Source organism: Thalassotalea sp. PLHSN55 (assembly GCF_052030545.1).
Lineage (GTDB): Bacteria > Pseudomonadota > Gammaproteobacteria > Enterobacterales > Alteromonadaceae > CANMXU01.
Genome location: NZ_JBPDIH010000012.1, coordinates 55,412 through 113,082, shown reverse-complemented (window position 1 = coordinate 113,082; position 57,671 = coordinate 55,412). Strand labels below are relative to the sequence as shown.

Genomic DNA, 57,671 nt, shown 5'->3' with positions numbered 1-57,671 from the left:
TGGTTCGCGATAAAGTATTTAAAACCCATTATGAAAACTCAGGTGGTCAGCGACGCCCGATGCGCTCTGTGCAAACGAGCCAATACGATTATATTTTCAATCCTTGGTCAAATGGCACTAGAGTAATGAAATCAACCACTCAAGGTACTGCTTCGTTTAAAGCAATGGAGCTTGAAGGGCAAACTAACCCTAATGTTCAAGCGAGGGTAGATTTATATAACTTAAGAACCATTGAAGAATTTTATGACCTAGACGTTGACCCTTATGAGCTTAACAACCTGATAGATGATCCCAGTTATGCAAATGTAATAAGCTCTTTAAAACAAGATTTAAAGGAGTGGATGATAGCAACCAACGATCCGGCATTAGCGGCGTTTATGAACAGTGATGATCCGGCGTATTTAGAAAACTGGATGTACCAGCAACAAGCCGAAGCTGATTTGAATAAACTCTATCCGCAGCTGAAGAAAAATGCAGTAGATCCAACGACCTTTTTCTACCCTCACCATGATTATTACAATATCGCAGCTAACGGCAATTTAGTGGTGAATGCGGCGCAAGGTGTTACCTCAAATGACTATGACGCAGTAGGCGCAACAGGCATGCAAGTAAGTACGCTAACGCAACCACAAAATGGCAATCTTACGTTTAATAGCGACGGATCTTTTGTTTATACGCCCAACGCTGGTTATTCAGGAACCGATGTTTTTAGTTATCAAGTTAACTCTATCGGTACATCTGATACGGGGCAGGCCAAGGTTTATATCAGTGTTGCAGGAAATAGCAGCAAAGACGTCATCTTTAGTGATATTTTTGAATATAACGATTTGGCCGGCAATGGCTGGACAAATACAGGCTTAGGCAGTATTGCTTTATTAAGTGGCGCAGCATTTACCGGTAATAATGGCGTTCGCGTTAAAAAAGGCGCTAAGTTAACAAAAAGTTTTAGCACGCTTGATAAGCAAAATGTGCAATTGCATTACAGCAGAAGAACCAATGACTTAGCAGGTAATGTTAACTTAACGGTGCAATGGTCAGCAGATAATGTTAACTGGCATACACTTGAAACTACCCAAGATAACAATTGGGAAATTAAAACCTTTACGTTACCCAGCGCTGCTGATGATCAAGAAAATATCACCATACGCTTTAATACCAATGGCACCACAAATGTTGAGCGAGCGGAAATTGATAACGTTTCAGTTACTGCGCAGCGACCACAAGTTGGTCCTCAAGTTGAATTGGTATTGCTCGATAATAATTTCGAGTCGAATAGCTTAGAAGGTTGGCAGAATGTTGCAGCACTTGGCACGGTAGAAGTGGCAGGTGAAGCAGGGTATATGAGCCAATTTGGCGCACGTATAAAACGTGGCGCGATAATGGAAAAAACTACTGCGGTACAGGGGTATCGAAAGTTTGAACTCAGTTACACCCGCCAAGCACTGGCGTTAGCAGCTGATGAACGATTAGAGGTACTTTGGTCTAGCGATGGTAATACTTGGCAGCATTTAGAAACGGTCAATACCACGTCAGCGCCAAGCGAGGCGAACTTTATTTTTACCACTGAAAGCGTTAATGAAATAAAGGTGCGTTTTGCTGTTTACTCAAATAAAAATGTTGAAAAAGCGCTAGTGGATAATATTAAAATTACCGGCTTACCGTTAAATTAAGTTTATTCAAGCACAGTTTCAGCACTGTTAATCAGGCGATTGAGGCGATAAAGGCGACATTAATGCGCTTCTATCGCCTTTTTTATTGCGCTACTTTTGAAAATCAATATTCAAACAGCATTAAAAACCGCAAAAAAAAGCAAAGCGTATTACGGAATTAGCAAGCACACGACTCTTTATTTTTAGTGAGATAAAAATCCGCTCGTAGCGACAGACAACTCGTTAAAAACAAAAAATATAAAGGAGTATAACTTTGCTAAATTCAATTATGGTTAACAGACCTAACACACCTAATACACAACGATTTATTACCAATAAACTAGGTACTATCGGTCCCGTGTTATTTTCAACTTGCCTACTAATAGCCTGCGGTGGCGGTGCTAGTGACCAAGGTAGTGCCAATAATAAACCTCAAGATACAAATACAAGCCCACAGCAGTCGTATACATTAACCGTTAATCGAACTGGCAGTGGCTTAGTGTCAACCAATGTGAGTGGTATAGAATGCGGTGATACTTGTGAAAGTAGTTTTGATGCCAATACTGAAATTACCTTAACTGCCAGTACATTGTCTGGTTATACTTTTGTCGGTTGGACTGGTGCTTGTTTTGGCAGCAGCGAAACCTGCACCTTAACCATTAACCAAGATCTAGACGTAAACGCGGTATTTGTTGAACAAGTGCAAACACCAAGCATATTAATTGAAAATTATCGTGCGGCATCAGAGCCATTTAGACTCACCAATATTAACGCAAACGCATCAGGGATCACTTGGCACTCAGATTTATCTCAATATTTAGTGGTAAAAAACCGAGCAGCAAAAATCTATCGTTATGATCAGCAGTTTAATTATTTAGGTGTCATTAATATAACCAAAGATGTCGATATTGATGATGATACCGAAGGGTTAACTTATGCAGGTGGTGAACAGGTATTTGTTGTTACGGAAGCAAATTACGCGCATAGGTTTCTTATCAATAACGATGTTGAAACTTTATCTGGCCAATATCAGCAAGTGCCAAGTTTTCGTTTGCTGCCGACACCAGCCGATAGCAATAAAGGACTAGAAGCAACTGCCTATCGACCAGCCATCGATGATATGCCGGCGCGCATCTATGCCTGTCAGGAAGGAACTAACGATAGTGAAACCAATAAACCGGTTGAAATGCGTGTGGTTTACTTTGAAGTGCCAACAGAAATTACTACAGGTTTATTGTCTTACGACAGTACGTTAACGGTTCATGAACCCTTTATTGCTCTGAGCACATTAGGTGATGATATTGAAGATTGTGCTGGCATGGCATACGACCCTCGCACCGATAATTTAATTATAGTAAGTGAGCAAAGCAGCAAGGCGATTCAAGTGGATGTGAATACCGGTGAGATTTTTTCCCGTTTGTCACTGCAAGGTGCGCCGCAATATGAAGGTGTTACTTTGGGTCCCAATAACGAACTTATTTTGGTAAGTGAACCAGATCTAATACATGTATTTACGCTGTAGCAGCTAGAAGCTACAAGTAGAAAGTTAAAAGCTGCAAGTGATAAGCGGCAAGTTCAAAGTGATAAGCAGCAAGTTACAAGTGGAGAGCGGCAAGTTAAAAGTTGTAAGCTGCAAGTGGAAAGTTACAAGTGATAAGTTTTAGAAAGTTAAATGATTATTCTGTTAATTAAGGCGCATTAATGTTGTTTAAAAATAACGCGATTACGTTATCTCTTTCATTAGTTTTTTTAACCGGTTGTGCGGATTTATTTAGCCACAGCGACAGTCATAAGCATAGCGAACAAGATGTAGCTAACGTTGAACTGAACAAAGCACAATGGTTGGCAGGCGATCATCATATTCATAGTCGTCATAGTGTTAAGTGGGATAAAAGCGTTAAACCGCCTGCGCCAATACTTGGCGGAGATGCCCATTATTCAACCACCACGAATGCGCAAATGGCGAGAAAACATGGTTTAAGTTGGATGGTGACAACAGATCACGGTGGTCCTAATCACAGTAAACTCAATTTAGAAAGTGCTTACCCAGATTTGCTTCAGTCTCGCGAAACTGTACCTGAAATTATTCAATTTTATGGCATGGAATTAGATACGCCGGGCGCTGAGCATAGCAGTTTAATCATTCCTCATAGTCACGATGAAGCTGATCACCTTTATCATTTGGAAAAAAATTATGCAAAAAATGATGCTTTTCCTAAAGATAAAAAACGTAGCAGTGAAGCCCATATGATACGTGCGCTTGAGGCGATGAAGCAATTAGACAAGCAACCGATAGTGATTGTTAATCACCCAAGCCGAACGGCAAAAGGTTTAGGTAACTATGGTAAAGTTACCCCAACTGAATTAAGAAACTGGAACAATACTGCGCCAACTGTTGCAATCGGTATGGAAGGCTCGCCCGGACACCAAGCTAAAACTCTAAACCCAGATGGAAGTGTCAAAAAAGACATTCAGCGCGGCTATCGAGGTTATCCAACAATGGGCGGCTTTGACCAAATGACCGCGCGTTTAGGTGGATTTTGGGACAGTATGTTAGGTGAAGGGCGTCATTGGTGGGTAACGTCGTCGTCCGATAGCCATGTACATTACACTCAAGGACGTGCAGATTTTTGGCCGGGCGAGTATTCAAAAACCTATATTTATGCCCAAAAAAATTACGACGATATTTTAGCGAACTTTCGACAAGGGCGAATTTTTGTCACCACTGGCGACTTAATTTCTGAGCTTTATGTCACGTTGCAAGTTAATGGTAAACCACAACAGGCCGGCATTGGCGATACTTTAGTGATTGATAAAGGCGACTCAGTGACAATTGAAGTAAAATTTTTAGACCCTGAGCTAAATAATGCCGGAAACGAAAACCCGAGTGTTAATCATGTTGATATAATTCACGGTAATATCTTTGGTCGTTTAAACGATAAAAGTGTGGATACAAACACAAGCACCAAGGTGATCGCGCGCTATTACCAACAGAGTTATCAACAACGTTATCAGCAAAACTACCGACCAAAAAAACAGCAAAACAAAACCTATCAACTCGTTAGCTATACTCTCAATAACGTGCAGCAAGACAGTTATATTCGCGTACGTGGTACCAATACTGACCAGTTAGAGCCTGAAGTTGACAGTAAAGGTGAAAACCCTTGGTCAGATTTATGGTTTTACAGTAATCCTGTGTTTATAAAAGTGAAATCTTAACTGGTTGAATTACGGATAACATCGGGCAAACACTCTTTAGTTTAGATAGATAAAAATGTCTGAACTTATATCTGAACTTATAAAAGGTGTTTTACAGTGATGTTATTCGACAATTCATTTTCACAAGCATACTATTTTTCTATGCTGGCGTCATTGTCAGTGCAAGTGCCAATATTTAAACCAGTGTTAAAACCAATAATAAAACCAATAATAAAAATAGTGCCATTGCTATTGTTGATGCTGCTACTGCCAATGTTAAACGGTTGTGGCAGCGGTTCTGCACATACGACTGAACCAGATACAAACAAAGTGACCAGTACATTATCTGTAAACCTTAGCGTAACCAATAATCAAGCACAGGCAACACAAATCTACAGTGAAAAAATAATTATTCAAGGAAGTGAAGCTGGCAGTCTAACGCTGAAAAAAGTGAGTGGACCACAGTGGTTATCTGTTGTTGATGGCATGCTAAAAGGCACACCATCGACTGAAGACGTTGGCGACAATAGCATTACTTTATCGGTAAGTAATGGCGTCTTGTCTAAAGAAATAAATTTAACGATTGCTGTTGTGGCATATGCAAGCGAAGCTGAGCGCGTAATCAATGAAAATATTGAATTAGTTAAGTGGTCATTTGCCAATAACCAAAGGGCGGACTTAGTTAGTGCAGCGCAGGTCAGTGGTAATTATGCTGCGGCGAATAATCAGCAAATTGAAATAAGAGATATCCGCGAAAAAGTACTTAATCTTGTTACGGCGTCAGATATTAACAGTGTGATCCCAGAATTTGAATTAAACGTTAATGCCAACCTTTGTGGCATGAGTTTAACGCCAAGCGGTCGTATGCTGTTTATTGCACTTTGTGCAGCAAGTAATGATGAAACTGATAAAGACGCGATAATTGCTTTTAATACCAATACTCATCAGCTAAGTGTATTCGACCGATTAACATTAACCGCAAGTCATACTCAAGGTGCAAGTGAGGTTGATAATTTTCAACGTCAAATCGCAATAACTTATTTTAAAGGGCAGTTATATGTGGGCAGTGATCTAGGTGTATATCGATACGATGCAACGCGTAATGCGGTAATCGAGCGCAAATTAGCTGATAGCCAAGTTCATGACGAGCAAGAAGTCTTTATTGCAACCGATGCCGCTGTTACTGGCTTAGCGGTGGATATGAAATCACAACAGCTTTATGTTAGCACCAACAGCGCAATTTATTCTCGACCAATAGCCGATACGTCAGAACTCACGCCTGTTTACTCTGGAAATAATATTACTGCGTTAACAGTTGCTCACGCTTATGGCGCGGCTAACAACGCTGAACTTTTTTGGCTAGAAAGGCAAACCAATAAAGTTGCTTTAATGAAATCTGAATTGCCATTAACTGAAAACACTATTGCAACTTACAGTGAATTTACACTGGATCTTGTTGATATATCGGCAACGGCAGATGGCAAAATGATGTTAGCAAATGCTTCAATTGAATTAATGTCAGATGTTAGCGATCAGCGCTTAGACTTCGACGCTTGGCTTCTTGACGAGCTTAACCAATATGTTGGCGCGATTAAAAGTTTAGTATCATCAGGCGAAATAGCAGGCACCAATTCTTTAGCTGAAATTCCAGAAGGATTCTTAACCCGTAAGCTAGTAAAAGCCACTAACTCTGCTAATACCGAGCCTGTTGCCGACAATGTTGGCTGGGCATTATATCTTTTAATGGCGGCAGACCAAGTGCGATTTGACCCGGATATTGAGCCTATTGTTGAGCTATTAATAAAGCGCCATGCGGGATTGCATCAAGATGGTTTAGGTGGCGTAAAAACGGTTGATGGTCATTTTGTCCGTCATTATGAGTCTGATGGTACGCCAAATAAAACAAACGCCCAGCCGCAAGTTTATATCAGCATGAAGTTTATTCCAGCGGTTTATAAAGCGGCTGAACTTTATCCAAATAATGCAGCGATCAAACATTATAAAGAATACCTGCGCCAAACCATGAAACGCGCCAGTGACACGATTCGCGCAGAGCAACGTATTACATGGACAAATGACGACCATGGACCAATCGCAACTAACAACGGCATGTCAAATGAAACGTGGATTTATGGTGACCTTGGCGCAGCTCAAGATCCTATGGCAACAGATGATTATGCGAATTATGTTTATTCTCGCACGAACATGAGATATGACCATTGGCTATCGGGTGAACCGGTGATCAAAGCATCGCATTCTGCCTTTATTATTATGGGCGCGACCATGATTTTACGACATCATTTTGAAGATCCTGACTGGCAGCAACAAAACCAAAACTATTATGCAATAACCAAAGCCGCAAGTGATGATTTAGGCGCACCTTATTTTGCAGCGTTTTCTGCAGGCAATAATCCTGAAAAATCGGGTAATTATTATAATGACGGGCCCAGCGATCATCCCGGCGATTTTATTCATTTTCCAGCGTTATTGGGGTTAGGGCAGTTAGGTTGGACCGAGCCTATGGTTGGTGGCTACCAAGCCTACCGAGATGGCCTGCGCCAAGAAATGCTCAATGGTACTGGCGGCAATAATTTTTCAATGTTAACAAGGTGGGCACCAAATGAGCCTGATTATCAACTTACTTCCGTCGGGATTGCCGATTTTTGGTATGGCGCCTTAGGGTTAGTTGAAACGATAAAACCTGGCGTGTTAGATAAATTACGTGATGAATTTTATTTACCCAATGCATTTATCACGCAATCAGCACTCGGAAATGTCGAATTACATTACTCTAAGATCACGCCAAGAAGAGTTATTGGCATTGATAATTTAGGTAATGAAACCTCTTTGGGTTTTCAATTGTCGCCGTTTGAGCTTAAACAAGACCAAAGCTTTACCCGCTACAAAATTGAAGATCCAGAAGGGGAGTTTATCGAATTAAATGATATTAGCTCTGCTACTCCTCGCTTTATAAACCCAAATTTTGAACAAGGACTAACAGGGTGGAATTTCAGTAATAATGCTAGCACAGTAGCAGCGATAAACAATGAATTGAGCATTGTTGGTACCAGCGCATTAATTACCACTAGCGCTGACACCTTAGCAAGTGAAACAAGGCTAAGCCAAACAATGCAGATCAGCACAGACCTTGAAAATACCCTATATATCGCGCGCGCCAATGGCGTATTAGCGACGAACGATTCAAGTGGTGAGGCATTTCAACGTTTTAGTTGGGATGCGGACGACAATATGAACAATGGTGTATTAACTACTGAAACTAGCAATGTGTTAACTGATATTAATCGCCAAGTAGAGTTTGAAACTGTTTTATCAAAACCTGCAGGTGCAAACTATTTGCATATCTCATATGTAGTTCAGCCAAATATTCTTGAGCAACAACAATACGTATTCGACAATTTGTCACTAGTACGCATTGGTGCGCCATCAGTAATTGAAAATGGTGACTTTGAGTCGGGGTTAACAGGATGGACTGAGTCGGTTAGTCAAATTGCTATTACTAACGATCCTGATGAAGTAATTGAAGGCAATTACTCACTCAAATTTAGTGCTGGGCCGGGTATTACCGGTTGGAAGAAATTAATCAAAGAAATAGATGTTAGCAACGATCCACTAGGTACGCGCTATATCTTTCATTTAAATACCAAAGTCGTTTCGATGGCAGACTCTAATTTTGAAATAATGTTTGAACCTTTTGATGTTAACGGGCAACCCGTTTTACAGCTTAATTCTGATAAAGCACTCATTCGCAACGATGTAGGCGATATCACAAACACCACAGGTAATTTAACTCGGTTTACTTTTCGCAAGCGACCAAATGATGGCAAATACCGAATAACCTTTAGAATGAAACGCAATAGCAGTGAATCTACAGGTACGGATGAAGTCATCATTGATAATTTACGCTTATATAAAGAGCAGTTATTTTAAGTGCTTTTAATATAGGTGATTAAAAAGGCAAATATTGACTTTTAGGTGTAATCTTTTTTGCGAGTGAATAGGCCCTATTTTTAATGCTTAAATTGATAGATTATTGCGATTTGTCAAAGCTTTCATCAGTTTTTGGCGGTTTTTAAATCAAACGATAAATTAATTCAAAAAAATTAAAATTAATGCTTTACAAACATGTCATCAAAACTTAATATTCGCACCGCTTTAACGCAACAGCGTTTTAGCCTCAATGGTGAGATGGCTGAGTGGTCGAAAGCACCGGTCTTGAAAACCGGCAAGGGTTTGTAGCCCTTCTAGAGTTCAAATCTCTATCTCACCGCCATATTCTAAGAAACCGTTTAATCGTAAGATTAGACGGTTTTTTTTCGTCTTTAATTTATGATTTTAAAAACTTGAAACTTGAAACTTGAAACTTGAAACTTGAAACTTGAAACTTGAATTGGGTTTGTAGCGCTAAACCTGACGTAGAGTTCAAATCTCTATCTCACCGCCATATTCTAAGAAACCGTTTAATCGCTAGATTAGACGGTTTTTTTTCGCCTTGAGTTTATTATCTTTAAAACTTAAAACTTAAAACTTAAAACTTAAAACTTAAAACTTAAAACTTAAAACTTAAAACTTGAAGCTTAAAACTTAAAACTTAAAACTTGAAGCTTAAATAGGGTTTGCAGCGCTAAACCTGACGTAGAGTTCAAATCTCCATCTCACCGCCATATTCTAAGAAACCATTTAGTCGAAAGATTAGACGGTTTTTTTTCGCCTAGAGTTTATTATCTTTAAAACTTAAAACTTAAAACTTAAAACTTAAAACTTAAAACTTAGAGCTTAAATTGGGTTTGTATTGCTAAACCTGACGTAGAGTTCAAATCTCCATCTCACCGCCATATTCTTACAGGGTAAATTTATCTTCACTCAGTTTTTCACAAAGCAAATTTTGACTAAAGTTAAGCGTACTTATACAGCGGTAAGTAATTTATTAAATAAAATTTGGCCAGTTAACTTGCGAATAAAAATATTTGTCATACGCTTTTATTAGATGGATATGAAAGCTAAAAGGATTTTAATGTTTAAATTCCCCCCTGAATTGACCATTGCCCACATCGCTGATTGTAAGCAGAGTTTGCTTGAAGTGATCAAGGCTAATGATGTTATACATTTCGACGACACTGATGTAGTTAGAGTTGATACGTTAGGTATTCAGCTATTATTGGCTTGCGTTATCGATATTGCCTCCAAAAAGAAAGAACTGCATTGGCAATCCTCATCAGAACTTATTCTAAAGAATGTAGAAAATCTAGGTATTAAAGATCCAATCTTGCTGCAGCATCTAAATACTTAGCTTTTCAATAAACATGACAAGGATGAATTTATGACAAAAATTTTGATAGTTGATGACTCAAATTCGATAAGAGACATGGTTAGCTTTGTTTTAAAAGGGGCAGGTTACAATACGGTAGAAGCAAATGATGGCGCGCAAGGCTTGCTACGAGCAACAGAAAGTGATTTTGATTTAGTTATTTCAGACGTCAATATGCCAAACATGGATGGCATTTCCCTGTGCCAAGAATTACGCAAAATCCCCAATTTTAAATTCACACCAATTTTAATGTTAACAACAGAAAGCTCTACAGATATGAAAATGAAAGGTAAAGCTGCTGGTGCAACAGGTTGGCTAGTGAAACCTTTTAATCCCGATAAACTATTAACCACGATTAAACGTGTAGTTAGGTAATTACTATGAGTATCGACCTGTCACAGTTTATCCCGACTTTTTTAGAAGAGAGTTTCGAAGGGCTAGAGTTAATGGAAACTAGCTTACTTGGTCTTGACCAAGGTGATAGTGAAACAATTAACGCAATTTTTAGAGCCGCACATTCCATTAAAGGTGGAGCGGGAACGTTTGGCTTTGAAGCGGTTGCTGAATTCACGCACCTTGTTGAAACCTTATTAGATGAAATGCGAGATGGTCGCAGAACAATTACAGAGTCTGGTGTCGAGTTACTTTTAGAGTCTGTTGATTGTATGCGCTTGTTAATTGAGGCCATTCGTGATGACACCAGCTGCGAAACGAGCAAAATAAACGAAGTCGCACAACAGTTGGAAAATGCGCTGAACCAAGATTCAGTAACCACTGATGCTAACGATAGCGCGGCAGTTACCATTGAAGATTCTAATGCCACAAGTGCAACCGCGGGGTTAGTGAAATGGCAAATACAATTTATTCCAGAACATCACTTGGTACAAACCGGTAACGATCCCATTTTACTGTTTAGTGCATTAACTGAACTAGGCGAGGTAACGGTTGAATGTGATGGTAAAAACTTGCCTTCACTAGAGGATATTGATGCTGAAGAGGTTTACCTTGAGTGGCATATTACATTGGTAGGTGATACCGATGAAGAACAAATTAGAGAAATTTTTGAATGGGTCGAAGATGAGTGTGTCTTAATTATTACTCAAGCCCCATTAACCGAAACTACAAATGTGGTTGAGGGTAAAAACAATAATGATTGTACAGAAGAACTCGCTGTTAATAATGCAGACATTCACGCTAATTCAGTCGCAAAAACTCCTGATGCACGGCAAGTCACGGCAATATCAACTGGAAATACTGCACAAGCCACTGCTCCTGAAATATTGAATCAAAACGCCGTCGAAAATCCGATACAGCCAGAACCTGTAAGTTCATCAAATTTACCTAATAATACGAATTCACAATCCACGACTGCTAGTAAAGGTAAAGCAGATGCAGGCTCGATACGCGTTGGGGTCGATAAAGTCGATAGCTTGATTAATTTAGTCGGTGAACTTGTGATAACACAATCAATGCTGTCTGAATTAGGAACAGACTTTGAATTGTCGAAAGTAGAAAAGTTATCTGCAGGTTTAGAGCAATTATTACAAAATACCAAAGAGCTACAAGAAAGTGTGATGCGTATTCGCATGTTACCTATAAGTTTCGCCTTTAATCGATTCCCAAGACTAGTTCATGATCTTGAAAAGAAAACAGGCAAGGTGATAGATTTGATCACCTATGGTGAACAAACCGAACTTGATAAAACGGTGATGGAGCAAATTGGTGACCCGCTTATTCATCTGGTAAGAAACGCAGTTGATCATGGTATAGAGCCTGCTGATGTACGTTTATCCAAAGGGAAAAGCGAAAAAGGGCAAGTTGTGCTTAATGCCTATCATCAAGGAGGTTCAATTGTTATCGAAATTTCTGACGATGGCAGTGGTATTAACCGCGAGGCTGTTTTTAACAAAGCTAAAGAAAAAGGCATTATCGATGGCAACTCTCCATTAACTGATGCACAAGTATTTGACTTAGTATTTGAACCTGGTTTCTCTACTGCAGCTCAAGTCAGTGATATCTCCGGTCGTGGTGTCGGTATGGATGTGGTTAAAAAGAACATTCAGGCATTAGGTGGCAGAATTCAAGTTGAATCCACTATCGATGTTGGTACCACCTTTAAAATTAATCTGCCATTAACACTTGCCATTTTAGACGGGCAGCTGGTTAGAGTTGGTACCGAAACCTATATCATTCCGCTGATAACTATCGTTGAGTCATTGCAAACTCAAATTGAGCATATTAATCGTGTCTCGGGCAATATGGTGCTCTATCGCTTAAGAGAAGATAACGTCCCGGTAATTCCAATTTACCAGTTGTTTAATATTGAGGCCGACACAACCAATGTTGAACATGCTTTGTTAGTTGTCGTTGAAGCTGATGGGCAAAAAATTGGTTTGCTTGTTGATGACTTGCTTGCGCAGCAGCAAGTTGTCATCAAAAGCCTTAAAGACAATTATCAGCAAGTGGAAGGTATTTCAGGCGCGACTATTCTTGGCGATGGATCTGTCGCGATGATTCTAGATATTCCCGGCATGATTAATATGGCATTGAAAACGGCGCAATATAATCAAGGTCATGGTCAACATTACCATCAAGAAAGTGCAGGAGTATTGCAATAATGGATATTCAAACACTCGCAAATGACATTCCCGTTGAAGGTGAATATTCACTTGAAGGTATCGACTTTATTGTTAGTGGTGAACAATTTCTTACGTTTCAGTTAGATCAAGAACAATACGGCGTTGATATTTTATGTGTCGAAGAAATTAGAAGTTGGGAACAACCAACCAAAATTCCTAATGCACCTGCGTATATCAAAGGCGTAATTAATATGCGTGGCGTTATTGTACCAATTGTTGATTTACGTATGAAATTCAACATTGGCAAGCCTGAATATAGTGAAATTACCGTTGTTATTGTGCTAACAGTTGAAGCTAATCATCAATCGCGAACCATAGGTTTTGTGGTTGATGCGGTATCCGAAGTGCTAAATGCCGAAGAAAACGAAATTTTAAATGCGCCTGTTTTTGGTGGCTGTATTCCTGCACATTTTATTAAAGGCTTAGTTAATGTTGGAGACAATGTCGTGACGTTATTGGACGTAGAAGCACTGCAAGTTATTGAAAAACATACCGTGAATTGTTGAAGGATTAATCATGAATCGTGAACAAGAGTTTTTAACTTTCAGACTTAACGGCGAAGAATATGGCGTTGATATTTTATCTGTTCAAGAAATTCGGGTTTGGAGCTCAGTAACTGAGCTACCCAATAAACCTGATTATGTAAAAGGGGTCATTAATTTACGCGGCGTCATTATTCCGATTATTGACTTACGACAACGCTTTGGCAAAGAGCCATTAGATTATAACGAACAAACAGTCACCATTATTTTGCGAAGTGTCGATTCTCAAAATCCCATGGTTGTCGGAATTGTTGTTGATGCAGTTTCTGAAGTATACAAATTTACACCTCAGCAAATACGCAAGGCGCCAAACTTTGGTAGCCATATTGACGCATGTTTTCTTAAAGGTTTAGTGGAAGTTGACAATAAACTCATTATTTTACTCGACAATGAAACACTGCTAAATCAAGACGAATTATACAGTTTTGAACAACAAGAAATGGAAGTGGAATGTGAGTAGTTAAGAGAACTACTGATATCTAAAGGAGTATAGATATGACCCCTACACAAATTAGTTTAGTACAGAATTCTTGGGTAAAACTATGCCAAGAACTTTCTGATTTTGACAATTTGTTTTATCAGAAACTGTTAACTATCAACCCTCAATTGTCTGACTATATTGGTATAAGTGGTGTCTCTCATCAAGAGTTAACTGCACTGCTAAGTGATGCAATAGGAACATTGAAACCTACCCGAAAAAAGCCAGTTTTAGGGAAAAACTTTAAAGAGCAAGAAGTATTTAAAACACTATTTCAAGATGTCAGTAAATCGCTTGTTTCAGTGTTTAAAGAGAGTTCTTCACTTGAATTTAATACACAACTAACCCGAGCTTGGATGGCCATTAGTCAGCATTTAACAGCTGTCCTTGTCGACCACATAATTACTGATGACGTTAGTTTATCTACAAGCATACCATCAATAGGAGCTACAAAGATTATGAGCCCAACTAATCAAGACGTTAACGCCAAAGAACGTGAAAAACACTGTGAAGAAATGGCTGCTCAGCTTGCTGCTATTAGCAAAGCCCAAGCAATTATTGAATTTAATATGGACGGTACAATTATTACCGCCAACGATAATTTTTTAAACGCTGTTGGTTATTCACTTAAAGAAATTCAGGGCAAACACCATAGCTTGTTTGTAGACGAAGAATTTAAGCAAAGTGAAGAGTATAAGGCGTTTTGGCACAGCTTAAACCAAGGTGAGTTTGAACAGAAAGAATATAAGCGATTCGGTAAAAATGGCAAAGAAATTTGGATCCAAGCGTCATATAACCCCTTATTTGATAAGCAGGGTAAACCTTACAAAGTGGTAAAATTTGCCACCGATATCACCGCACAAAAACTTGCAAACGCTAATTTTTCAGGACAAATAGAGGCGATAAGTAAAGCTCAGGCGGTTATAGAATTTAATATGGACGGTACGATAATTACCGCCAATGATAATTTTCTAATAACGACGGGTTACACCTTAGAAGAAATCCAAGGTCAACATCATCGGTTATTTGTTGAAGCAGAATATGAAAAAAGTGCTGAGTATCAATCTTTTTGGCAGCGTTTAAACCAAGGTGAATATGAGTCGGGCGAATATAAACGTTTGGCAAAAGGAGGTAAAGAGGTCTGGATTCAAGCTTCTTACAATCCGATATTAGATTTAAATGGTAAGCCGTTCAAAGTGGTAAAATTCGCAACAGATATTACGAAACAAAAACTAGCCAATGCAAATTTTTCCGGGCAAATAGAGGCGATAAGTAAAGCACAAGCTGTTATCGAATTTGACATGGACGGTACTATAGTTTTTGCCAATGATAATTTTTTGAAAACAATGGGTTATCAGCTTGAAGATATTCAGGGAAAACACCATAGCCTGTTTGTTGAACCTGAACTTGAGAATAGCATTGAATACAAAATGTTTTGGCAAAGACTGAACCAAGGTGAATATGAATCGGGAGAGTACAAGCGCTTAGGTAAAGATGGCAAAGAAGTTTGGATTCAAGCGTCTTATAATCCTATTTTAGACCTTAATGGTCAGCCTTTTAAAGTCGTTAAATATGCAACAGAAGTTACTGATCAAAAACTGACTAATGCCAATTATTCAGGACAAATAGAAGCAATAAGCAAAGCGCAGGCGGTTATTGAGTTTAATATGGATGGCACCATCATCACCGCCAACGACAATTTCCTTAATGCAGTTGGCTATAGCCTTAATGAAATTCAAGGTCAACATCATAGCCTGTTTGTCGATCAGGAATATAAAACCAGCGTCGAATATAAACAATTTTGGGAAAAACTTAATCGCGGAGAGTTTGACTCAAACGAATATAAGCGCCTAGGTAAATCGGGTAAAGAAGTGTGGATACAAGCAACCTACAACCCGATTTTGGACTTAAATGGTAAACCATTTAAAGTCGTTAAGTACGCAACTGATATAACACAGCGAAAACTCGCTATTGCCAAAATTAAACACGTATTAATGGAGTTATCGAAAGGTAACTTAGGCCAATTTATTGAAGAGCGACTTTTTGGCGAATTTAGTATTATTGGCGATTCGTTGAATGAGCTGACAAGCATTTTAAGCGACATGGTTGGTGATATTAGAACAACGTCAACAAACGTATTTGATTCTGCTCGTGAGATCGCTGAGGGAAACAATGAGTTGAGTCATCGGACAGAGTCTCAAGCTTCTAGTCTTGAAGAAACCGCCTCAGCAATGGAAGAACTTACCAGCACAGTACAACAAAATGCGGAAAATGCCACACAGGCCAGCGAGCTGTCGATTAGTGTAATGAAAAAAGCGAGTAACGGTGGCGAGGTTGTTAAAAGTGCGATAACCGCGATGACCGACATTAATAAATCAAGTAAAAAAATTGCCGATATTATTAGCGTTATCGATGAAATAGCTTTCCAAACTAATTTACTTGCGTTAAATGCTGCGGTAGAGGCGGCTAGAGCTGGTGAACAAGGTCGTGGTTTTGCAGTGGTTGCTGCCGAAGTACGTAACTTAGCTCAGCGCTCAGCGGGTGCAGCTAAAGAAATTAAGGGATTAATTAATGATAGTGTTGATGCTGTTAGTCAAGGAACGAAGTTGGTTGATGAAACTGGCCAAACATTTACTGAGTTAGTGAATTCAATTGATGACGTTGGCAAAATGCTTAAAGACATTGATACAGCGGGGAAAGAGCAATCGTCAGGCATTAAAGAAGTGAGTGCCGCCGTTAGCCAAATGGATGAAATGACTCAAAAAAATGCTGCGCTAGTAGAAGAAGCCGCAGCGTCGAGTAAATCAATGGAAGAACAATCGCAAGCATTATTAGAGCAAGTGGCGTTTTTTAACCAGTCAGACCAAGCTGCGGAACAGGTCGCGCAGCAGTCACTGAATAAAGTAGTTAAAATGCCTCGAGAGAAGTCTCCGATGAAACCAAGGTTTCAACGAACAAAAGTGGCGCCGGATCAAGAATGGGAAGAATTTTAAGTGACTACGATATCGTTAGAAAGGAATTGTGAGTTTACCCTTAACAATGACGACTTTGATTTTATTTGCCGTTTTGTTTATGAGCACACCGGGATCGTTTTAAACGAAGGTAAGCGTGAAATGATTTATCGCCGTTTCACGCGAATTATTCGCGAGCGTAAACTCAATTCATTTACGCAATACTGTGACCTGTTACGTAAACAGCCTGAACAAGAAAGTAATTACTTTTTCAATGCGATAACGACAAATTTGACCAGTTTCTTTAGAGAACAACACCATTTTGATTATTTACTGGCAACAGAATTGCCTCGGTTAGCAATAGCTAACGCCAACAGCAAACGCATAAGAGTTTGGTCTTGTGCATCGTCTACTGGCGAAGAACCTTATAGCTTAGCCATTGCCATTAGAGAGCAGCTACAAGCTCTGATAGGTCAATGGGATATTAAAATACTCGCTACAGATATAGACACCAATGTATTGAATAAAGCAAAGAAAGGTGTTTATGCAATTAATAAAATAGAAGAAATTACAGAACAGTACAAACATCAGTATTTTCATCGCGGCATTGGGAAAAATTTACACAGCGTACGTGTTGATAGCAGCCTGCAGAATTTAATCACCTTTAAACAATTAAATTTGTTAGACGGTTGGCCTATGACCGGAAAGTTTGACATTGTATTTTGCAGAAATGTGCTTATTTATTTTGATAAACCAACGCAGCAAGAATTGTTTGCACGGTTTTTAGATATTCTGGAACCTGGCGGAATACTGGTTTTAGGACATAGTGAAAGCTTAGGAACATTTGAACAATACTTTGAAAATGTCGGTCGCACTATTTATCGTAAAAAATAATGACTAGGTAACCATATATGAATGTACTAAAAGAGCATCGTGAAGCAGTAAAGCAATGCATGAATGAATGTTCACCTGAGTTTTTTCATATAAATCATTACTGGGATAAATACCGTAATCAAGTTGTTGCTAAAATATTGCCCGGCGAGTTTTATATTACACGCAGCCACACCGCGATAGCGACTACATTAGGATCATGTATTGCTGCATGTCTATGGGATGATGTTAATAAAATAGGCGGCATGAACCACTTTATGTTACCGATCACCAATAAGAATGTTGAAGATATTAATTGGGCAAGTCGCGCAACAGTAAACGATGCAACGCGTTATGGTAATTACGCGATGGAGTTTTTAATCAACAATATTTTAAAGTGTGGAGGTCGAAAAGAATTTCTAAAAGCAAAAGTATTTGGTGGTGGCAAAGTGGTGCGGCAAATGTCAGATATTGGTGAGCGCAATATCAATTTTGTTTTAACTTATTTGGAGGTAGAAAACATCGTGGTAGAAAGTCATGATGTTGGTGGTGTCTATCCAAGAAAAGTCATATTTGAGCCATACTCAGGAAAGGCTTTTGTTAAACGTATTGATGAAGTTGACAATAAAATTATTACCAGTCGTGAAAGTGCTTATGTTAAACGCATGGACAGTAAACCAATAGAAGGTGATGTTGAGTTATTTTAGGGGAAGCGAAGTGGCCGAAGAAAAGATTAAAGTACTGGTTGTTGATGACTCATTGGTTATTCGTCAAATTATTTGTGAAACTTTAAAGTACGACGATACTATTGAAGTTGTTGGAACCGCTGAGGACCCGTTCGAAGCTAGGGCGCTTATTAAAAAACTCAACCCTGATATTATTACACTCGATGTCGAAATGCCTAAAATGGACGGCATTGCATTTCTCAAAAATCTTATGCGCTTGCGGCCAATGCCTGTGATTATGATCTCGACACTAACCACCAAAGGTGCCGACGTGACGTTAGAGGCACTTGAAATTGGCGCAATTGATTTTATCGCTAAACCTTCAGTTGATGTTTTAGTTGATAATCAAGAAAGCTTCAAAGACGTACTTATCGCTAAAATTAAAAGTGCGGTCATTGTTGAACAACGCAATTTCGTTATTTCTCAAAGTCGTTCTGCCTCATCAAATCAAAATGTGCTTAGTTTTCCAGGTTGCAAGCACGCTAATCACCTTATTGCCATTGGGGCGTCAACCGGTGGTACCGAAGCTATTAAAACCATACTGACACGATTGCCGTCGAATTCGCCAGCGATAGTGATCACTCAACATATTCCCAAATCATTTAGTGCCCGTTTTGCCAAAAGAATGGATATGTGTTGCCAAGTTACTGTAGAAGAAGCCACACATGGCCAAAAAATAAAAGTCGGGCATGTCTATATTGCGCCGGGTGGTAAACACCTTACTGTAAGCGAGAAGGGGGGCGCATTATTTTGTCAGCTCAATAATGAAGCGTTAGTTAATAGGCATAGACCCGCTGTTGATGTGTTGTTTAGTTCATTAACCCCGTTTGCCGACAATGTACAAGCAATATTATTAACCGGCATGGGGAAAGATGGAGCTGATGGTATGTTGAAGCTTAAACAGTTGGGAGCCAATACCATTATTCAAGATCAGCAGTCGAGTTTAATATGGGGAATGCCAGGAAGTGCATATAAAATTAATGCTCAAGTAAGTCAATGCAGTATCAACGATATGGCAAGTAATATACTCAAATTTGCTGCTGATAAAGTGCAATCACCTTTAGTTGCATTAAATTCTAAATAAAATCATCTAAGTGTTTGTTTGTCGTCTACAATTAGTAGCAGAGTAATAAAAATTAGCGTGTTAGTTATATAAACCAACTAAACTACACCATTAGGATTTAATTTTACGTTAGCAGGGAGTTGTACATGACAGTTAAAACAACGATTTCAGCCGATAAAAAAAATGTATCTATTGCCATCGAAAATCATTTTGATTTTTCATTACATCAAAAATTTAGAGATGCTTACATTGATCATGAATTACCCAATACCCATTTTTCGTTAGATCTGCACAAAGCTACATACATGGACAGTTCAGCGCTTGGCATGATTTTATTATTAAAAGATCATGCTGAAAAAGAAGGAGGCTCTATCACCATTACTAAACCCAATGAAGATGTTAATAAAATCCTAGAAATGGCGCAGTTTCATCGCTTGATGAAGATAGAATTATAAGCTTTATCATGTGTGATTAAGGAGCCTAATGTCATGGTTGATGATCATTATGTCGATGCCAAGTTGGCACTCGTAGTTGATGACTCCGTTATGCAGTGTAAAGTGCTGACCATTTTATTAACTGAAGAAGGTTATCGCGTTGTCAGTGCTAATAATGGTGCTGAAGCGGTTGACATGTATTCTCTACATAAACCTGATCTTGTTCTTATGGATATAAATATGCCAGTAATGAACGGATTTGAAGCAGCGAAAAGAATTAAAGCCCTATCCCAAGGGAGCCTTGCGCCACTTATTTTTATTACTAGCATGGATACTGATGAAGCTTTTATTGAAAGTATTAATGCCGGTGGCGACGGAATATTGGTACGGCCTTTTTCGCCAGAAGTTTTTAAAGCAAAAATTAAATCTATTCAACGTATTAGTAATTTGTATCAACAAGTTAAAGAGTTACAACAGTCTCAACAACACGATGCTGAATTAGCTGAAAAATTAATGTCAGGGGTTATTGAATCACGCAATTTTGCCTTAGATAAAATTGGTATTATCAAAAAACCGGCGGAGCTGTTTAGCGGAGATATTCAACTTACCAGTTTATCACCCAATGGTGATGTGTTTGTTTTATTAGGGGATTTTACCGGTCATGGCCTTCGATCATCTATTGGCGCAGTACCACTTGCAGAAACGTTTCGCACCATGACCAGCAAAGGTTTTTCTATTCTCGAAATTGTCAGTCAAATTAATCAACAGCTGTATCAATTATTGCCTGCTGATTTGTTCTTAGCAGCTACGTTTGCCAGCATTTCATCTCATAACGGCTCTGTATGTTTGTTTAATGCTGGGCTACCAGATGCCTATATTTTCGATGAAAATGGCAATATCAAAGACAAAATTCCATCGTTTCATGCACCAATTGGTGTTTTACCAAATTTAATGCCAGAGGCAAAATTACAAGTTTGCTCTGTGGAAAAAAATGACCGCGTTATTCTCATTAGTGACGGTATCGTTGAAGCGCGTAACTTAGCCGGTGAAATGTATGGTTTTGATCGGTTTGAACAAGCCATGCAAAGGGCAATATTGGAAAATAATGTCACCAATAAAATTGTCGACGATCTTGAAAATTTTTGTCAGCAAATGCCACAGGCTGACGATATTTCACTTATCGATATTCCTTGTTCTGGTTGGCAACATTTTTTCGAACAAAATGATTTATTATGTGATGAAGAAGATGAGGTGTCAGAGCAAACATTTTGTTTTGAGTGCCCTGCATGGCAATGGCAATTGAACTTGTGTGGTAGTCGTTTAGCAACGGTTAACCCAATTCCAATGGCGATGAATCAAATAAATGATATTGAAGGTGCAGGTCAGCATTGGCAAATTTTATACACCATTTTAACGGAGTTATTTATTAATGCACTCGACCATGGCGTTTTAAAACTTGATTCTGAACTAAAAACCCATGCTAAAGGGTTTGTAGAATACTTTAACGAGCGAGAAGTTCGATTAAAAAGCTTAACTTCAGGCTTTGTCGAGCTAACTCTAAGTTACTATCCATTTGATGCAGGCGGAAAAGTGGTAATAGCCGTTTCGGACAGTGGCAAAGGTTTTGATTTTATTGCCGCGGTTAAAAACCTCAGTCTAAAACAAAGTGGTGATAAAGAGATATCGGGGCGCGGTTTAGGCTTAGTGACTCAACTTTGCGAGACAATTCAGTACGATAGAGATTCTAGTACAGTAACAGCGACCTATGTGTGGAAAAAATGACAAATTAATATCTAGTTAGTATTTAACATCTGTTAAAGGGATAGCATGAATTCACAAGAGTGTAGAAAAGGAAGTGAAATGAGTATATCAAAACCCAAAGTATTGATAATTGATGACGATGGCTGCTATTTAGAGCTTTTAAGTGAAGCGCTTAGCGATAATTTTCACGTAACGGGAGCTACCGATTTAGTCAGTGCGGATAAAATTATTAACAATACTGAAATATTTGATATTGCGTTAGTCGACGAGAACGTGGGCGAAGAAAAAGGATCGGAATGGATAAAGCAAAAAGTTGAGCTGAATATCGGGGCAGAGTCTTTTGTTTTATATTCGGGGTTAGCCACTGACGAAGCGATACTTCAAGGGCTTGATTGTGGTGCGGATGATTTTTTGGCTAAACCTATTTCGTTGTTAACACTTAATAGTAAGCTCGAAAAATTAATAAACTACCAACATACCATTCATCATTTTGAAAAAGAGATCAAATCGAAAGATCATGTGATTAACGTATCGATGGCGCAAGCGTCAAAATACGGAAGTTGTATGCAATTAAGCTCGCGATTAAATCATTGTTTTACCCTTGAGAGTATTAGAGAAGAGGTTTTTAGTTATCTTTATTCAATGGGGTTAAAAGGGTGTCTTGGTTTTTATCCGATTAATGAAGAGCCTAGCTTTGTTAGTTCTGAGAATGGTTGCTGCTCACCGGTTGAAATTGGCGTAATGAAATTACTTCGAGAAAAGTCTCGCTTATACCGCTTTGGCGCACGTACAATTTTTAATCATCAACTAGTCTCGCTACTCATTTTAAACCTTGAAGACGGCACGACTGATACCGACATTTTTATTGATGCACTAGCTGCTATTATCGAAAGCATAGGTGCAAGAGTTGGTTTTATTAGTTATCAAAAATCTTTACTCGATGTGCAAAAAAACATTGAATCTGCCGTTGTTAAAACCAAAAACATCGTCGAGCTTTCAAAGCATCACCAACAAGATGTGATGAATGAAATTGTGCAAAGCATTGGCATTAGTTTTCATATACTCGACTTATCAGAAGAGCAAGAAAACTATTTGGCAAATTTGGTTCATAATGCCTTAAAAAATCACGCTCGCGACGACATAAACTTTCTTGAGGTTACCCAATTATTAGATCAAGCGCTAGGCAACGTGAAAAATTTAGAGCAGTTAAATGCGAGTCAGCATGAACAAGAAATCAATGATCATGAAGAAGATGAGGACGTTTTATTTTGACTATTTCTTCTATGCCTTCACCCGTGTCATTGTCGGTTGAGCAAATACCGTTAGCTGCTTTGGTATTTGATTCAGCAGGTATTGTTATTGAAATGAATGCTAAGTTAGTAGAGCTGCTAGGTTTTAATTACGCTACCTTATTAGGCCAGCATATAAATGTATGTTTAGCTGAATCAAGCAGGCAGGTGTTTGCGAAAATGCAGCAGGCGCTTATACCAGACAATAAGGAAAGCATTCAATTAAGGTTTATTACTCAACAGCAGCATCATGTAACCTTGTCTGCAAATTTTTCGTCGATAGGTGATGATAGTTTATTGTGCCTTTGCCCATATGAAGAAGCATCAACTCGCGATAATCACGTTAGCCTGCTTGAAAGCGCACATTCCGTTTTACAGTGTATTAATGAACCTTACTGGGAGTGGTCTGTTGGTAAAGGTGAAATGCATTACTCAGCCCAGCTAATGTCTTTGCTTGGTTATGAAAAGAAAGCGATAACAGCCCCCGTTAATTTATGGAAAAAACATGTTTCAAATGATCAGCTAGGATTGGTGATCCCTAAGCTGAAACAGCATTTAACGGGAGAATACCCTAATGTTGATACCAACTTTGTATTAACGACAAAGCAACATGAACACTTATGGGTACATTTGTTGGGTAAGGTTTTAGAACACAGAGATGGTAAACCTTATCGAATGTATGGCTCGGTATCTAACATTACTGAGTCAAAATCGTTATTGAAACAACTGCATAAGCAAAATGAATACCTCAACCTCGCTGAAAAAGTTAGTCATTCTGGCCATTGGCGTTACGATGTAATTCGCCATAGCCTGTATTGCTCTGATGAAATTTATCGAATTTTTGGTGTAGACAGGCAAAAGTTTCATTTTTCATTTAAAAAGATATTGAGCTTTTATGACGAAAACGACCGAGAAGAAATTGCTACCAATATGGCCGATGCTATTCAAAATGCACACAGTTTTTACTGTAAAAAACAAATTACACAACCTATAGGTAAAAAGTTAAAGGTTGAAACGATTGCTAACGTGGAGCTTGATAGCAAAGGCAATGTAACGTCATTTTTTGGTGTTTGCCGTGACGTGTCTAAAACTGAAAGTGCTTTTGAAAAATTAAAGCTTTTAGCTATGGTTAACCATACGATTAAAGTGCCAATATTTTTTATAGATGATAGAGATAATATTGTTTACCAAGATATTTCTTCACAAGAAAATGGTAAAAATATTCTACTATTTAATTATGTAAATTTTTCAATAAGTGAGTATTTAGCCTTAAAAAGTGAAGCGAAAAGAGTTGGTCAAATTAAGCAAAACAATGTCAGTTTTGACAATTTCACCAGTGTCTTTGATTTGTCAGTCACCTTTGAAAAAGAAGAGGGAATTTACATTTGGATCGTTGAAAATGTCACTGAGAAATTTAGAAAAGAACAACAGCAAATTATCAGTAATCGCCTAGCTTTGCTGGGTAATACCTTTGGCAGTGTTTCACATGATATCAATAATGTCTTAGGTGTAGCGTTAGGCTCTATTGAAATGCTTGAACTGAAATTTAAACAAGGTTCACAAGATATTTCTTCCTATATAGAACGGGTAAAAAATGCCATCGATAAAGGAAAAGGCGTTACCGAAAGATTATTGGCTTTTACACGAAAACCTACCTTGAAAGTTGTTGATTTTAATCCTAATAAAGATATTGAAGACAATCGTTATTTATTAAAGCAAGTGCTAGTAACGAGTATTGCACTAGATATTGAACTTGATTATGGACAATGCGTAATTACTTTTCCGCAGGCTGAATTTATTAATATTTTATTGAATTTGGTATTGAATGCTCAAGATGCAATACAAGAAGCGGGCTTAAGTGGCAAAATAGTGATAACGACTAAAATTAAGCAAAATAAATATATTGAAGTACACGTTAAAGACAGCGGTATAGGGATAAAAGCAGAGAATATTAGCAAAATATTTGACCCTTTTTACAGTAGTAAATCGGTGAATAAAGGTAACGGTATCGGTTTAGCAAATGTTTATAGCACTATGTATAAACACAATGGGCAAGTGTTAGTTGAGGGCACAAGTGATCTTGGTGGCGCACATTTTACCTTGTTATTTCCTTGTCATCCAATTAACGAACATTTACAAGTAACAAAAAAGACAACAAGTGAACTAAATATGGTGAATAAACGGGTATTAATTCTTGATGATGAGATTAGTATTGCCGAATTTGTTGCTATGTATTTAGAAAGTGAAGGGGCAAGGTGTGTACATGTCGACAGCAAAGCATCTTTGCTAAGTACATTAAAAGAAGATATTGATTTTGATGTCTTTATAACTGACATGATAATGCCTGATTTAACAGGCCAAGAAGCTGTAGACATTGTGAAAGCAAAACACCGTCAGATCCAGATTTATTCGATGAGTGGTTATATTTCGCAAGAAGACAGTACGTGGGAGTATCCAGTACTTAGAAAGCCATTTAATGCAAAAGAACTCGCCGAATTTTTAAAGTTTAATCATTAAATGACATTAATTTCTTGTGAGCATTAAAATAACCACTACACTTTAATTAATAATATGGAATAAATAAGCTAATCTATTGATTATTTGATGCTTATTCATATAAATCCCTTGCTAAAAGGGAGATAATTCGTTCACTATATAAATAATTGAACTGCTTTTTCAAGAGAAGTCTATGTATAAAATTTTAGCTGTTGATGATGCCAAAGATACACTAATGCTATTAGAGTTTGATTTAGCTGATGAAGGTTACCAAGTGGTAACGGCAATGAGCGGGGAAGCTGCGCTAAATATTATTAAAGAGCAAGATATAGATTTAATACTACTTGATATGTATATGCCTGGCCTTTCTGGTTTAGCAACGCTTGAGAAAATAAAATCAACCGCAAGTGGACAAAAAATCCCGGTGATCATGTTATCGGCCTCTAATGACGAAGATGAGATTGTTGCTGCGTTGGAGCTGGGCGCAGACGATTATGTAACTAAACCTTATATTGCTAAAGTCTTACTTGCTCGTATGAGAACATCATTACGCTTGCTAGAAAAAACAATTGAACTCGAGCGTCTTGCAAATACAGATTTCCTTACCGGCATTAATAATCGAGGCAGTTTTGAAGATCTTGCTTCAAAAGCAATAAGCCAATGTGAGCGCAACCAGCAAAGTCTAGCGTTAGCCATGTTCGATATCGATTTTTTTAAAAAAGTCAACGATGTCTATGGACATGAAGCCGGGGATAAAGTCCTGATCGAATTTTCACAAGTTCTTGGCAGTTGTTTCCGTGCTTACGATATTGTTGGGCGTATTGGGGGTGAAGAATTTGCAGTTTGCATGCCTAATGTAGATTTGTCTGATGCACATAATGCGTGTGAACGATTGCGTTTAAGTATCGAGAATAAACTGGTAGATATTGGTAATGAACAGATTAACGTAACTGTTAGTATTGGATTGACGTTAGCACAGAACCAAGAGTTAGAGCTAAGTGATATTTTAAAGGATGCGGATTTAGCTCTTTACCAAGCAAAATCGAATGGTCGAAACCAAGTCGTGTTATCTAATGTAGGCAATGAAGTAGGCAATGAAGTAGGTAATCAAATAGGTGATGTAATGGATGGTTCTCTAATTTCAAATGAGATAGACACTGCTCAAGACGAAAGTGGCTATCCGGGCATTGACCATGAAGTTGGGGTTGCCAATGTATTAGGTGACAACGAATTATTCAAACAAATTTTAGAAATGTTTTATGATGATCATAGTCAAGACAGCGCAAAAATTTCTCAAGCGATCGATTCAAATGACCACGACAGCATTAAACATCTTGTGCATACGCTAAAAGGTGTAGCATGCTCTGTTGGGGCTATGCAATTATTTGAACTTGCCAAATCATTAGATGAAGCGGTAAACCGAGGGGATTTAGCACAGTATCCTCCGTTATTTGAGCCTGTACGCACAGAATTGGATAAGATTATGAAAGGAATAGAGAACAACCGATAAGGTGTTTAAAGGGCGCAATTTATTGTTAGTCTATGCTCAATGTAACATTGGAATTTGGTACACAACAGCAAGGTAAAATTTCATTTTCGCCAACATAGGCTAAAGGCTCGCCATTTGGGTAATGTATTTGTCCGTCATCGAGTCTAATTCGACAAGCACCACAATAGCCATCTCGACAATGGTAATGCACTTCAATATTTGCAGATTCAATACATTCAAGCAACGTATTATGATTAGGTAAAAAAGAAATTTTTTGCCCATCTACTTGCACTATATGTATGTTTTTTAGATTTTTATCGTCTTTTTTTTCGGTGTTTTGAGACGCATTAGCAGCATTCATAAAATAAGTAACCTGAATAACCTCATACTAATGCGTTCTAGTCATACTAATGTTGATTATAAGTCGAAGTCGTCAAAGTCATCACTAGACACTGATGAATCAACTTGACCCACTAAATAACTTGAAATTTCAGTTTCTTGTGGCGCTACTTGAACATTATCACTTGAAAGATAAGAATTAATCCAAGGTAGTGGATTAGTTTTTATGCTAAACGGTGACTCTAGGCCAATAGCTGACATACGCTGATTACTGATGTATTCAATGTATTGCTTTAAAATTTCGGCATTTAAACCAATCATAGAACCGTCTTTGAATAAGTAGTCAGCCCATTCTTTTTCTTGGTCTACAACGTCTAAAAATACTTGGCGGCCTTGCTCTTTAAGCTCACGTGAAATTTCTTCCATTTCTGGGTCGTCTTGGCCATTTGCCCAAAGGTTCAAAATTGTTTGGGTGCCGGTTAAATGCAAGGCTTCATCACGAGCAATTAGCTTAATGATTTTAGCATTACCTTCAAGTAACTCACGCTCTGCAAAAGCAAATGAACAGGCAAAACTTACGTAAAAACGAATGGCTTCTAATGCGTTTACTGAGCATACCGCAAGGTAAAGCTTTTCTTTCAGTTTACGTTGAGTAACTTCAATTTGCTCGCCATCTACTTCATATGTACCTTCACCCTGTGACTGTATTAATTGGGTTAAAATGATCACTTCATCAAAGTATTTTGCGATGCTGCTTGCGCGATTTAAAATTGCAGGATTTACCACTATATCGTCAAAAACTTCACCAGGTTCGGTGAATAAATTACGTAAAATATGCGTGTATGAACGAGAGTGAATGGTTTCACTAAATGCCCACGTTTCAACCCAAGTTTCGATTTCAGGCAATGACACAAGAGGTAGTAATACCGCATTAACTGAACGTGCTGCCATTGAGTCAAGTAAGGTTTGGTATTTTAGATTTGAAATGAAAATATGACGCTCTGACGGGGTCAAACTCTGCCAATCTGCTCTATCTTTTGATACATCAACTTCTTCTGGACGCCAGAAAAAACTTAATTGCTTTTCAATTAAACGCTCAAAGTTTACAAATTTTTGTTGATCATATCGGCTTACATTAACACTTTGGCCAAAAAACATTGGCTCTTTTAGGGCATCGTTTGGGGTTTGATTAAACGTAGTGTACGTCATTTTAAATTCCTAAGTAGTCGCGCACAGTCAGGCGCGACATTATTTTAACTAATTGCTTTTTTCTTTGTGGATACGTAAAACTAGATTTTACATGCGCCGCCGGCACAGCTGTCATCTTCTACTTCAATTTGACTATCATCAGCACCATCACGAGTATTGTGGTAATACATGGTTTTTACACCTAACTTGTATGCTGTTAATAAATCTTTAAGTATTTGTTTTACTGGTACTTTGCCACCTTCAAAGCGAGAAGGGTCATAGTTGGTATTTGCTGAAATGGTTTGGTCGACAAACTTTTGCATAATACCAACAAGTTGCAGGTAACCTTCGTTACTTGGAATGTTCCACAGTAGTTCGTAGTTATGTTTCAAACGTTGGTATTCTGGTACCACTTGTTTTAACACACCATCTTTACTGGCTTTTACGCTAATTAAACCACGTGGTGGCTCAATACCATTGGTTGCGTTAGAAATTTGAGAAGACGTTTCTGATGGCATAAGTGCAGAAACCGTTGAGTTTCGAACGCCGTACTCTTTAATGCTCGCTCGCAATCCTTCCCAATCTAAGTGAAGTTTTTCGCCTGTAATATTATCGATTTCTTTTTTGTAAGTATCGATAGGTAAAATGCCTTGCGACAAACGAGTTTCGTCAAATTTAGGGCAAGCACCTTGCTCTTTCGCTAATTGATTTGACGCTTTTAATAAATAATATTGGATTGCTTCAAAGGTGCGGTGTGTTAAGTTATTAGCACTGCCATTTGAATAAAATACTTCATTTTTCGCTAAGTAATAAGCGTAGTTAATAACGCCTATACCTAAGGTTCTGCGTCCCATTGTTGCGCTATATGCTGCGGGCACTGGGTAGTCTTGGTAATCTAATAAACTGTCAAGCGCTCGAACTGCAAGATCTGCTAATCCATCTAATTCATCTAAACTCTCAATCGCACCAAGGTTAAAGGCTGACAGCGTACATAGCGCTATTTCGCCGTTAGCATCGTTAACGTCTTCCATTGGTTTAGTTGGTAGTGCAATTTCTAAACATAAATTACTTTGACGAATAGGGGCTTTTAATGGGTCAAACGGACTATGAGTATTACAGTGATCGACATTTTGTAAGTAGATGCGGCCAGTGCTTGCGCGTTCTTGAGCAAACAGTGTAAATAATTCAATCGCTTTAATGCGTTTTTTACGAATACTGTCATCAGCTTCGTATTGTAGGTAAAGCTGTTCGAACTTTTCTTGATCTTCGAAAAATGCATCGTAAAGGCCAGGCACATCACTTGGGCTGAATAATGTGATTGACTCGCCTTTAATAAGACGTTGATACATAACCTTGTTAAATTGCACCCCATAATCAAGGTGGCGAACACGGTTTTCTTCAACGCCTCGGTTATTTTTTAATACTAATAAGCTCTCTACTTCTAAATGCCACAATGGGTAGAATAGAGTGGCTGCGCCACCACGAACACCCCCTTGCGAGCAGCTTTTTACCGCTGTTTGGAAATGTTTATAAAAAGGAATACAGCCAGTATGGAATGCTTCACCATTGCGAATACTGCTACCTAAGGCACGAATTCTACCTGCATTAACACCAATTCCGGCACGTTGCGAAACGTATTTCACAATGGCACTAGAGGTTGCATTAATTGAATCTAAACTGTCTCCACATTCAATAAGAACACAAGACGAAAATTGACGGGTAGGGGTACGAACACCTGCCATAATTGGCGTAGGTAACGATATTTTAAAGGTTGAAATAGCGTTATAAAAGCCTTCAACATAAGACAGTCGTGTCTCGTTTGGATATTTTGCAAATAAACAAGCCGCAACTAACATATATAAAAATTGTGCACTTTCATATATTTCACCGGTAACACGGTTTTGAACTAGGTATTTGCCTTCAAGCTGCTTAACAGCTGCGTAGCTGAATGTTAAATCACGACTGTGATCAATAAGCGCTTCCATTTGCTCAAATTCCGCTTGGCTATAATCGGCTAATAAATGCTGGTCGTATTTACCTGCTTCGACCAATTTAACCACATGTTCGTATAACTTAGGTGGTTCAAATTTACCGTAGGCTTTTTTGCGTAAATGGAATATCGCAAGCCTTGCGGATAAATATTGATAATCAGGTGTTTCTTCTGAAATTAAATCTGCGGCAGCTTTGATGATGGTTTCATGAATATCTTCAGTTTTTATGCCGTCATAAAATTGAATATGTGATTTTAATTCAACTTGAGATACTGAAACATCGTCTAAGCCGGCGGCTGCCCATGCGATTACACGATGGATTTTTTCTAAATCGATGGCTTCTTTCTCGCCATTACGCTTAGTTACAAAGAGGTTACTATTCATGAAAGACCTGTGCTGGATTGTAGTTGCATTTTGTCGCCATTTTTCCTGATTAATGGCTTTTTATTTTATGTGCTTCTAAAACAACCAATAGTGTATTTAAACTGCAGATTGTTTAATAGATACACTATATCTAGGGGGTGTTTTAAAAACTCATCACAAGATAATGAGCTTTACGCTGTTTTGCAAGTATTAATATTACAGAGTATTTGCTCTTTTTTAGCGTATCTTTTCGTGGTTAGTGATGACTAACGTAGAAGCGCTTTTCAATTTTGATTTTTACGAAAGGCAACGTTTATTTTTGTAATTTTTTTAGGTATATAATAAATGTTAGTTTATAAATTACCTTTATATACCTATCTGCTATATAAACAGATAAGTATATTTAAATCATAAAGTTACTCGAGGTGGTTGAAATTAAAACAATCTGGTTAAACAATATACGGCAATATATCTGTTGGCGAATCAGCTAAGTAGTCAGCTTGCCAAGTTTTACATTGCTCAGTATCGTCGATATAACCCCATTTAGCCGCAATGGTAAACATGTTAGCGGCATTGCCTGCTTCAATGTCTCTTGGCGCATCACCAACATAAATACATTGATTTTCTGCTATATTTAGCGCTTTACACGCATGTAGAATAGGCGCAGGGTGAGGCTTTCGTTGCGCTAAGGTGTCTCCGCCTACCATCACTTTTGATGTATCTAACGCTTCAAAATTTGGCAGTAATAACTCGGTTAACCCTTGCGGTTTATTAGTCACTATTCCCCAAGGAATATTGGCATTATCTAAAGTCGATAATAGTTCCTCGACTCCATCATATAAGCAAGTATGTACGGCGATATTTTCTTGATAGTGCGCTAAAAATTCAGCACGTAGTGATTCATAATCGAATTGTTCGAGTGCATCGCCAAAACCAAGCTTTAATAAACCTAAAGCACCGTCTGAGGCAACCGGTCGATAGCGTTCACGTGCTATTTCAGGAAACTGATGTTTTCGTAAAATATAATTTAAGGTTTCGCCAAGATCATTGGCGGTATCTAATAAGGTACCGTCAAGATCAAATAGAATACCTTGCGGTTTATTTAGCTTTGAATTTTTAGTCATAATTTACAATTTTTGGCAGCAAAGAATATAGTTAACATCTAGCTCTGTAGTTAGCTTATGATTTTCATTTAACGGGTTATAATGAATGCCAGCTGCGTCTATACATTTTAAATCGAAGCTTTCAGCCCAATCGATTAACGTAGAAGGGCGAATAAATTTGTCATGATCATGAGTGCCGTCTGGCACTAATTTAAATATTTTTTCAGCGGCTAATATTGCCAATAAATAAGACTTCATGGTTTTATTAAGTGTTGAAAAAAATACAAATCCACCAGGCTTAACCATTTTTGCGCACGCTTGAATAATAGAAGCCGGATCTGGTACATGTTCAAGCATTTCCATGCAGGTTACTGCATCATAATGCTCGCTATAAGTAGCTGCTTGTTCTTCGGCGGTTATTTTTTTATATTCAACAGTGACTTGCGACTCTAAAGCGTGAAGTTTTGCCACATTAAGCGGTTCTTCACCCATATCAATACCAGTAACGTTGGCGCCCAATTTAGCTAAACTCTCCGCTAATATACCGCCGCCACAACCAACATCAATTATCGTTTTATCAAAAACATTACCTATATGTTGCACGATAAATTGGCGACGTAGTGGGTTAATTTGATGCAGTGGTTTAAAGTCACCGGTTAAGTCCCACCATTGACTAGCAACTTTTTCAAATTTTGCGATTTCTTCTGGGTTTACATTTAAGGCATTGTTTTGATCGTATGACATAAGATTGAACTATTGATTTAACAAACAAGTATTTTGATTCTAAACCAAAGCGATTATCAAACCTAGCAGATGTTGTCGCAATTTTGATATAAAAGGGAGCTTGCTCAAATAATTTTGGTTAAGCGGTTAGAAAATGCACACTAGTATTCTTCTTTTTGATAAATAGGTGAGAATAACTGTTATTTTTGCGCGTTTATTCACCATGTTTTACTGATGTAAATTTAATATCTATGATTTACTCTTTTTAGCTTGTTTAAAAAGTCATCAAAGCTAAAGTGTCGTTGATTATTTTAGTTTCGATATCCTTTTTTAAACTATATTTATCAAAGGATTATATGTGAGTAGTAATAATGTAATAGCGGATGATTTTTTACTTTATTTTTACCTGTAAATTCGCTTTAATAAAGCAGTATGGCATCACAAAATTTTGTGTTAGTATGCCTTGTTAATTTAAAATAATAATTTCGAAAACTTTCTGAATTCTTTCTAAGTTAGGGATACCATCGATTTATGACCGATTTGGCAAATAATATCGCTCCAGTAAATATTGAAGATGAACTGAAAAGTTCATACCTTGATTATGCCATGAGCGTGATCGTGGGCCGTGCATTACCAGATGTACGAGACGGCCTAAAACCTGTGCATCGTCGCGTGTTATTCGCAATGAATGTATTAGGTAATGATTGGAATAAACCCTATAAAAAATCAGCGCGTGTCGTTGGTGACGTTATTGGTAAATATCACCCGCATGGTGATACTGCTGTGTACGATACGATCGTACGTATGGCACAAGACTTTTCAATGCGTTATATGTTGGTAGACGGCCAAGGTAACTTTGGCTCAGTTGACGGTGATTCCGCAGCTGCAATGCGTTATACCGAAATTCGCATGAACAAAATTTCCCATTCAATTTTGGCAGATCTTGATAAAGAAACGGTTGATTTTGTACCTAACTATGATGGTACTGAGCATATCCCAGCGGTAATGCCAACTCGTATTCCTGCATTATTAGTGAATGGTTCTTCAGGTATTGCTGTTGGTATGGCGACCAATATTCCGCCACATAATTTAACTGAAGTAATCAATGGTGCTTTAGCGCTGATTGAAAATGAAGATATCAGCATTGAAGAGTTAATTGAGTATATACCAGGTCCTGATTTTCCAACTGCCGGTATTATCAGTGGTCGTGCAGGAATTCAAGACGCCTACAAAACCGGTCGCGGTAAAATAAAAATTCGTGCTCGTGCTGAAATTGAAGTGAATGAAACAACGGGCAAAGAAACCATTGTTGTTCATGAGCTACCATACCAGGTAAACAAAGCTCGCCTAATTGAAAAAATGGCAGAGCTAGTTAAAGAAAAGCGCTTAGAAGGTATTTCTGCCTTACGTGATGAGTCTGATAAAGACGGTATGCGTATGGTCATTGAAGTGAAACGTGGTGAAGTAGGTGAGGTTGTTCTAAATAACCTTTACAAACTAACTCAAATGCAAGTGTCTTTTGGTTTAAATATGGTGGCGTTGGCTAATGGCCAGCCTAAATTATTTAACTTAAAAGAAATGCTTGAAGCGTTTGTACTGCATCGCCGTGAAGTGGTGACTCGCCGTACGATATTTGAATTACGTAAAGCTAGAGAACGCGCGCATATATTAGAAGGCTTATCAATCGCCCTTGCTAATATTGACCCGATTATTGAGCTGATCAAAGCATCAAGTAACCGTAAAGAGTCTGAAGAAAAATTAATTTCTCAAGGTTGGCAATTAGGCGATGTAGCCCAAATGCTTAGCGCAGCAGGAAATGATGCTGCTCGCCCTGAGTGGTTAGAGCCTGAATACGGTATCCGTGATGGTTTATATTATCTAACAGCAGAACAAGCAAAAGCGATTGTTGATCTGCAGTTATATAAATTGTCAGGCATGGAACATGAAAAAATTCTAAGTGAGTACAAAGCGTTATTAGACCTTATCGCTGAATTAATGCATATTCTTGCCAGCCCTGAGCGTTTAATGGAAGTTATTCGTGAAGAGTTAGAAGTGATTCGTGAAGATTTTGGTGATGAACGTCGTACAGAAATCACCAATGCCTCACATGATTTATCGCTAGAAGATTTAATTTGTGAAGAAGACGTTGTTGTGACGCTTTCGCACGAAGGTTACGTGAAATATCAAGTACTGAGTGATTATGAAGCTCAGCGTCGTGGCGGTAAAGGTAAAGCGGCAACGAAGATGAAAGAAGAAGATTTCATCGAACGTTTATTGGTTGCCAATACCCACGACACCATTTTATGTTTCTCAAACCGTGGCAAACTTTATTGGTTAAAAGTATACCAGTTACCATTAGCAAGTCGTACTGCGCGTGGTCGCCCAATTGTCAACTTATTACCATTAGAAGCTGACGAACGTATTACCGCTATTTTACCAGTACGTGAATATGCCGACGATAAATACATTGTTATGGCGACGGCGTCAGGTACGGTGAAGAAAACCGCGTTAAACGCGTACTCTAATCAACGTGCTAACGGTATTATTGCTCTTAACTTACGTGATGATGATACCTTGATTGGCGTTGATATTACCGACGGTGACAACGACATCATGTTATTCTCAGACGCAGGTAAAGTCGTGCGTTTTAATGAGAAAAAACGCGACAGTGAAACAGGTGAAATTAAAATTGACCCTGAAACGGGTGAGCAACAATGGGCATTGAAACCTATTGGCCGTACTGGTACGGGTGTGCGTGGTATGAAGCTTGAAGGTGAACAAAAAGTGGTATCACTGATTGTGCCTAAAAATGACGGTCCAATTTTAACTATTACGGAAAATGGCTTTGGTAAACGTACTGACTTAGCGGAATATCCAGCTAAATCACGTGCAACCAAAGGCGTAGTGTCGATTAAAGTCAGTGAACGTAATGGTCCAGTTGTTGGCGCGGTTCAAGTGGAAGAGCTTGATGAAATTATGGCAATTACCGACAACGGCACATTAGTACGTACTCGTGTTAATGAAGTGAGCGTTATTGGTCGTAATACTCAAGGTGTACGCTTAATTCGCACAGCTGACGACGAGCATGTAGTTGCGCTTCAACGCATTGACGAAATTCAGGAATCTGAAGTAGATAATGGCGAAGAAGGTGAACAAGCAACTGGCGCCGTTGAAAATGTAGAAGCTAGTGCTGAAACACCAGCTAACCCTGAAGTTGATTCAACTGCAGAAGACGAAACACAAGAGTAGTCTGTAGTTAAGTTTAATGAAAGGGCGGTTTTAACCGCCCTTTTTTATGTTTAATCATTAACAAAATTAGTTAAATAGAAAGGTTGTAGAACAGATGTCAGGTATCTTTAATTTTTGTGCTGGTCCTGCAATGTTACCTAAGCCGGTAATGGAAAAAGCACAGCAAGAGTTTATCAATTGGCAGGGCATTGGCAGCTCAGTCATGGAATTAAGTCACCGTAGTGCTGATTACATGGCTGTGGCCAAACAAGCCGAAGCCGATTTGCGTGATTTAATGCATATTCCTGAAAACTATAAAGTACTGTTTTGTCATGGCGGTGGTCGTGGCCAATTCTCTGCAGTACCATTAAATTTATTACCGCAAGGTAAAAGCGCTGATTATATTATCACCGGGTCTTGGTCAAAAGGTGCGGCAGCTGAAGCAAAAAACTTTGGCAACATTAATACCATTAACGTGGTTGAAAGCAATGAGCAGGGCACTTTTGTTACCGACTCTAAAGATTGGCCGTTAACGCCAGATGCAGCGTATGTGCACTACTGTCCCAATGAAACGGTAGATGGCATTGAAATACATGAGATACCACAAACCAATGGCGTGCCGATTGTTGCTGATATGTCATCAATGATTTTATCGCGTGAAATTGATGTTAGCCAATTTGGGTTAATTTATGCTGGTGCACAAAAAAATATTGGTCCTTCTGGTTTAGCCATTGTCATCGTTCGTGAAGATTTATTGGGCAACGCGCGACTTGAAACACCATCAATTATGAATTATCAATTAATGGCGGATAACGACTCAATGCATAATACCCCGCCAACCTATGCGTGGTATTTAGCAGGCCTTGTGTTTCAATGGCTTAAAGATTTAGGTGGCGTTGAAGCCATTAGTCAAGTAAATAAAGAAAAAGCGGCTTTGTTATATAACTATATTGATCAAAGCGCGCTTTATAATAATCCAGTGGTAAGCGCAAACCGAAGTGCAATGAATGTACCTTTTTGGTTAGCAGATGATGCCTTAAATGCAGATTTTCTTGCAGAAGCAGACCAAGCTGGATTAAAGGCCTTAAAAGGGCACAGAATAGTGGGCGGTATGCGTGCTAGCATATACAATGCTATGCCAATTGAAGGCGTGCAAAAGCTCGTAGATTTTATGAAAAAGTTTGAAGAGAGGGTTAGATAAGTGGAACAGTTAACATTACAGCCGATAGATAAAATTAATGGTGAAGTATTTTTACCAGGCTCTAAAAGTTTATCTAATCGTGCATTGCTCATTGCTGCATTAGCCAATGGAACAACTAAAATTACTAACTTATTAGTCAGTGATGACATTAAGCACATGCTTAACGCATTAACGAGTCTTGGCATTAAATACACTTTAAGCGACTGTGGCACTGAATGTACTGTTGTTGGTAACAATGGCTTTTTTAAGACCGACAAGCCGCTTGAGTTATACCTCGGTAATGCTGGCACTGCTATGCGTCCTCTTTGCGCAGCCCTTGCCGCAAGTGAAGGGGAATTCGTGTTAACCGGTGAACCAAGAATGAAAGAGCGCCCAATTGGTCATTTAGTTGACGCGTTAGCGCAGCTTGATTCCGATATCGAATACCTTGAAAACAAAGATTACCCACCGGTAAAAATTAATGGTAAAGCGCTTTCTGGTAAAACAGTTACCATTGATGGTTCAATATCAAGCCAGTTTTTAACTGCTATTTTAATGATCGCACCATTGCTAAAAACCAATACTCAAATTGAAATCGAAGGCGAATTAGTTTCAAAACCTTATATTGATATTACACTGAATATTATGAGTCGTTTTGGCATTAACGTGAAGAACAATGATTATAAGTCGTTTACTGTCACGGGTAACCAAAGCTATCAAGCAGTCGAACGATACATGGTTGAAGGTGATGCGTCATCTGCTTCTTACTTTTTAGCCGCAGGTGCTATCAAAGGTGGACAAATCACTGTACATGGGGTAGGAAAATTGAGCGTACAAGGCGATAAACACTTCGCTGATGTTTTAGAAAAAATGGGCGCTGAAGTTCATTGGCATGACGAATCAATTACTGTTATTGGCAAACCATTAACTGCAGTCGATATGGACATGAATCACATTCCAGATGCCGCAATGACGATAGCGACAACCGCACTTTTTGCCACAGGTACAACCGCTATTCGTAATATCTACAACTGGCGCGTTAAAGAAACCGACCGATTATTTGCAATGGCAACCGAGCTTAGAAAAGTAGGTGCTGAAGTGGTTGAAGGTGAGGACTTTATTACTATAACACCACCTAAAACATTAACGCATGCAGCGATTGATACTTATGATGATCACCGTGTTGCCATGTGTTTCTCACTAGTGGCGCTAAGTGATACACCAGTAACGATTAACGATCCTAAATGTACAGCGAAAACATTCCCTGATTATTTTGACAAGTTAGCACAAGTTTCTTGTTAATTACGTTAAAGGTTAAATTTTTACGCGATTTTGCAATATAAATCTCGTATAATGCCGCCGATTTTCGACTTTGGGAGAAAGATGTATGCAGGAAAGCATTCCAGTAATTACTATTGATGGGCCAAGTGGTGCCGGTAAAGGAACAGCTGCGCGCTTAGTTGCAGAGCAATTAGGCTGGCATTTATTAGACAGCGGCGCAATTTATCGTGTTCTCGCTGTTGCCACTCAACATCATAATATTGCAATCGAAGAAGAAGAGCCGCTTATTCCCATTGCCGCTCATCTTGACGTACAGTTTGAAATAACTTCTGACGGCGAAAGTAAAGTCATCCTTGAAGGGGAAGATGTTACAACAAGCATTCGTACAGAAGAAGTTGGCGCAATCGCTTCAAAAGTTGCAGCGTTTCCGCGTGTGCGTGAAGCTTTGTTGCGTCGTCAACGCGCTTTTAAGCTAGCACCAGGTTTAGTTGCTGACGGTCGTGATATGGGAACTGTCGTATTTATCGATGCGCCCGTTAAAGTATTCCTCACCGCTAGCGCTGAAGAAAGAGCACAAAGACGGTTTAATCAGTTGAAAGAAAAAGGCTTTGATGTTAAAATCGGGCGCCTTTTGGATGACATACGTCAAAGAGATGAGCGCGATCAAAACCGAAAGGTGGCTCCGCTTGTACCTGCAGAGGGTGCGTTAACTGTTGATTCTACTGACCTTTCTATACAAGAAGTGGTTAATAAAATCTTGTCATTTGCGAATGGTAAGTTAACTTAGCTAGAAAATAATCGAGCATACTGCTCATCAATCAAGCCTGCTGTAAGGATGCACCGGGCCTTATTAACAACCCCATGAAACATGTAAGTTGATTGGATTAATAACTGAGTTTATAAACAAGTTATGACTGAAAATTTTGCACAACTTTTTGAAGAAAGTTTAAAAGAAATCGAAACACGTCCTGGTTCAATTATCAAAGGAACCGTGGTAGCCATCAACAAAGACAACGTTTTAGTTGACGCCGGCTTAAAATCTGAATCTGTAATCTCTATCGACCAATTCAAAAACACCGCTGGTGAAGTTGAAATTAGTGTTGGTGATGAAATCGACGTTGCATTAGATGCTACTGATGATGGTTTCGGTGAAACAATTCTTTCTCGTGAAAAAGCAAAACGCCACGAAGCATGGCAAGTGCTTGAAAAAGCATACGAAGAAAAAGAAACTGTTATCGGTGTTATCAACGGTAAAGTTAAAGGTGGTTTCACTGTTGAAGTTAGCAATATCCGTGCTTTCTTACCAGGTTCATTAGTAGATGTACGTCCAGTACGTGACACTGCTCACCTTGAAGGCAAAGACCTAGAATTCAAAGTTATTAAGCTTGATCAAAAGCGTAATAACGTTGTTGTTTCTCGTCGTGCTGTTATCGAATCAGAAAGCAGCGTAGAACGTGATGCACTATTAGAATCACTAGCTGAAGGCATTGAAGTTAAGGGTATCGTTAAGAACTTAACTGACTACGGTGCGTTCGTTGATTTAGGCGGCATTGACGGCCTACTTCACATTACAGATATGGCTTGGAAGCGTGTTAAGCACCCAAGTGAAATCGTAAATGTTGGTGATGAAATCCAAGTTAAAGTATTGAAATTCGACCGTGAGCGTACTCGTGTATCTCTAGGTATGAAGCAGTTAGGCGAAGATCCATGGGTAGCTATCGCTAAGCGTTACCCTGAAGGTGCTAAACTTTCTGGTCGCGTAACTAACTTAACTGACTACGGTTGTTTCGTTGAAATCCAAGAAGGCGTTGAAGGTTTAGTTCACGTTTCTGAAATGGATTGGACTAACAAAAACATCCACCCATCTAAAGTTGTTAACTTAGGCGACACAGTTGAAGTTATGGTTCTTGAAATTGACGAAGAACGTCGTCGTATTTCTCTTGGCCTTAAGCAATGTATCCCGAACCCTTGGGAAGAGTTTGCTAAGAACTTCAACAAAGGCGACAAAGTATCAGGTAAGATCAAGTCAATCACTGACTTCGGTATCTTCATTGGTCTTGACGGTGGTATTGACGGTCTTGTTCACTTATCTGACATTTCATGGGCTGGCGGTGAAGAAGCTGTTCGTGAATACAAGAAAGGTGATGAAATCTCAGCTGTTGTATTACAAGTTGACCCTGAGCGTGAGCGTATCTCTCTTGGTGTTAAACAAGCTGAAGATGACCCGTTCAATCAGTATCTGACAGATAACAAAAAAGGTGCTATTGTTACTGGTAAGGTTGTTGAAGTAGATGCTAAAGGTGCTAAAGTTGAATTAGCAGAAGGCGTTGAAGGTTACCTACGTGTAGCTGACATTTCACGCGAACGCGTTGAAGATGCAACAACTGAATTATCAGTTGGTGACAGCGTTGAAACTAAGTTTGTTGGTGTTGATCGTAAGAACCGCACTATCAGCTTATCAATCAAAGCGAAAGACCAAGCTGACGAACGTGAAGCTATGGATAACTTAAATCAAGCTGAAGAGTCTGGTTTAAGCGCAATGGCTGAAGCATTCAAAAACGCTAAAAGCTAATTTTAGTAGGACACAAAGGTGAGGGGAGACCTAAGGTTCCCCTCTGTTTAAAACTCCATTGGCGCGAAGCTAAATGAAAACTGGGAGGTCTAATGACCAAGTCAGAACTCATTGAAAGACTAGCAGACAAATTAAGTCATTTATCTGCAAAAGATGTAGAACTAGCGATTAAAGAAATTCTTGAAATGATGGCGCAAACCTTGTCAAAAGGTGACCGCATAGAAATTAGAGGATTCGGTAGTTTTTCATTACATTATCGTGCTCCACGAGTTGGGCGGAACCCAAAAACTGGTGACTCTGTCGAGCTTGCTGGAAAGTATGTCCCTCACTTTAAACCTGGTAAAGAGCTTCGCGAGCGAGTTAATCAATCAGCGTAGCTATAATTATCCCTAATGGTATAATTATTCAGAATAAACGGCATGCGTTAGCATGCCTTTTTTATATGTAAAATCATGTGGTTTTACTATAATAAGTCAGCCATATGAATATTAAGATGGAGTGAGTAGTGCGAGTTTATATCACCTTATTTTTTCTGATTATCTTATTTGCTATTGCCTTTATTTTCGGCAGTCAAAATGATCAATTATTATCGCTTAATTACCTTATTGCCCGCGTTGAAATGCCTGTCGCTGCTGCGGTAAGTTTATTTACCTTTATTGGTTTTATTCTCGGATTGTTGACCGCTCTTCTGTGGAAAATGGTTCGTGCTGTGCGCACAAAAAAAACAAAATCTTAATTATGAATACTTATAAGGCTTCAAATACCCTATGTTAGAACTTCTGTTTTTATTATTACCAATCGCCATGGGTTACGGTTGGTTTATGGGCCGCAATAGTATTAAGCAAAATACGCACTCAGTTAAGCAAGATTTATCAATTAAATACTCAACAGGCTTAAACTATTTACTTTCTAATCAGCAAGATAAAGCCATTGATTACCTTATAGAAGCGCTAAAAGTCGAAGACGATACTGTTGAAGCACATTTTGCTTTAGCGAATCTTTTTCGTAAAAGAGGCGAATTAGATCGCGCTTTAAAAGTTCACGAACACTTAGTACGTCAGAAGCACTTACAGAATAAAGAAAAACAACAAGCCTTGTTTGAATTAGGTAAAGACTTTTTAAGTGCAGGTCTTTTTGACCGCGCTGAATCTATGTTTTTAAAACTGCTTAAATCTAAACAATTCGGGATGAAATCCATTACCTATTTAATGCAAATCTACCAATCTACCAAAGATTGGCATCAAGGTGTTGCGTTAAAAAAAGCGATTGTAAATACCAAAGATAAAAAGCTGATGCACACTTTGGCAAATTTTTACTGTGAGTTAGCTACTACAGCTTTTGATGATGAAAAGTACATTGAAGTATTAGAACTGCTAGAAAGTGCCTTGCAGCTTGATCAAAATTCGTGTCGCGCTAATTGGTTAATGGCAAAGATATACGAAAAGCACGAGCAATATGAACAAGCATGTAAATGCTATCAAGATATTTACGTTCAAGATAGTGAGTTTTTCCCAGACGTAATTGTCAAAATGCATGCGTGTTATCAACACTTAAATGCTGAAGATGAATTTTATAAATTTATTCGAAAAGTGTATGAAGAAACGGCTAGCAGCAGCACCTTAATTTGCTATGTTGATCATATCGAGTCAAAACACGGTACCAAAAAAGCGAAAGATTTTATGTTACCTGCGTTAAAGCGTCGACCAACTATTCGCGGCTTTAAGCATTTTATTCAAATGCAAATGACCGAATCGGAAAAGCACGAAGGCAATGAGCAACTCGACGTGATTAAAGAGCTGATATCAGCGTATATCAATGTTAAGCATCGTTATAGCTGCCGTACATGTGGCTTTAATAGCAGTACGCATTATTGGTCGTGTCCATCTTGTCACGACTGGGAACAGTTGAAACCTGTGCGTGGCCTCGAAGGAGAGTAGTGCTTTTTACTTTGCGCTATGCTCCAATTTCAGCGTCAAAAGTACTCATTGGTATTCACCAACTCCGTGCTTTTTCCTTGAAATTAGAACCATAGACGCTTAGTAAAAACTCACTACAGTTATAAAGAATTAAAGAATTAAAGAATTAAAGAATTAAAGAATTAAAGAATTAGAGGAATATGAAAGTGAATGATCCAAAAGTTGTTGTAGCTTTAGATTTTGATAAACAAGCAGATGCGTTAGCTTTTGTTGATAAAATTCAGCCAAGTGATTGTCGCTTAAAAGTCGGCAAAGAAATGTTTACTTACTTTGGGCCTGATTTTGTACGTGAGCTGGTTAAACGTGGTTTTGACGTGTTTTTAGACTTAAAGTTTCACGATATTCCTAACACGGTTGCTAAAGCGGTAACTGCAGCTGCTGAGCTTGGCGTTTGGATGGTTAACGTGCATGCCTCTGGCGGCTTAAAAATGATGGCAAAAGCGAAAGAAGCACTTGTGCCTTATGGTGAGAAAGCGCCATTGCTTATTGCGGTAACAGTACTTACCAGTATGGAAGAAAGTGACTTGATAGGTTTAGGTATTACTAAATCACCTGCTGAGCAGGTTAAACATTTAGCGGCGCTCACTAAGCAAGCGGGCTTAGATGGTGTTGTTTGTTCGGCTCAAGAGGCTGAAATGCTAAAAGCAGACCTAGGACAAGATTTTAAATTAGTGACTCCTGGTATTCGCCCAGCAGGTAGTAACGTAGACGACCAAAAGCGTATTATGACTCCAGAGCAGGCAGTAAATATTGGCGTAGACTATTTAGTGATTGGCCGTCCGATAACCAAAGCTGATGACCCACATGCGGTCTTACAACAGATTAATCAATCGCTAACTAAATAACTAAATAAATTAACGTATAAGAAATATAAAGCCTAACTACTTACGGTAGTTAGGCTTTTTATTTATGTGATTTCCAATATCCGATATTAATTTTTTAATCGTAATCTAACGGGGAAATGTAACCTTCTGGTTTAAGTGCTAATACATCACAATTTAACCTATCAATAACATGCTCTGCAGTATTACCAATAAAGGCCGCCGATATTCCTGTTCTACCTACAGTTCCAAGTACGACGAGCTCTGCATCTAGTTTGTTGGCAGCATTTTCTATTACGTCTTCAGGTAAGCCTTCTTCAACGGATACACGCTCAGGAGCAATATTAAAGCGCTGAGCGTGCTCTGTCATCGCTTCTTGATGGTGCTTGAGCATGGCATCATTGTATTCAGAAGAGTTAAACTCAGGAATTTCAATGGCAATATTAACCGGAGTACCCGGAAATGAGTTAATTAGATGAACTTGCGCTTTGATAATTTTAGATAAATTAAGGGATTCTTCAGTGATTTTATCGTTAAGTAACTGATGCTCTTCTTCATCACTTCCTACGTTGATAGCTGCAAGAATTTTACCATTTTCTGGCCATAAATGATCTTTAACTAATAATACCGGACAAGGGCATTTACGTAATAAATGCCAATCTGTTGGTGTAAATATTACTGATTTGAGTTTATCGTGTTGATGAGTACCTTTAACAACGATATCAAAGTTATACTCTAGTACTTCATTGATAATCGACTCAAAAGGGCGGTTGTGCCACACCACTTTGCTTTCAATAGTGAGGTTACCGTCATTTAGTGCGTCTATGGCAGTGTCAATCCATTGTAGTTTATCTGTGATCACAGATTGTCTCATGACTTCACGCTCGTCTTTTGACAGCATTGTGGTCATTTCATAGGAAAAGTCAAAGATAGATAAAAATGCAGTAATGCTAGCGCCTGTTTTTTTCGCAAGCTCTATCGCGCGTTTTAGCGCTTTTTGTTCATCTGTGGTTGGGTCGATAACTACAAGAATTTTTTGATATTTTTCCATCATTTCACCTTGGCAAAAATTAACGCTTAATTACAGTTTAATAGTGCCTTACCAGAAATGATAGTATTTTGTTTTATATCAAGTTTATAGTGATAGTTAGAAAATAATTAAACAAGTGTTTAAATTTTAATTAGGAAGGGGAATCAGTGGGTTGCTAGCCTATAGGCCAGCAACTTCATTGAGTTTGGTAATATCTAAAATGGTAATAAGTTTACCGTCGATTTTAATTAAACCGCTTTTGTGAAAACGGTTGAATAAACGGCTAATTGTTTCAACGGTTAAACCAATATAGTTACCAATGTCACTTCTAGTCATTGATAAACGAAATTCAACTGACGACAAGCCTCTATCGTGGTATCTCGCACTTAATGCACTAATAAAGGTTGCTAAACGTTGTTCAGCATTTTTACGATTAAGCAGTGTAAGCATTTCTTGATCTTCGCGAATTTCATTACTCATTAAACGAAGAATTTGCTTTTTAAGTTTCGGCATACTGTTAGATAACGTATCTAACGTGTTGTAGGGGATTTCACAAACCATTGATGTTTCGAGTGCTTTTGCAAAACTAGGATGCTCTGATTCGGCAATCGCGTCAAACCCCAATAAATCACCAGCTAAATGAAAGCCCGTAATTTGCTCTTCACCTTGTTCATTTACCGTAAAAGTTTTAAATGTGCCTGAACGAATAGCATACAATGCTTGCATCTTTTCGCCATCTTGGAAAATTTGCTCACCTTTATGGATAGGACGTTTACGGTCGATAATTTTATCTAAAACGTCCAACTCTTTGTCATTAAGGGAGAAAGGTAGACATAGCTCACTGATACTACAGTTTTGACAATGAATGTGTTGTTGACCTGAACAGTGACGATTTTGCATAACTACCTAAATAACTTAGCATCAAACTTATTGACTAAGATCATATTAAAACAATTGCCTATATGCAAACGATATAGTGAAAATTCCATACAATATTGTAACTAATGCTAATGCTTTTCTAAAATATGTATTTTTCAAGATGTTTTTTATATTAAAAAAACCAAATGAAACCGTTAAAAGCGCTGGTAATGTGCCTAATCCGAAGCAGAACATGATAAATGCGCCCGAAAAAGCACTATTGCTAGCTAATGCCCAGGTTAAGGTTGAATAAACCAAACCACAGGGCAGCCAGCCCCAAATAGCGCCTAATAAAATCGCTTTATTTGTGCTATCAACTGGAAGGATTTGTTTACTTAATGGTGATAAGTAACGCCAGATAAATTGGCCAAATTTTTCCAGTTTACTGATCCACATAAGCCATTGGCCAATATATAAACCAAGTAATACTAAAAATACGCCGGAAATCAGGCGTAAACCAATTACCGGCACGCCTATATTTCTAACGGCAATTGAACTAGTAAAACCGACAATAGCGCCAATTAGACTATAGGAAAGTATTCTGCCTAGGTTATACCCTAAAACTAAAGACGCTTTAGGTTTTTCGCCAGGGATCGCTGAAGTTAATAATGAGCTAATACCACCGCACATGCCTATGCAGTGACCTGAGCCTAATAATCCGATAATGAAAGCTGATAGGTAGTCTAATGGCATGTTAATCATTGTTCGATTCGGTAGGCTTGGATTCAGCGGCTTTTTTATCTTTACCTTCTTCATCAAACAAGATGCTCATGCCTTGCTTTTCTAAGTCATCGAATTGCTCTGTTTTTACTGCCCAAAAAAATAAATAAATACCGAGGGCTGTTAATAAAATAGCAATAGGGATCAGAACGTAAATGATGCTCATTTTTTTAATAACCTTAGCGAGTTAGTAATAACAAGTATTGAACTTAACGACATGCCGATAACCGCCATATAAGGCGTAATAAATCCTGCTACAGCAAGCGGTAATACTATGGCATTGTAGCCAAATGCCCAAAGGTAATTTTGCCAAACAATTTTTTTAGTTTTAATGGCGGTTTTTTGCAATTGTTCAATTGAAGCGAGTTGATTATTCAACAAAATAACATCTGCGCCGTTTTTGGCGATATCGGTACCGCTGCCCATTGCAATTGCGATATGTGCAGCGCCGAATACCGGTGTGTCATTCACACCATCGCCTACCATAGCAACCGTATGCGATTTTTGTCGCTCTTTGAGCAATTCCATTTTATCAAGCGCGGTTAAGCCACTATGAGTTGTGGCAATGTTAAGCGCTTCTTTTACGGCGAGACAACCTGCCGCATTGTCACCAGATAACATTAATGAACTAATATTTTGCTTGGTCAAATAATCGAGCAGGTCTTTTGCATCTTCTCTAATATCATCACGTAACGTAAACGATGCAATGACTTGTCCATCCTGAGTCAGTAAACATTGTTTGTTTTCGTATTGAGACAGTTCACTTTTATTGAGTAGCCAAGTAGGTTTACCAATCGCAAATTTCTGATTGTTAATTAGGCCCGAAACCCCGCAACCGGGCTCTACCGTTGGCTTTTCACACTGATAAGAAAAATCTCGATATTGGCTAAACGGTTTAGCTAATGGATGTTGAGAATGACATTCAAGTGCTGCGGCAATTGCTAGCAATTGTGCTTTTGTAAATTGTTCATCAATTACATCGACATGCACAATGGTAAACTCGCCGTTGGTTAATGTACCTGTTTTATCAAATGCCATGGTTGAAATTTTTGGGATTGTTTCCATTACATGAGCTGATTTGATCATGATACCGTCTTTATTTAACCGTGTGGTTGCACAAGTTAAGGCGGTAGGTGTTGCTAATGACAACGCGCAAGGGCAGGTAGCGACGAGTACAGATAGCGTGATCCAAAACGCTTCCTCTGGCATATGTTGATGCCAATAAAGAGCGGTACAAATTGCGGTAACTAAAATAACGGCAACAAAATATTGGGCAATTTTATCTGATAATTTGGCAATTTTGGGTTTATGAGCTTGAGAATGTTCACTTAAACGAATCAGCTGGCTTAAAAATGAATGGCTACTTATTTGCTTTACTTCAACAGTTAAATTGCCATCACCGTTTACGGTACCAGCAAAAACTTTTTCACCAATCGATTTCTTAACGGGGAGCTGCTCTCCAGAAAGCATAGACTCGTTTAGCTGACTTTTACCTTGTAAAATAGTGCCATCTGCAGGCACGGTTTCACCAGGCTTTACAATAACTAAATCATTTTCCTGTAGGTTTTTAGCCGCAATATAGTGCTCTTCATCGCCAGTGTCTGTTGCGACAATTTTTACAGCCGTCATTGGCATAAGTTTCAATAAATTTGCTGATACTTCAGCGGCACGTGAACGCGCTCGAAACTCGAGAAATTTACCGATAAGCAGTAGAAAAGTGAACATAGAGACTGATTCAAAATACACTTCTCCTTGTTGAGTTACGGTTGCCCAAACGGAAGCACAAAATGCTAAGGAAATAGCAATAGAAACAGGTACATCCATAGATAAACGTTTTATTTTTAATGCATTAACTGCGCCTTTGTAAAAAGGAAATGCACCATAACTCACAATAGGAAAGGTCAGTAACATACTGGTCCAGCGTAAGTAGACCAGAATGGTTTCAGACATGCCAGAGAACGCGCCAAAATATAATCCGGTAGCGATCATCATTACTTGCATCATTAAAATGCCGGAAATGCCTAAACGTTTGATGAAAACCTTGGCCTGTTTTTTATTATTTTCTTCAACGGCATTCGCTTTAAAAGGTAGCGCATGATAACCAATGTGTTCTAAATGGGTTAGAATTTCACTTAAGCTAATGGTGTCGTTATGCCAACGCACTGTTGCTCGTTGTGTGGTTGCATTAACGTTAATTGCAATAACGCCTTCAACTTTGGCTAACTGCATTTCAATTAGCCAAGCACAAGCTGCACAACTGATACCATCGACAGTTAAAATTGTTTCTTTATATGCGTCTGTCGTATAGGTGAATTCGTTTTGCAGGTTTGCATCATCAAGCAGTTTATTCTTTTGTAATTGTTCAGGTACTAGCGGTGTGCCTTTTGTCGCTGGCTCTGTGCGGTATTGGTAGTAATCCGTTAAGCCGTTATCGACAATCGTTTGGGCAACTGCTTGGCAACCAATACAACACATGTTTTGTTGCTTTTGGAAAATTTTAACCGACAAATTGATGCCGTTAGGCACCATTTCGCCACAGTGGTAACAATTTTGTGCCATTAATTTGCTTCAGTAAGGTTAGGAATAATTTCGATAAAGTTACTTTGAGGTAATGAAATTGTATTTTGAATTTTCCATGTATTTTCAAATGACGATACTGTAATACGCCATTTTCCCGTAATAGGTTGTTCAAAATGATGACGAAAGTTACCGCTTCCATCAGGTGTTAACGCTAAATAAAAATCGTTTTTGGCTAACGTAGGGTGGTAAAAATTAACGTTTAGCATAGGAAATATTTTTTCAATGCCTGTAGGCTTGATGATTAAGTCTTGACTTTCTAGCTTCAATTCAAAGCGCATGCCTAACTTTTGGGCCAGTTTTACTTTATTTACTTCTAAATTGATGGCTTTGCCTTTTTTGTAATAATCGCCGACAACCAAAGTATCTGGGTTGGTATTTGCGATAATTAAGGTGGCAATCCCTGCAACAACTGCAGTAAGAGGCAAAATAAATACTAACCATGCCCAAGGCTCTTTATACCATGATGTTTTCATTACAATTCACACTAAGAAAATAGGGCGCCATTATACTAATATATTGGCTTTGAACCAAGTTAAAGCCGTATAATTTAGCCGATTATATTGTAAAATTTACGTATAAAAAAACCCTGTTAATCGCTTAACAGGGTTTTTAAATTAATCTTAAATGATTACATTATTTTTGCGATAAGCTATAAACGTAAGCACTGATCAAGTGAACTTTTTCTTCACCTAAGATGTCTTTCCACGGCGGCATAACACCAGCACGACCGTTACGAATAGACTCTTCAATTACACGTTGTGAACCACCGTATAACCAAATGTTGTCAGTTAAATTTGGTGCACCTAAAGGTAAGTTCATTGCTAAGCTACCTTTACCATCTGCGCCATGACAACCAGCACAAAGACCAAATTTGGCTTTACCAGCTTCTGCAAGGTCTGGGTTCACTGAGCGACCACTTAAACTAATCACGTAAGCTGCAACTTCTTTAACACCTTGTTCACCGCCTAACGCGCCTTCCCAAGCCATCATACCTGTTGCTTTACGACCGTTTAAGATACTTTCTTTAATCGCTTCAGGTGTACCACCATATAACCATGCATTGTCGGTTAAATCAGGGAAGCCTGTTGTACCGCTAGCATTTGAACCATGACATTGTGAGCAGTTTTGTAAAAATAAGCGTTGACCTATTTTTAACGCGTCTTTGTCAGTTGCAAGATCTTCGATGCTGCGCTTGGCAAAAGCTTCAAAGATAGGGCCGTATTTAGCTTCAGCAGCGTCCATTTCACGATCGTATTGTACGATAATGCCATTTTCTCTTGCTGCAATCATTTGTGCTTTTGAATCAGCTAAGCTAGTAACATCTTGGTTTGCACTTTTCCAATTTGTTACACCTTTCCAGTCGCCTAAGCCATAAATGACAAAGTAGGCAAAACCCCAAAGGATAGTTAAACCAAAGAACCAACTCCACCATGAAGGTAAAGGGTTATTTAATTCTTCAATGCCATCGAAAGTGTGTCCCATTGACTCACCTTCTTTAACACCAGCGAAGTTCTTTAAACACCATTTTAGTAGAAGTGCACAACCTACTAAAGTACCGAGTGTTAGAACCCAAATCCATATATTCCAGAAGCTAGACATTATTATTAGTCTCCTGTTTGCTTGTTTTTTCGTTGTGCTCGTTTTCAAAAATTGAGTTAGCGGCATCATCAAAAGAACTCTTACGTTTCTTATTGAAAGCCCAAACAACAATAATTAAGAACAATGCTAAAATTACTAGGGCAATTAGCCCTCTAAGCGTTCCGTAATCCATATTATTTCAACGCATGACCAAGTGATTGCAAGTACGCAATAAGCGCATCCATTTCTGTTTTACCTTGCACGGCAGCTTGCGCGCCAGCAACGTCTTCTTCAGAATATAATGGAATGCGTTCACCTTGTTCATTTTTATGCGAGCGGTTTCTAGTTAACCAGTTAAAGGTTTCTAGTTTCTTCGCCGTTAATTCACCATCAAGAGTTGTTTCTTCTAACCACTTGAACGATGGCATATTCGACTCAGGCACAACTGAACGAGGGTCAATTAAATGAGCACGGTGCCAATCATCACTATAACGACCACCAACACGGGCTAAGTCAGGACCAGTACGTTTTGAACCCCATAAAAATGGATGTTCCCATACTTGCTCACCGGCAACACTGTAGTGACCGTAACGTTCTGTTTCAGCGCGGAAAGGGCGGATCATTTGACTGTGACAAACGTTACAACCTTCACGAATGTATATGTCACGACCTTCCATTTCTAGTGCTGTATATGGACGTAGGTTATCAACAGGCTCTGTTGTTTCTTTTTGAAAGAATAATGGAGTGATTTCTACTAAACCACCAATACTGATAGCAAAAATAGTAAAAATTACGAATAAGCCAATATTCTTTTCTACAGCTTCATGTTTATTAGTCATGGTTAACTCCTAAGCTGCTTCAACAGCTTTAAGACTATTGTCTTTTGCTGCTATTGTTTTGAACATGTTGTAAGCCATTAAGATAAAGCCAGCTACAACTAATACACCGCCTAAGAAACGGATGAAGTAGAACGGGTAAGATGCTGTTAAACTTTCAACGAAGCTGTAAGTTAACGTACCATCTGTATTTACCGCGCGCCACATTAAACCTTGCATTACACCAGAAATCCACATAGCGACAATGTATAAAATAATACCTGCGGTATGGATCCAGAAGTGAATGTTGATAAGGCGAATGCTGTACATACGGCCTTGGTTAAATAAAATTGGGATCAAGTGGTACATTGCACCAATTGAAATCATCGCAACCCAACCTAAAGCACCAGAGTGAACATGACCTACAGTCCAGTCAGTGTAGTGAGATAAAGCGTTTACAGATTTAATTGCCATCATTGGACCTTCAAAGGTCGACATACCGTAGAAAGATAATGAAACAATTAAGAAACGTAAAATAGGGTCATTACGTAGTTTATGCCATGCGCCAGAAAGCGTCATAATACCGTTGATCATGCCACCCCAAGAAGGAAGGAATAATACAACTGACATCACCATACCAACTGATTGAGCCCAATCTGGTAAAGCGGTGTAATGTAAGTGATGCGGGCCAGCCCAAATATATAAAGAAACTAATGCCCAGAAATGAACAATAGATAAACGGTAAGAATAAACAGGGCGTTCAGCTTGTTTCGGTACAAAGTAATACATCATACCTAAGAAACCAGCTGTAAGAAGGAAGCCTACGGCGTTATGTCCGTACCACCACTGCATCATCGCATCAATTGCACCAGAATATAACGAATACGATTTTGTTAACGAAACAGGTACTACCATTGAGTTACCAATGTGCAATACGGCAACGGTAATAATAAAGCCACCTAAGAACCAGTTAGCAACATAAATATGTGATGTTTTACGTTTAACTAACGTTCCAAAGAATACGATAGCGTATGACACCCACACGACAGCGATTAAAATATCAATCGGCCATTCAAGTTCAGCATATTCTTTACTTGAGGTGTAACCTAAAGGTAGGGTGATTGCCGCCAGTACAATAACTGCTTGCCAACCCCAGAAGGTGAACGCAGCAAGCTGACCACCAAATAGTGTTGTTTTACATGTTCTTTGTACTATGTAATATGATGTGGCAAATAGCGCACTTGTACCAAAAGCAAAAATAACTGCATTGGTATGAAGAGGGCGAAGACGGGAGTAGGTTAGCCAAGGTGTGTCGAAGTTCAATGCTGGCCAAATTAATTGTGCAGCAATAAGAACACCTACGAGAGTACCAACGATTCCCCATATAACTGTCATGACGGTAAATTGACGTACCACCTTGTAGTTATATGACGAGTGCTCAAGCGTTGTTGTCATTTTTTTTGTTCCGTTTACTTAGGTTAGGTGTTTGCAATAACAAGTTGTTGTTATAAGCGTTACTAAATAGAAGTTTCCGCATATGCGGTGATATATATCACGAATTGTTACAGTTAGTGTTATATCGGTTGCAATTCTACCTGTCGGGCGCGTTATAAATCAATAAAAAACCATGATTTAAATCAATAAACCAAATAATTACCACATAAATCTTATGGTTATAAAAGTGACTAAAATCAAATATGTGGTTGGATATTAACCTGTGAGTAATGCTTCTATTATTTATTGCTATAAAAAACAGTTGGTTACTATGGTTTTTGTGTGTAAATGAGAACGATTTGCGACTAAATTGTTGCGAAAAAATAAAGTATATTATTGTTATTTTTGCAACGAATAATCGCTATTTCGGTTGGTGAATATTTGTGCTTTTGCGGTCTAAATATCAGCGAGCTTTTCTAATTGCCCAATATCAAGTAAATAAATCGTTTTACCTTCTACCTTGATTAACCCGTCTTGTTGTAAGCGCGTTAATAAACGACTTAGCGTTTCACGGCGTAATCCAAGAAAATTTGCAATATTGTCACGACTAACAGCAAGGTTTAAAACAGTAGGGCATGCATCGTGTAACGTATTACGTTGAGCAATATTCACCAAGAACGACGCTAAAACATTTTCGGCTGACTTTTTTGCAACAGCTGCGCGAAATTCAGATTGTCGAGTAAAATTTTGCTTGCTTAGTAGTTTGATCACATTAAGTTGAAGATCTGGCACCAATTTACTGCACGACATGAGTTTGTCGTTAACAACTCGACAAACAGAACTTGCTGTGGTGGCAACAGCGTTATAACCATATTTTTCTGGATAAATCGCATCTTCGCCAATTAACTCACCAGGGAACCTAAAGCCAATAATTTTACTTTCATTGTTATTTTTGACTTCGGTTAACACAAAACTGCCAGAGCTAACTGCATAAAAAGAGCTTAAAGGCTCATTTTCAGAAAAAAGCACTTCGCCGGCTTTTAGTGGGATGCGTTTCGAGAGATAATTATCTGCGAGGTTAAGTTCGTGTGCATTTGAAGTAACAGGTTCACAAACGGCTTGCATTGAACAATTATCGCAGTCTACGAATTGAGTTTTTTGCTTTTTGTTTTCAGATGTTGTCATGATTATTATATAGCAGTCGATAAATTGTACACGTGGTTATATTTTATGCTTATCAAGAAATTGAATTCTTAACCTAAATCAATAACTGTGATATTAATCATTTTTTATTTTTGGTTTCTTTCCTGTTTAGTTATTTTCATGTCTTGAGGTGTTAATTGAAAATTTTTATATCAGCTATCTTGTTGCTACTTTTTATGACTGGTTGTAAACCTTCAGTGGAACAACCGAGTCTATATGTTGAACCAGCATGTTTGGCGGAACAAAATATTTGTCGCGTTACTACTCCTATAGCGGAGTTTGAAGTGCGCTTTAATGTGAAAAAAGTGCGCGCAGAAATTCCATTTGAAATTGTTATCGTCTCACAAGAATCGATTGAAGATTTACAATTTAACGCCCATCTTGAAGGCAAAGATATGTTTATGGGTAAGGTGCCGGTGTTTTTCCAATCTTTAGAAGACGATAATAACGTTGTTAAGGCATCAACCTTGTTAGCGAGTTGTAGTGAAGATGTAATGACTTGGCAACTTGTACTAACAGTATCTTCTGACCAGCAAAGTGAACAAAGCGCCACCGTATTTGTCGAATTTGATAGTAGTCGTTACTAACCCCTGGCACTTCTATTGTTTAACTGAAAAATAGCCAAATACCGACCAATACCATTATTGTACCAGATAGCTTATTCAGTAATTTAACATTGTCGCTTTTTACTAGCAGTTTACCTATGGTTTTTCCGCCCGTTGCGTAGACCATTAAACTGCTAAATTCAGTAATAACTATAATAACAATTAGCGCTATAAGTTGAGGCACAAAAGGGTGGTTAGCACTAATAAAAGGCGGTAATAACGATACCATAAATGCCCACCCTTTAGGGTTGGCGATTGCCGTAATAAACCCTTGGTTAAACAATTGTTTGTTTGAAACCATTTTGTTCATGGTTTGTTCATGGTTTATCGCCATCTTTCCTTTACTACGCCACATATTGATGCCGATATAAACAAGGTAGCTGCCACCTAGGTATTTAAATACCTGAAAAAGCACAGGCCATTCAAGCATTAATGTTGCAACGCCAATTACGGCGGCAATGGCGACAAAACAAACGCCAAGCAATTCTCCCCACATCATCCATAAGGTGCGTCGAACGCCGATAGTCATGCCTAAAGTCATCGCTAAAGTCATGCACATGCCAGGTGTTATACTGACAATGAAAAAAGTTGGGAGAAAAAGTAGCAATAAGGTGATGTCTAACATGCGTAATTTTAGTTGCTCGAATAAATAGTAGGTAAGGTTACCTTTATTTTTTTGGAGATTGAAATTTTTTATTGCTAATTTGTGTAAGTTGAGATTTCTTGTTCATGAAGATAAATTATTTTAAAACAAAAAAAGCGTTCAAATATAATTTGAACGCTTTTGGTTTTCTCAAAAAAGAGAAAGTTACATATAAAAGCCAATGTGTTGATGGAATCTAACTTTTAACTCTTCTTTGTCAGTTACGTATTCTAAGCTTTCAGACATGGTACGTAGTGCTTGTTCAACTTGACTTAAAAATTTACCAAACCCATGACTCGTTTGATGTTGTTTTGAAGCTACAAAAATAAGCTGGGCTGTATCAACTAGTTTGTCTGCAGACCACTTACAAGTATAACCACCACCTGTATTTTCTGGGTTATAGCCAAGCTTTTGAAGCTCACCTTGTACAACAACAACTTCTTCTTCGCTGGTGCGAACAAAAGGTACTAAACCGTTGGCGATTACTGCGCCGTTGGTTAGGTTATGACGTTTAGCAGCATTGATAACCGAATCAGCAATTAAATTATATAGTGCGCTATAAGGTTCACTTTCTGTTTCGTCAATTTCAACTAAAGACTTCAGTCTACGAGAAATAGGTAAGTCAACTGTAACGTAAGTTTGTGTATCGGCTGATTCATCAACGGTTACGTCACTAGCGGCATAACGTACTGGCATAGAACGTAATTTATGAGTTTGTGAACCCGTTACACCTTTATCTTTTGCAAACAAGTCATAAGTAAGATGTTGGTGATCGCATACACGTACACTGTTTGCTTCTAAAGCCACTTCTTTTGAAAAATCTTCGATTGCCGCTTTTACTTTTTTATGGAATAGCGGAGCATCTGCACGAATATCATCTTGGTTTGTTAGGAAAACCAAGGTGATTTTTTTCGATATTTCCTCAGGTCTGTAATAAGCGCTTTGTGTTGTATGGTATTTAGGGTTATATAAAAATAATATTTGTTCTTTTGTTTGTGCTGTTAAACGCTCTGGGCTATAGCGAACTCGAGAGAATTTATCATTCCCTACTAATTTACAGCTGTCTATGCCATGTTCATTACATATTTTGAAAAATAACTTTGAAAGTTTTTCATAAAACGGCTGGTAAGGCTTATCTGAAGTTTGATCAACTGTACCTGAAACTTTAGCAATTAATTCATCTGTCACTTTAAATTTAGCTAAAAGATACTGATTTTCTCGAGCAGATGAAGGTATATATACTTTATGTTGAGTGTTTCTAATACGTGAAATTGACATTTAATGATCCTGATTTAATAAACTACACATTTATATTATTTAAATAAAACAATGTGAAACAATATACTCGTATTTGTAATTTTTTAAAGTAGTATTTGTATTTGGCTGTATAAACATTGTAATAACTTAGATTAAATTGTTTGTTTTAACTCTCTAATCTATTTACGCCGCCTTGCAATAAAAACAGCTTAATTTTTAAATGCTTAACTTATTTTAATGGTCGAGCGAATAAGGCTGTATCTGTTTTAATTACTAAGTTAGTTGAAGGGAAGTGCTGGTATATAGAAAAATACTGCACTTTTAGTCGTTAGCAAATAAATAAGTAAATGAAGGGCTAGTATTTACGCTCTTAGGCGCTTTTTCCTAATAGGGCTTGATAAACCCATCAGTGACATACGCTTTTATTATAAAGAGTACAGTCCGTCGCTCTAGCAACGTTATTAGTCGATTTCTTTAAGAAGATCTTGTTATGACTTAATAAAGTAAATTTCAGACAAGAAAAAAGGGCTACGATTTATCAACGCCCTTTGATGTGGCTCCCAGCTTTTCATTAAGATATAGGCTTGAACCAGTGACACACGCTTTTATTATAAAGAGTACAGTCCGTCGCTCTTCCAAAGTTATTAGTCGATTTCTTTAAGAAGATCTTGTTATGAGTTAATAAAGTAAATTTCAGAAAAGAAAAAAGGGCTACGATTTATCAACGTCCTTTGATGTGGCTCCCAGCTTTTCATTAAGATATAGGCTTGAACCAGTGACACACGCTTTTATTATAAAGAGTACAGTCCGTCGCTCTTCCAACGTTATTAGTCGATTTCTTTAAGAAGATCTTGTTATGACTTAATAAAGTAAATTTCAGACAAGAAAAAAGGGCTACGATTTCTCGTAGCCCTTTGATGTGGCTCCCCAAACTGGGCTTGAACCAGTGACACACGGATTAACAGTCCGTCGCTCTACCAACTGAGCTATTGGGGAATAAACTTTTTTAACTTCTGTTTATTATTGAAGTGAATGTGGCTCCCCAAACTGGGCTTGGGAATCCTCAGCGACACACACTTTTATTACAAAAAGTACAGTCCGTCGCTAAGCGACAATGATATAAATCACTATCTTTAATTTGGCTCCCCAAACTGGGCTTGAACCAGTGACACACGGATTAACAGTCCGTCGCTCTACCAACTGAGCTATTGGG

46 protein-coding genes and 3 tRNA genes (1 of these 49 cut by a window edge) are annotated in these 57,671 nt (G+C 38.4%); 29 read left to right on the top strand and 20 right to left on the bottom strand.

The genetic code is table 11. From position 1 onward, the window contains the following. The 19 genes from ACRRSQ_RS18840 to ACRRSQ_RS18750 form a co-directional block, all read left to right on the top strand. On the top strand, positions 1-1,670 hold the 3' portion of the coding sequence (locus ACRRSQ_RS18840; protein ID WP_440877322.1) for a sulfatase-like hydrolase/transferase. It extends 1,126 nt beyond the left edge of the window; 1,670 of the gene's 2,796 nt are visible here — the last part of the coding sequence; the start codon falls outside the window, past its left edge; it ends in the stop codon at positions 1,668-1,670. 253 nt (positions 1,671-1,923) lie between these two features. Further along, positions 1,924-3,171 (top strand): SdiA-regulated domain-containing protein, encoded by a 1,248-nt coding sequence (locus ACRRSQ_RS18835; protein ID WP_440877321.1) that lies wholly within the window; start codon positions 1,924-1,926, stop codon positions 3,169-3,171. Positions 3,172-3,350: 179 nt separating this feature from the next. After that, positions 3,351-4,868 carry a phosphoesterase gene (locus ACRRSQ_RS18830; RefSeq protein ID WP_440877320.1) on the top strand — a complete coding sequence of 506 codons (1,518 nt, stop codon included), beginning with the start codon at positions 3,351-3,353 and terminating at the stop codon, positions 4,866-4,868. 96 nt (positions 4,869-4,964) lie between these two features. Continuing rightward, positions 4,965-8,795 carry a hypothetical protein gene (locus ACRRSQ_RS18825; protein ID WP_440877319.1) on the top strand — a complete coding sequence of 1,277 codons (3,831 nt, stop codon included), beginning with the start codon at positions 4,965-4,967 and terminating at the stop codon, positions 8,793-8,795. Between the two features lie 252 nt (positions 8,796-9,047). Then, a tRNA-Ser gene (locus ACRRSQ_RS18820) sits at positions 9,048-9,138 on the top strand. A 741-nt stretch (positions 9,139-9,879) separates the two neighbouring features. Beyond that, a complete protein-coding gene (locus ACRRSQ_RS18815; protein WP_440877318.1) occupies positions 9,880-10,155 on the top strand; it encodes an STAS domain-containing protein in 276 nt (91 codons plus the stop codon). Between the two features lie 30 nt (positions 10,156-10,185). After that, positions 10,186-10,548, top strand: coding sequence for a response regulator (locus ACRRSQ_RS18810; protein WP_440877317.1), 363 nt, complete (start codon positions 10,186-10,188; stop codon positions 10,546-10,548). Positions 10,549-10,553: 5 nt separating this feature from the next. Continuing rightward, entirely contained in the window at positions 10,554-12,791 is a 2,238-nt protein-coding gene (locus tag ACRRSQ_RS18805; protein WP_440877316.1) for a chemotaxis protein CheA, read from the top strand. Next, the gene (locus tag ACRRSQ_RS18800) at positions 12,791-13,318 is read left to right on the top strand and encodes a chemotaxis protein CheW (RefSeq protein ID WP_440877315.1); all 528 of its coding nucleotides are present in this window, start codon (positions 12,791-12,793) and stop codon (positions 13,316-13,318) included. Before ACRRSQ_RS18805 ends, ACRRSQ_RS18800 begins: the two co-directional genes overlap by 1 nt. Before the next feature lie 10 nt (positions 13,319-13,328). Next, positions 13,329-13,814, top strand: a complete 486-nt coding sequence (locus ACRRSQ_RS18795) for a chemotaxis protein CheW (RefSeq protein WP_440877314.1) — start codon at positions 13,329-13,331, stop codon at positions 13,812-13,814. 533 nt (positions 13,815-14,347) lie between these two features. Then, the gene (locus tag ACRRSQ_RS18790; RefSeq protein WP_440877326.1) at positions 14,348-16,825 is read left to right on the top strand and encodes a methyl-accepting chemotaxis protein; all 2,478 of its coding nucleotides are present in this window, start codon (positions 14,348-14,350) and stop codon (positions 16,823-16,825) included. After that, positions 16,826-17,677: a CheR family methyltransferase gene (locus ACRRSQ_RS18785; protein WP_440877313.1), complete on the top strand. Its 852-nt coding sequence runs from the start codon at positions 16,826-16,828 to the stop codon at positions 17,675-17,677. It begins immediately after the preceding gene. 17 nt (positions 17,678-17,694) lie between these two features. Then, positions 17,695-18,360 (top strand): chemoreceptor glutamine deamidase CheD, encoded by a 666-nt coding sequence (gene cheD / locus ACRRSQ_RS18780; protein WP_440877312.1) that lies wholly within the window; start codon positions 17,695-17,697, stop codon positions 18,358-18,360. Positions 18,361-18,370: 10 nt separating this feature from the next. Next, positions 18,371-19,462, top strand: a complete 1,092-nt coding sequence (locus tag ACRRSQ_RS18775) for a protein-glutamate methylesterase/protein-glutamine glutaminase (RefSeq protein WP_440877311.1) — start codon at positions 18,371-18,373, stop codon at positions 19,460-19,462. Between the two features lie 125 nt (positions 19,463-19,587). Continuing rightward, positions 19,588-19,896, top strand: coding sequence for an STAS domain-containing protein (locus ACRRSQ_RS18770; RefSeq protein WP_440877310.1), 309 nt, complete (start codon positions 19,588-19,590; stop codon positions 19,894-19,896). A gap of 33 nt (positions 19,897-19,929) precedes the next feature. After that, entirely contained in the window at positions 19,930-21,657 is a 1,728-nt protein-coding gene (locus ACRRSQ_RS18765; protein WP_440877309.1) for an ATP-binding SpoIIE family protein phosphatase, read from the top strand. A 78-nt stretch (positions 21,658-21,735) separates the two neighbouring features. Next, positions 21,736-22,908, top strand: coding sequence for a response regulator (locus ACRRSQ_RS18760; protein WP_440877308.1), 1,173 nt, complete (start codon positions 21,736-21,738; stop codon positions 22,906-22,908). Next, positions 22,905-25,442 carry a PAS domain-containing protein gene (locus ACRRSQ_RS18755; RefSeq protein WP_440877307.1) on the top strand — a complete coding sequence of 846 codons (2,538 nt, stop codon included), beginning with the start codon at positions 22,905-22,907 and terminating at the stop codon, positions 25,440-25,442. The genes ACRRSQ_RS18760 and ACRRSQ_RS18755 overlap by 4 nt, the downstream gene beginning before the upstream one ends. 172 nt (positions 25,443-25,614) lie before the next feature. Beyond that, entirely contained in the window at positions 25,615-26,931 is a 1,317-nt protein-coding gene (locus tag ACRRSQ_RS18750; RefSeq protein WP_440877306.1) for a diguanylate cyclase, read from the top strand. 25 nt (positions 26,932-26,956) lie between these two features. Here ACRRSQ_RS18750 and yfaE read toward each other — a convergent pair whose 3' ends face one another. The 5 genes from yfaE to ubiG form a co-directional block, all read right to left on the bottom strand. Further along, complete coding sequence (gene yfaE / locus ACRRSQ_RS18745) at positions 26,957-27,271, bottom strand: class I ribonucleotide reductase maintenance protein YfaE (protein WP_440877305.1); 315 nt, start codon at positions 27,269-27,271, stop codon at positions 26,957-26,959. A 56-nt stretch (positions 27,272-27,327) separates the two neighbouring features. Further along, on the bottom strand, positions 27,328-28,458 hold the full coding sequence (gene nrdB, locus ACRRSQ_RS18740) for a class Ia ribonucleoside-diphosphate reductase subunit beta (protein WP_440877304.1): 1,131 nt from the start codon (positions 28,456-28,458) through the stop codon (positions 27,328-27,330). Between the two features lie 80 nt (positions 28,459-28,538). Continuing rightward, positions 28,539-30,812, bottom strand: a complete 2,274-nt coding sequence (gene nrdA / locus ACRRSQ_RS18735; protein ID WP_440877303.1) for a class 1a ribonucleoside-diphosphate reductase subunit alpha — start codon at positions 30,810-30,812, stop codon at positions 28,539-28,541. Between the two features lie 428 nt (positions 30,813-31,240). Then, the gene (locus ACRRSQ_RS18730; protein WP_440877302.1) at positions 31,241-31,915 is read right to left on the bottom strand and encodes an HAD family hydrolase; all 675 of its coding nucleotides are present in this window, start codon (positions 31,913-31,915) and stop codon (positions 31,241-31,243) included. Between the two features lie 3 nt (positions 31,916-31,918). Next, the gene (gene ubiG / locus ACRRSQ_RS18725; protein ID WP_440877301.1) at positions 31,919-32,638 is read right to left on the bottom strand and encodes a bifunctional 2-polyprenyl-6-hydroxyphenol methylase/3-demethylubiquinol 3-O-methyltransferase UbiG; all 720 of its coding nucleotides are present in this window, start codon (positions 32,636-32,638) and stop codon (positions 31,919-31,921) included. Positions 32,639-33,148: 510 nt separating this feature from the next. Between ubiG and gyrA the strand changes: the two genes are divergently transcribed. The 9 genes from gyrA (at position 33,149) to pyrF (ending at position 43,699) form a co-directional block, all read left to right on the top strand. Next, positions 33,149-35,866, top strand: a complete 2,718-nt coding sequence (gene gyrA, locus ACRRSQ_RS18720) for a DNA topoisomerase (ATP-hydrolyzing) subunit A (protein ID WP_440877300.1) — start codon at positions 33,149-33,151, stop codon at positions 35,864-35,866. A 94-nt stretch (positions 35,867-35,960) separates the two neighbouring features. Then, the gene (serC, locus tag ACRRSQ_RS18715) at positions 35,961-37,046 is read left to right on the top strand and encodes a 3-phosphoserine/phosphohydroxythreonine transaminase (protein ID WP_440877299.1); all 1,086 of its coding nucleotides are present in this window, start codon (positions 35,961-35,963) and stop codon (positions 37,044-37,046) included. Then, a complete protein-coding gene (gene aroA, locus ACRRSQ_RS18710) occupies positions 37,047-38,327 on the top strand; it encodes a 3-phosphoshikimate 1-carboxyvinyltransferase (protein WP_440877298.1) in 1,281 nt (426 codons plus the stop codon). Positions 38,328-38,412: 85 nt separating this feature from the next. Next, the gene (gene cmk, locus ACRRSQ_RS18705; protein WP_440877297.1) at positions 38,413-39,093 is read left to right on the top strand and encodes a (d)CMP kinase; all 681 of its coding nucleotides are present in this window, start codon (positions 38,413-38,415) and stop codon (positions 39,091-39,093) included. Between the two features lie 123 nt (positions 39,094-39,216). Continuing rightward, positions 39,217-40,878, top strand: a complete 1,662-nt coding sequence (gene rpsA / locus ACRRSQ_RS18700; RefSeq protein WP_440877296.1) for a 30S ribosomal protein S1 — start codon at positions 39,217-39,219, stop codon at positions 40,876-40,878. Between the two features lie 92 nt (positions 40,879-40,970). Beyond that, positions 40,971-41,255 carry an integration host factor subunit beta gene (gene ihfB / locus ACRRSQ_RS18695; RefSeq protein WP_440877295.1) on the top strand — a complete coding sequence of 95 codons (285 nt, stop codon included), beginning with the start codon at positions 40,971-40,973 and terminating at the stop codon, positions 41,253-41,255. A gap of 128 nt (positions 41,256-41,383) precedes the next feature. After that, positions 41,384-41,614: a lipopolysaccharide assembly protein LapA domain-containing protein gene (locus ACRRSQ_RS18690; protein ID WP_440877294.1), complete on the top strand. Its 231-nt coding sequence runs from the start codon at positions 41,384-41,386 to the stop codon at positions 41,612-41,614. Positions 41,615-41,645: 31 nt separating this feature from the next. Further along, on the top strand, positions 41,646-42,815 hold the full coding sequence (gene lapB / locus ACRRSQ_RS18685) for a lipopolysaccharide assembly protein LapB (RefSeq protein WP_440877293.1): 1,170 nt from the start codon (positions 41,646-41,648) through the stop codon (positions 42,813-42,815). Between the two features lie 179 nt (positions 42,816-42,994). After that, complete coding sequence (gene pyrF, locus ACRRSQ_RS18680; protein ID WP_440877292.1) at positions 42,995-43,699, top strand: orotidine-5'-phosphate decarboxylase; 705 nt, start codon at positions 42,995-42,997, stop codon at positions 43,697-43,699. Between the two features lie 94 nt (positions 43,700-43,793). Here pyrF and uspE read toward each other — a convergent pair whose 3' ends face one another. From uspE to ACRRSQ_RS18625, 11 genes are all read right to left on the bottom strand, one after another. Then, positions 43,794-44,726, bottom strand: a complete 933-nt coding sequence (uspE, locus tag ACRRSQ_RS18675) for a universal stress protein UspE (protein WP_440877291.1) — start codon at positions 44,724-44,726, stop codon at positions 43,794-43,796. Positions 44,727-44,885: 159 nt separating this feature from the next. Next, entirely contained in the window at positions 44,886-45,605 is a 720-nt protein-coding gene (gene fnr / locus ACRRSQ_RS18670) for a fumarate/nitrate reduction transcriptional regulator Fnr (protein WP_440877290.1), read from the bottom strand. Positions 45,606-45,650: 45 nt separating this feature from the next. Then, entirely contained in the window at positions 45,651-46,325 is a 675-nt protein-coding gene (locus ACRRSQ_RS18665) for a sulfite exporter TauE/SafE family protein (protein WP_440877289.1), read from the bottom strand. Beyond that, positions 46,318-46,509, bottom strand: a complete 192-nt coding sequence (gene ccoS / locus ACRRSQ_RS18660; RefSeq protein ID WP_440877288.1) for a cbb3-type cytochrome oxidase assembly protein CcoS — start codon at positions 46,507-46,509, stop codon at positions 46,318-46,320. Before ccoS ends, ACRRSQ_RS18665 begins: the two co-directional genes overlap by 8 nt. After that, positions 46,506-48,902 (bottom strand): heavy metal translocating P-type ATPase, encoded by a 2,397-nt coding sequence (locus tag ACRRSQ_RS18655; RefSeq protein ID WP_440877287.1) that lies wholly within the window; start codon positions 48,900-48,902, stop codon positions 46,506-46,508. Before ACRRSQ_RS18655 ends, ccoS begins: the two co-directional genes overlap by 4 nt. Then, entirely contained in the window at positions 48,902-49,396 is a 495-nt protein-coding gene (locus tag ACRRSQ_RS18650; RefSeq protein ID WP_440877286.1) for a FixH family protein, read from the bottom strand. Before ACRRSQ_RS18650 ends, ACRRSQ_RS18655 begins: the two co-directional genes overlap by 1 nt. Positions 49,397-49,556: 160 nt before the next feature. Further along, positions 49,557-50,522, bottom strand: coding sequence for a cytochrome-c oxidase, cbb3-type subunit III (gene ccoP / locus ACRRSQ_RS18645; RefSeq protein ID WP_440877285.1), 966 nt, complete (start codon positions 50,520-50,522; stop codon positions 49,557-49,559). Further along, the gene (locus ACRRSQ_RS18640; protein WP_440877284.1) at positions 50,515-50,694 is read right to left on the bottom strand and encodes a cbb3-type cytochrome oxidase subunit 3; all 180 of its coding nucleotides are present in this window, start codon (positions 50,692-50,694) and stop codon (positions 50,515-50,517) included. The genes ccoP and ACRRSQ_RS18640 overlap by 8 nt, the downstream gene beginning before the upstream one ends. 1 nt (position 50,695) lies before the next feature. Further along, positions 50,696-51,340 (bottom strand): cytochrome-c oxidase, cbb3-type subunit II, encoded by a 645-nt coding sequence (gene ccoO, locus ACRRSQ_RS18635; RefSeq protein ID WP_440877283.1) that lies wholly within the window; start codon positions 51,338-51,340, stop codon positions 50,696-50,698. Between the two features lie 9 nt (positions 51,341-51,349). Further along, on the bottom strand, positions 51,350-52,771 hold the full coding sequence (gene ccoN, locus ACRRSQ_RS18630; protein WP_440877282.1) for a cytochrome-c oxidase, cbb3-type subunit I: 1,422 nt from the start codon (positions 52,769-52,771) through the stop codon (positions 51,350-51,352). A gap of 435 nt (positions 52,772-53,206) precedes the next feature. Then, positions 53,207-53,935, bottom strand: coding sequence for a helix-turn-helix domain-containing protein (locus tag ACRRSQ_RS18625; protein WP_440877281.1), 729 nt, complete (start codon positions 53,933-53,935; stop codon positions 53,207-53,209). A 194-nt stretch (positions 53,936-54,129) separates the two neighbouring features. Here ACRRSQ_RS18625 and ACRRSQ_RS18620 point away from each other — a divergent pair, with 194 nt between their 5' ends. Continuing rightward, positions 54,130-54,540: a hypothetical protein gene (locus ACRRSQ_RS18620; protein ID WP_440877280.1), complete on the top strand. Its 411-nt coding sequence runs from the start codon at positions 54,130-54,132 to the stop codon at positions 54,538-54,540. Between the two features lie 19 nt (positions 54,541-54,559). On the opposite strand, the gene ACRRSQ_RS18615 is transcribed toward ACRRSQ_RS18620, so the two are convergent. From ACRRSQ_RS18615 to ACRRSQ_RS18600, 4 genes are all read right to left on the bottom strand, one after another. Then, positions 54,560-55,183, bottom strand: a complete 624-nt coding sequence (locus ACRRSQ_RS18615) for a LysE family translocator (RefSeq protein ID WP_440877279.1) — start codon at positions 55,181-55,183, stop codon at positions 54,560-54,562. A 183-nt stretch (positions 55,184-55,366) separates the two neighbouring features. Next, positions 55,367-56,479 carry a DUF3083 family protein gene (locus ACRRSQ_RS18610; protein ID WP_440877278.1) on the bottom strand — a complete coding sequence of 371 codons (1,113 nt, stop codon included), beginning with the start codon at positions 56,477-56,479 and terminating at the stop codon, positions 55,367-55,369. 899 nt (positions 56,480-57,378) lie between these two features. Continuing rightward, positions 57,379-57,454, bottom strand: a tRNA-Asn gene (locus tag ACRRSQ_RS18605). 143 nt (positions 57,455-57,597) lie between these two features. After that, positions 57,598-57,671 (bottom strand) — tRNA-Asn (locus tag ACRRSQ_RS18600).

Excerpts from the sequence above, each read along its gene's own strand:
- rpsA (WP_440877296.1), top strand. The coding sequence starts at position 39,217 with ATGACTGAAAATTTTGCACAACTTTTTGAAGAAAGTTTAAAAGAAATC.
- serC (WP_440877299.1), top strand. The coding sequence starts at position 35,961 with ATGTCAGGTATCTTTAATTTTTGTGCTGGTCCTGCAATGTTACCTAAG.
- yfaE (WP_440877305.1), bottom strand. The coding sequence starts at position 27,271 with ATGAATGCTGCTAATGCGTCTCAAAACACCGAAAAAAAAGACGATAAA.
- ACRRSQ_RS18830 (WP_440877320.1), top strand. The coding sequence starts at position 3,351 with ATGTTGTTTAAAAATAACGCGATTACGTTATCTCTTTCATTAGTTTTT.
- fnr (WP_440877290.1), bottom strand. The coding sequence starts at position 45,605 with ATGCAAAATCGTCACTGTTCAGGTCAACAACACATTCATTGTCAAAAC.
- ACRRSQ_RS18730 (WP_440877302.1), bottom strand. The coding sequence starts at position 31,915 with ATGACTAAAAATTCAAAGCTAAATAAACCGCAAGGTATTCTATTTGAT.
- ACRRSQ_RS18750 (WP_440877306.1), top strand. The coding sequence starts at position 25,615 with ATGTATAAAATTTTAGCTGTTGATGATGCCAAAGATACACTAATGCTA.
- ACRRSQ_RS18770 (WP_440877310.1), top strand. The coding sequence starts at position 19,588 with ATGACAGTTAAAACAACGATTTCAGCCGATAAAAAAAATGTATCTATT.
- pyrF (WP_440877292.1), top strand. The coding sequence starts at position 42,995 with ATGAAAGTGAATGATCCAAAAGTTGTTGTAGCTTTAGATTTTGATAAA.
- uspE (WP_440877291.1), bottom strand. The coding sequence starts at position 44,726 with ATGGAAAAATATCAAAAAATTCTTGTAGTTATCGACCCAACCACAGAT.
- ccoO (WP_440877283.1), bottom strand. The coding sequence starts at position 51,340 with ATGACTAATAAACATGAAGCTGTAGAAAAGAATATTGGCTTATTCGTA.
- ihfB (WP_440877295.1), top strand. The coding sequence starts at position 40,971 with ATGACCAAGTCAGAACTCATTGAAAGACTAGCAGACAAATTAAGTCAT.
- ccoP (WP_440877285.1), bottom strand. The coding sequence starts at position 50,522 with ATGTCTAGCTTCTGGAATATATGGATTTGGGTTCTAACACTCGGTACT.
- gyrA (WP_440877300.1), top strand. The coding sequence starts at position 33,149 with ATGACCGATTTGGCAAATAATATCGCTCCAGTAAATATTGAAGATGAA.
- ACRRSQ_RS18790 (WP_440877326.1), top strand. The coding sequence starts at position 14,348 with ATGGCTGCTCAGCTTGCTGCTATTAGCAAAGCCCAAGCAATTATTGAA.
- ACRRSQ_RS18805 (WP_440877316.1), top strand. The coding sequence starts at position 10,554 with ATGAGTATCGACCTGTCACAGTTTATCCCGACTTTTTTAGAAGAGAGT.
- nrdB (WP_440877304.1), bottom strand. The coding sequence starts at position 28,458 with ATGACGTACACTACGTTTAATCAAACCCCAAACGATGCCCTAAAAGAG.
- ACRRSQ_RS18795 (WP_440877314.1), top strand. The coding sequence starts at position 13,329 with ATGAATCGTGAACAAGAGTTTTTAACTTTCAGACTTAACGGCGAAGAA.
- ACRRSQ_RS18760 (WP_440877308.1), top strand. The coding sequence starts at position 21,736 with ATGAGTATATCAAAACCCAAAGTATTGATAATTGATGACGATGGCTGC.
- nrdA (WP_440877303.1), bottom strand. The coding sequence starts at position 30,812 with ATGAATAGTAACCTCTTTGTAACTAAGCGTAATGGCGAGAAAGAAGCC.
- ACRRSQ_RS18815 (WP_440877318.1), top strand. The coding sequence starts at position 9,880 with ATGTTTAAATTCCCCCCTGAATTGACCATTGCCCACATCGCTGATTGT.
- cmk (WP_440877297.1), top strand. The coding sequence starts at position 38,413 with ATGCAGGAAAGCATTCCAGTAATTACTATTGATGGGCCAAGTGGTGCC.
- ACRRSQ_RS18640 (WP_440877284.1), bottom strand. The coding sequence starts at position 50,694 with ATGGATTACGGAACGCTTAGAGGGCTAATTGCCCTAGTAATTTTAGCA.
- ACRRSQ_RS18620 (WP_440877280.1), top strand. The coding sequence starts at position 54,130 with ATGACTGGTTGTAAACCTTCAGTGGAACAACCGAGTCTATATGTTGAA.
- ACRRSQ_RS18800 (WP_440877315.1), top strand. The coding sequence starts at position 12,791 with ATGGATATTCAAACACTCGCAAATGACATTCCCGTTGAAGGTGAATAT.
- ACRRSQ_RS18625 (WP_440877281.1), bottom strand. The coding sequence starts at position 53,935 with ATGACAACATCTGAAAACAAAAAGCAAAAAACTCAATTCGTAGACTGC.
- ubiG (WP_440877301.1), bottom strand. The coding sequence starts at position 32,638 with ATGTCATACGATCAAAACAATGCCTTAAATGTAAACCCAGAAGAAATC.
- cheD (WP_440877312.1), top strand. The coding sequence starts at position 17,695 with ATGAATGTACTAAAAGAGCATCGTGAAGCAGTAAAGCAATGCATGAAT.
- ACRRSQ_RS18615 (WP_440877279.1), bottom strand. The coding sequence starts at position 55,183 with ATGTTAGACATCACCTTATTGCTACTTTTTCTCCCAACTTTTTTCATT.
- ACRRSQ_RS18655 (WP_440877287.1), bottom strand. The coding sequence starts at position 48,902 with ATGGCACAAAATTGTTACCACTGTGGCGAAATGGTGCCTAACGGCATC.
- ccoS (WP_440877288.1), bottom strand. The coding sequence starts at position 46,509 with ATGAGCATCATTTACGTTCTGATCCCTATTGCTATTTTATTAACAGCC.
- ccoN (WP_440877282.1), bottom strand. The coding sequence starts at position 52,771 with ATGACAACAACGCTTGAGCACTCGTCATATAACTACAAGGTGGTACGT.
- ACRRSQ_RS18810 (WP_440877317.1), top strand. The coding sequence starts at position 10,186 with ATGACAAAAATTTTGATAGTTGATGACTCAAATTCGATAAGAGACATG.
- ACRRSQ_RS18665 (WP_440877289.1), bottom strand. The coding sequence starts at position 46,325 with ATGATTAACATGCCATTAGACTACCTATCAGCTTTCATTATCGGATTA.
- lapB (WP_440877293.1), top strand. The coding sequence starts at position 41,646 with ATGTTAGAACTTCTGTTTTTATTATTACCAATCGCCATGGGTTACGGT.
- ACRRSQ_RS18610 (WP_440877278.1), bottom strand. The coding sequence starts at position 56,479 with ATGTCAATTTCACGTATTAGAAACACTCAACATAAAGTATATATACCT.
- ACRRSQ_RS18765 (WP_440877309.1), top strand. The coding sequence starts at position 19,930 with ATGGTTGATGATCATTATGTCGATGCCAAGTTGGCACTCGTAGTTGAT.
- ACRRSQ_RS18650 (WP_440877286.1), bottom strand. The coding sequence starts at position 49,396 with ATGAAAACATCATGGTATAAAGAGCCTTGGGCATGGTTAGTATTTATT.